The 57,671-nt window shown below is 45.6% G+C and carries 46 protein-coding genes and 1 other RNA gene (2 of these 47 cut by a window edge); 30 read left to right on the forward strand and 17 right to left on the reverse strand.

Going from position 1 to position 57,671, the window contains the following annotated elements; genetic code table 11:
• On the forward strand, window positions 1-693 hold the 3' end of the coding sequence (locus RIC07_RS24355) for a CHAT domain-containing protein (protein WP_446396759.1). Its footprint begins 2,040 nt before the window's first position; only the last 693 of its 2,733 coding nucleotides appear in the window; its start codon lies off the left edge, out of view; it ends in the stop codon at window positions 691-693.
• On the opposite strand, the gene RIC07_RS24360 is transcribed toward RIC07_RS24355, so the two are convergent.
• The 4 genes from RIC07_RS24360 to RIC07_RS24375 all read right to left on the reverse strand — a co-directional run bounded on the left by RIC07_RS24360 (window position 668) and on the right by RIC07_RS24375 (window position 10,569).
• Window positions 668-1,510 (reverse strand): DUF928 domain-containing protein, encoded by an 843-nt coding sequence (locus RIC07_RS24360; RefSeq protein ID WP_446396760.1) that lies wholly within the window; start codon window positions 1,508-1,510, stop codon window positions 668-670. The two genes, RIC07_RS24355 and RIC07_RS24360, sit on opposite strands and share 26 nt — an antisense overlap.
• Before the next feature lie 77 nt (window positions 1,511-1,587).
• A complete protein-coding gene (locus RIC07_RS24365) occupies window positions 1,588-2,727 on the reverse strand; it encodes an Rpn family recombination-promoting nuclease/putative transposase (protein WP_446396761.1) in 1,140 nt (379 codons plus the stop codon).
• A gap of 202 nt (window positions 2,728-2,929) precedes the next feature.
• On the reverse strand, window positions 2,930-6,748 hold the full coding sequence (locus RIC07_RS24370; RefSeq protein ID WP_446396762.1) for a two-partner secretion domain-containing protein: 3,819 nt from the start codon (window positions 6,746-6,748) through the stop codon (window positions 2,930-2,932).
• A 791-nt stretch (window positions 6,749-7,539) separates the two neighbouring features.
• Window positions 7,540-10,569 (reverse strand): S8 family serine peptidase, encoded by a 3,030-nt coding sequence (locus tag RIC07_RS24375; RefSeq protein ID WP_446396763.1) that lies wholly within the window; start codon window positions 10,567-10,569, stop codon window positions 7,540-7,542.
• Between the two features lie 718 nt (window positions 10,570-11,287).
• Here RIC07_RS24375 and RIC07_RS24380 point away from each other — a divergent pair.
• Both RIC07_RS24380 and RIC07_RS24385 read left to right on the forward strand, forming a co-directional pair.
• Window positions 11,288-12,652 carry an AAA-like domain-containing protein gene (locus RIC07_RS24380; protein ID WP_446396764.1) on the forward strand — a complete coding sequence of 455 codons (1,365 nt, stop codon included), beginning with the start codon at window positions 11,288-11,290 and terminating at the stop codon, window positions 12,650-12,652.
• Window positions 12,649-15,102 (forward strand): CHASE2 domain-containing protein, encoded by a 2,454-nt coding sequence (locus RIC07_RS24385; protein WP_446396765.1) that lies wholly within the window; start codon window positions 12,649-12,651, stop codon window positions 15,100-15,102. Before RIC07_RS24380 ends, RIC07_RS24385 begins: the two co-directional genes overlap by 4 nt.
• Window positions 15,103-15,203: 101 nt before the next feature.
• Here RIC07_RS24385 and RIC07_RS24390 read toward each other — a convergent pair whose 3' ends face one another.
• From RIC07_RS24390 to RIC07_RS24400, 3 genes are all read right to left on the reverse strand, one after another.
• Window positions 15,204-17,135, reverse strand: coding sequence for a protein kinase domain-containing protein (locus RIC07_RS24390; RefSeq protein WP_446396766.1), 1,932 nt, complete (start codon window positions 17,133-17,135; stop codon window positions 15,204-15,206).
• Window positions 17,136-17,641: 506 nt separating this feature from the next.
• Entirely contained in the window at window positions 17,642-18,451 is an 810-nt protein-coding gene (locus tag RIC07_RS24395) for an RDD family protein (protein WP_446396811.1), read from the reverse strand.
• Between the two features lie 43 nt (window positions 18,452-18,494).
• The gene (locus RIC07_RS24400) at window positions 18,495-19,433 is read right to left on the reverse strand and encodes a hypothetical protein (protein WP_446396767.1); all 939 of its coding nucleotides are present in this window, start codon (window positions 19,431-19,433) and stop codon (window positions 18,495-18,497) included.
• Window positions 19,434-19,554: 121 nt separating this feature from the next.
• Between RIC07_RS24400 and RIC07_RS24405 the strand changes: the two genes are divergently transcribed.
• Both RIC07_RS24405 and hemJ read left to right on the forward strand, forming a co-directional pair.
• Window positions 19,555-20,520 carry a stage II sporulation protein M gene (locus RIC07_RS24405; RefSeq protein WP_446396768.1) on the forward strand — a complete coding sequence of 322 codons (966 nt, stop codon included), beginning with the start codon at window positions 19,555-19,557 and terminating at the stop codon, window positions 20,518-20,520.
• 33 nt (window positions 20,521-20,553) lie between these two features.
• The gene (gene hemJ / locus RIC07_RS24410) at window positions 20,554-21,156 is read left to right on the forward strand and encodes a protoporphyrinogen oxidase HemJ (RefSeq protein ID WP_446347945.1); all 603 of its coding nucleotides are present in this window, start codon (window positions 20,554-20,556) and stop codon (window positions 21,154-21,156) included.
• A 215-nt stretch (window positions 21,157-21,371) separates the two neighbouring features.
• On the opposite strand, the gene RIC07_RS24415 is transcribed toward hemJ, so the two are convergent.
• Entirely contained in the window at window positions 21,372-22,280 is a 909-nt protein-coding gene (locus RIC07_RS24415) for a cation diffusion facilitator family transporter (protein WP_446396769.1), read from the reverse strand.
• A gap of 231 nt (window positions 22,281-22,511) precedes the next feature.
• Here RIC07_RS24415 and RIC07_RS24420 point away from each other — a divergent pair, with 231 nt between their 5' ends.
• Both RIC07_RS24420 and RIC07_RS24425 read left to right on the forward strand, forming a co-directional pair.
• On the forward strand, window positions 22,512-22,862 hold the full coding sequence (locus RIC07_RS24420) for a hypothetical protein (protein ID WP_446396770.1): 351 nt from the start codon (window positions 22,512-22,514) through the stop codon (window positions 22,860-22,862).
• A 111-nt stretch (window positions 22,863-22,973) separates the two neighbouring features.
• Window positions 22,974-23,366, forward strand: a complete 393-nt coding sequence (locus RIC07_RS24425) for a hypothetical protein (protein ID WP_446396771.1) — start codon at window positions 22,974-22,976, stop codon at window positions 23,364-23,366.
• Window positions 23,367-23,903: 537 nt separating this feature from the next.
• On the opposite strand, the gene RIC07_RS24430 is transcribed toward RIC07_RS24425, so the two are convergent.
• The 3 genes from RIC07_RS24430 to rbfA form a co-directional block, all read right to left on the reverse strand.
• A complete protein-coding gene (locus RIC07_RS24430) occupies window positions 23,904-24,155 on the reverse strand; it encodes a DUF4327 family protein (protein WP_446396772.1) in 252 nt (83 codons plus the stop codon).
• 269 nt (window positions 24,156-24,424) lie between these two features.
• Window positions 24,425-26,071: a glycoside hydrolase family 3 N-terminal domain-containing protein gene (locus RIC07_RS24435; RefSeq protein ID WP_446396773.1), complete on the reverse strand. Its 1,647-nt coding sequence runs from the start codon at window positions 26,069-26,071 to the stop codon at window positions 24,425-24,427.
• Complete coding sequence (gene rbfA / locus RIC07_RS24440; RefSeq protein WP_446396774.1) at window positions 26,068-26,466, reverse strand: 30S ribosome-binding factor RbfA; 399 nt, start codon at window positions 26,464-26,466, stop codon at window positions 26,068-26,070. Before rbfA ends, RIC07_RS24435 begins: the two co-directional genes overlap by 4 nt.
• 17 nt (window positions 26,467-26,483) lie before the next feature.
• Between rbfA and RIC07_RS24445 the strand changes: the two genes are divergently transcribed.
• On the forward strand, window positions 26,484-26,621 hold the full coding sequence (locus RIC07_RS24445; protein WP_446396775.1) for a hypothetical protein: 138 nt from the start codon (window positions 26,484-26,486) through the stop codon (window positions 26,619-26,621).
• 92 nt (window positions 26,622-26,713) lie between these two features.
• Here the strand turns inward: RIC07_RS24445 and RIC07_RS24450 are convergent, their stop codons facing one another.
• Together RIC07_RS24450 and RIC07_RS24455 are read right to left on the reverse strand one after the other, a co-directional pair.
• A complete protein-coding gene (locus RIC07_RS24450; protein WP_446351858.1) occupies window positions 26,714-26,917 on the reverse strand; it encodes a DUF751 domain-containing protein in 204 nt (67 codons plus the stop codon).
• 137 nt (window positions 26,918-27,054) lie between these two features.
• A complete protein-coding gene (locus RIC07_RS24455; RefSeq protein WP_446396776.1) occupies window positions 27,055-28,293 on the reverse strand; it encodes a family 10 glycosylhydrolase in 1,239 nt (412 codons plus the stop codon).
• Between the two features lie 288 nt (window positions 28,294-28,581).
• On the opposite strand from RIC07_RS24455, the gene RIC07_RS24460 reads away from it, so the two are divergent.
• From RIC07_RS24460 to RIC07_RS24490, 7 genes are all read left to right on the forward strand, one after another.
• The gene (locus RIC07_RS24460) at window positions 28,582-29,154 is read left to right on the forward strand and encodes a DUF924 family protein (RefSeq protein ID WP_446396777.1); all 573 of its coding nucleotides are present in this window, start codon (window positions 28,582-28,584) and stop codon (window positions 29,152-29,154) included.
• A gap of 875 nt (window positions 29,155-30,029) precedes the next feature.
• Complete coding sequence (locus RIC07_RS24465) at window positions 30,030-31,208, forward strand: hypothetical protein (protein ID WP_446396778.1); 1,179 nt, start codon at window positions 30,030-30,032, stop codon at window positions 31,206-31,208.
• A gap of 31 nt (window positions 31,209-31,239) precedes the next feature.
• The gene (gene corA / locus RIC07_RS24470; protein WP_446351138.1) at window positions 31,240-32,388 is read left to right on the forward strand and encodes a magnesium/cobalt transporter CorA; all 1,149 of its coding nucleotides are present in this window, start codon (window positions 31,240-31,242) and stop codon (window positions 32,386-32,388) included.
• Between the two features lie 74 nt (window positions 32,389-32,462).
• Complete coding sequence (locus tag RIC07_RS24475) at window positions 32,463-33,074, forward strand: hypothetical protein (RefSeq protein ID WP_446396779.1); 612 nt, start codon at window positions 32,463-32,465, stop codon at window positions 33,072-33,074.
• A 148-nt stretch (window positions 33,075-33,222) separates the two neighbouring features.
• Window positions 33,223-33,647: RNase P RNA component class A (gene rnpB, locus RIC07_RS24480), an RNA gene on the forward strand.
• 127 nt (window positions 33,648-33,774) lie between these two features.
• The gene (gene rnc / locus RIC07_RS24485; RefSeq protein ID WP_446396780.1) at window positions 33,775-34,482 is read left to right on the forward strand and encodes a ribonuclease III; all 708 of its coding nucleotides are present in this window, start codon (window positions 33,775-33,777) and stop codon (window positions 34,480-34,482) included.
• 126 nt (window positions 34,483-34,608) lie between these two features.
• The gene (locus RIC07_RS24490; protein WP_446396781.1) at window positions 34,609-35,790 is read left to right on the forward strand and encodes a Gfo/Idh/MocA family protein; all 1,182 of its coding nucleotides are present in this window, start codon (window positions 34,609-34,611) and stop codon (window positions 35,788-35,790) included.
• Window positions 35,791-35,844: 54 nt separating this feature from the next.
• Here RIC07_RS24490 and RIC07_RS24495 read toward each other — a convergent pair whose 3' ends face one another.
• Together RIC07_RS24495 and RIC07_RS24500 are read right to left on the reverse strand one after the other, a co-directional pair.
• The gene (locus RIC07_RS24495) at window positions 35,845-36,048 is read right to left on the reverse strand and encodes a hypothetical protein (RefSeq protein ID WP_446396782.1); all 204 of its coding nucleotides are present in this window, start codon (window positions 36,046-36,048) and stop codon (window positions 35,845-35,847) included.
• Between the two features lie 62 nt (window positions 36,049-36,110).
• Window positions 36,111-38,222 carry a sensor histidine kinase gene (locus tag RIC07_RS24500; RefSeq protein WP_446396783.1) on the reverse strand — a complete coding sequence of 704 codons (2,112 nt, stop codon included), beginning with the start codon at window positions 38,220-38,222 and terminating at the stop codon, window positions 36,111-36,113.
• Between the two features lie 216 nt (window positions 38,223-38,438).
• On the opposite strand from RIC07_RS24500, the gene RIC07_RS24505 reads away from it, so the two are divergent.
• The 3 genes from RIC07_RS24505 to RIC07_RS24515 all read left to right on the forward strand — a co-directional run bounded on the left by RIC07_RS24505 (window position 38,439) and on the right by RIC07_RS24515 (window position 41,112).
• Window positions 38,439-39,140: a RibD family protein gene (locus RIC07_RS24505; protein ID WP_446396784.1), complete on the forward strand. Its 702-nt coding sequence runs from the start codon at window positions 38,439-38,441 to the stop codon at window positions 39,138-39,140.
• 215 nt (window positions 39,141-39,355) lie between these two features.
• A complete protein-coding gene (locus RIC07_RS24510) occupies window positions 39,356-40,552 on the forward strand; it encodes a GNAT family N-acetyltransferase (RefSeq protein WP_446377705.1) in 1,197 nt (398 codons plus the stop codon).
• Window positions 40,553-40,728: 176 nt separating this feature from the next.
• Entirely contained in the window at window positions 40,729-41,112 is a 384-nt protein-coding gene (locus tag RIC07_RS24515) for a DUF4346 domain-containing protein (protein ID WP_446377703.1), read from the forward strand.
• Between the two features lie 247 nt (window positions 41,113-41,359).
• Here RIC07_RS24515 and psb32 read toward each other — a convergent pair whose 3' ends face one another.
• The gene (gene psb32, locus RIC07_RS24520) at window positions 41,360-42,076 is read right to left on the reverse strand and encodes a photosystem II repair protein Psb32 (protein ID WP_446396785.1); all 717 of its coding nucleotides are present in this window, start codon (window positions 42,074-42,076) and stop codon (window positions 41,360-41,362) included.
• Between the two features lie 328 nt (window positions 42,077-42,404).
• On the opposite strand from psb32, the gene RIC07_RS24525 reads away from it, so the two are divergent.
• The 9 genes from RIC07_RS24525 to RIC07_RS24565 all read left to right on the forward strand — a co-directional run bounded on the left by RIC07_RS24525 (window position 42,405) and on the right by RIC07_RS24565 (window position 49,115).
• The gene (locus tag RIC07_RS24525) at window positions 42,405-42,899 is read left to right on the forward strand and encodes a photosystem I reaction center protein subunit XI (RefSeq protein ID WP_446396786.1); all 495 of its coding nucleotides are present in this window, start codon (window positions 42,405-42,407) and stop codon (window positions 42,897-42,899) included.
• A 69-nt stretch (window positions 42,900-42,968) separates the two neighbouring features.
• Window positions 42,969-43,085: a photosystem I reaction center subunit VIII gene (locus RIC07_RS24530; protein ID WP_446372983.1), complete on the forward strand. Its 117-nt coding sequence runs from the start codon at window positions 42,969-42,971 to the stop codon at window positions 43,083-43,085.
• Between the two features lie 1,001 nt (window positions 43,086-44,086).
• Entirely contained in the window at window positions 44,087-44,812 is a 726-nt protein-coding gene (locus RIC07_RS24535) for a Bax inhibitor-1/YccA family protein (protein WP_446396787.1), read from the forward strand.
• Window positions 44,813-44,927: 115 nt separating this feature from the next.
• Window positions 44,928-46,035, forward strand: a protein-coding gene (prfB, locus tag RIC07_RS24540) for a peptide chain release factor 2 (RefSeq protein WP_446396788.1) whose coding sequence is annotated in 2 segments (ribosomal slippage) — window positions 44,928-44,999 and window positions 45,001-46,035 — 1,107 coding nt in all. Because the reading frame shifts where the segments join, the coding sequence is not laid out codon by codon here.
• Window positions 46,036-46,259: 224 nt separating this feature from the next.
• Window positions 46,260-46,475 (forward strand): DUF3285 domain-containing protein, encoded by a 216-nt coding sequence (locus RIC07_RS24545; protein ID WP_446369622.1) that lies wholly within the window; start codon window positions 46,260-46,262, stop codon window positions 46,473-46,475.
• A 38-nt stretch (window positions 46,476-46,513) separates the two neighbouring features.
• On the forward strand, window positions 46,514-47,041 hold the full coding sequence (ybeY, locus tag RIC07_RS24550; protein WP_446396789.1) for an rRNA maturation RNase YbeY: 528 nt from the start codon (window positions 46,514-46,516) through the stop codon (window positions 47,039-47,041).
• Between the two features lie 50 nt (window positions 47,042-47,091).
• Window positions 47,092-47,607, forward strand: a complete 516-nt coding sequence (locus tag RIC07_RS24555) for a diacylglycerol kinase family protein (RefSeq protein ID WP_446396790.1) — start codon at window positions 47,092-47,094, stop codon at window positions 47,605-47,607.
• Between the two features lie 72 nt (window positions 47,608-47,679).
• Complete coding sequence (locus tag RIC07_RS24560) at window positions 47,680-48,300, forward strand: anthranilate synthase component II (protein ID WP_446396791.1); 621 nt, start codon at window positions 47,680-47,682, stop codon at window positions 48,298-48,300.
• A gap of 26 nt (window positions 48,301-48,326) precedes the next feature.
• Entirely contained in the window at window positions 48,327-49,115 is a 789-nt protein-coding gene (locus RIC07_RS24565; RefSeq protein ID WP_446396792.1) for an MBL fold metallo-hydrolase, read from the forward strand.
• Here RIC07_RS24565 and RIC07_RS24570 read toward each other — a convergent pair.
• Window positions 49,112-50,032 (reverse strand): Fic family protein, encoded by a 921-nt coding sequence (locus RIC07_RS24570; RefSeq protein WP_446396793.1) that lies wholly within the window; start codon window positions 50,030-50,032, stop codon window positions 49,112-49,114. The two genes, RIC07_RS24565 and RIC07_RS24570, sit on opposite strands and share 4 nt — an antisense overlap.
• A gap of 165 nt (window positions 50,033-50,197) precedes the next feature.
• On the opposite strand from RIC07_RS24570, the gene RIC07_RS24575 reads away from it, so the two are divergent.
• The 3 genes from RIC07_RS24575 to RIC07_RS24585 all read left to right on the forward strand — a co-directional run.
• Window positions 50,198-51,277 carry an SGNH/GDSL hydrolase family protein gene (locus tag RIC07_RS24575; protein ID WP_446396794.1) on the forward strand — a complete coding sequence of 360 codons (1,080 nt, stop codon included), beginning with the start codon at window positions 50,198-50,200 and terminating at the stop codon, window positions 51,275-51,277.
• A 1,463-nt stretch (window positions 51,278-52,740) separates the two neighbouring features.
• Window positions 52,741-57,177 (forward strand): response regulator, encoded by a 4,437-nt coding sequence (locus RIC07_RS24580; protein ID WP_446396795.1) that lies wholly within the window; start codon window positions 52,741-52,743, stop codon window positions 57,175-57,177.
• Window positions 57,178-57,332: 155 nt separating this feature from the next.
• On the forward strand, window positions 57,333-57,671 hold the 5' portion of the coding sequence (locus tag RIC07_RS24585) for a Uma2 family endonuclease (RefSeq protein ID WP_446396796.1). The gene runs 258 nt beyond the window's last position; the window shows 339 of its 597 coding nt (coding positions 1-339); the start codon lies at window positions 57,333-57,335; the stop codon falls past the right edge of the window.

The following is a 57,671-nucleotide window of genomic DNA, read 5'->3' on the forward strand; positions in this document are numbered from 1 at the left end:
GCAGTGGCGTTAACACCCGGTTTACAACTCCTAGAACCCAAACCCCTGAAACGCGAGAATTTCCGGGGGCTGATTGCGGGAACACCCAATGCACCAAGCTTTGAAGCAGAAGGATTTTCTCCCCTAGATAATGTTGCTGATGAGTTAGCCGGAATCCAAGAACAAATCAACCTGAATCAACTTTTAGAAAATCAGGACTTTGAGCAAGAAAATATCCGCAATCAGATTAATCAGGAACCCTTTAATCTGGTACATATTGCCACCCACGGCAAGTTTAGTTCTAATCCCCAAAAAACCTTTATTTTAGACTGGAGTGGGCGAATTAATGTTCAGGATTTAGATGATTTATTACGCGCCAATGAAACCAATCGTACCACTGCGATTGAATTACTGGTTTTGAGTGCTTGCGAGACAGCTACTGGGGATAAGCGTGCGGCATTGGGATTAGCCGGAATTGCTGTGCGAGCGGGCGCCCGCAGTACAGTGGCGACATTATGGCAAGTAAACGACGCATCCACCGCCGAATTTATGCAACGGTTTTACGAACAGTTAAAAACACCTCAACGGAGTAAAGCTGAAGCGCTGCGGCAAACTCAAATTGCTTTCTTAACGGAGTACCCAGATGATCCAGATAAAGATTACCTACGCCCTTATCACTGGGCGCCTTTTATTCTGATTGGGAATTGGTTATAGCCTCATCCACTATAACACTGCCAATAATGGGTTCTTGCTTAATTTCTGTTAACCCAATTCGTTCATCCCCCAAAAGGTTTAGCCAGATACTTTCTAATGTGTCATCTTCAGGGTATTTCAAACGTAATTGAGCCAATTCTGTAAGCATATCGTACCACATATCGTGACGGGCATAAGCGGCAACTCGTTCTAGGGAATTTTTTGCCTGATTTAATTCCGCCTCAAGTTCAGGAGGTTGGGGAACTCGTCGCACAAATCCTGTTAGTGATGCTGGCGTCAGTCGAGTTGTTGATTCCTGAGATTGTCTTGAACGAGGACAACTGATTTCAAAATACCAGCGATAGGTTTTATCTCTTTCTAACGGCGTTTCTGTTTTGGGAATAGTGACACTAACAATTCCGGGTGTGGCTGGCAGTTTAAAGGTGGTGCGATAAATATCATTTTCCCCCTGTTGGATAGAAAATTCTCCAGAGGATACTTTGTCTGAACTGTAGGGAACATAAATCCAAAAGGTGGGATGTTCACTCACGGTTAATTGAAAGTTTTTGCCACCTGCCATGCGCGTCAGCAGTAGATCTCCTTCCTGGTATTCACAGTCACCACGAGTACCTGTTCCATTGTCGGTTTGAGGAGTACCGCCACCAGTATCATCAGGTAAATTCGGCAGGAGAGAAGGAATCGAGATTGGATCAAAGATAGTATTCGATGGTTGAACCTGTGCCGTCACTGGGGCAATAGTAGTCATTAAACTAACAATAATGCTAAGGGCTAGTACGGGTTGACTACGAGGGAGAAACATCACGTTTAAAATGTTCATATCTCACTTCATAAAAATACTATAGAATAAGTAGGTGGACACAATTAAAGTTAACGGTTGAGATTAGGGTAAGACTCTCATCGCTCAATCGCATTTTGCACCATGGCTTTGTTGACTGGTGCGGATAGAGTTTGAAGGGTGTCAGGGTTCGTCACAAGTTTCTCTACCGTCGCACTCAACAACCGGGAGCAAATTTGACGCCAAGCCTCAAGTTGTGCTGTATGTGCTTCCTGCTGGCACCAGTGTGCGATCGCAGATGACAAGTCTTCTAGTTGATCGGGTAAGGGTTGAATGAACTCAGCTAAGTCAGCTAAGTCTTGTGGGGAGAAAAGCTGGCGTTTCTCATTTAACAGTTCAACAAAAGCGATAACATTTTGCTGCTCAAATAACTTAACAGCCTGTTGGACAAATTCCAGGGGCAAATCTAAACCTTCAGCAATCATCTCCACACTCAAACCCAACTTGATCAGGCGTAGTATAGCGGTTAACTTGGCTTTAAGTTCGCCTCGTTGTTCACCTCGTTGTTCACCTCGCTGTTCACCTCGTTGTTCACCTTCAGAAAACCCTTCTTGCTTGGCTTCCTGATACACTTTGGTTTGTTTGAGTTCACTTAATCCTAACATGGCTTCTATCTCCTTGCGGCTTTTTTGCGGTAATTTATAAACGATGATTGTTTCGATTAAGTCAATTAAGTCTCTTTTTGTGCTTGGATCAGCGATCTGGACTTGGGCTTGGTTGATTAACTGCCTTGCCACTGTCGGTGCTGTCTGTTGATTCTCGATCACTAGCTTAACAATGTTTACCCCCACCGAACCCGATGCCTCTGTTTCTAACTCGTCCAAGTAAATCCGTTGCACTCGACTGAATAGTTCCCTAAATTGTAACGGTTGTTCTCGTTCAATTCGGCGACTGGGGTAAATCACTACAACCCGCCAGGGATGAGGGGGTTTGTATTGATTTAGAAAGATAAACAGTTCTGTAAATAAACGATAGTATAAATTCTCATCGGGTTGGAACTGAACTTCGACGACGTAGAAGGGTTGGTTTGAGGTTTGGTTCTTGGGTAAAAATAAACCATCGAGTCGAAATGAGAGTTGTTTGATTTCACGGGAGGTGAATTCATACGTCGCCGCTTGTGCTGTGGATTGGTTAATCAGTTCAAAGAAGATACTGGGAAACTCTTTAAACAGGCTATAGAAGATGGTGTCAGTTTTCACATTCTCCTGGGGTAAACGTCACCGAGTTGACAAGGGGTAGTATGGCAACCTCTGTGACTCAAAATTTCTATAGCGGCGGTATTGACAAAATAAATAAGATATGAATAGAGACAATGAGAGGGAGAGTAGGTCAGAGGTGTTCGTGTAGGGTGTGTTAGCGAAGCGTAACGCACCTTTCCCACCATACTACGTAAGTCCTGTCTTATTCAGAGCAGTTTGTTGAACTCAACCAAGTCCCGTGTGGCGTTACCCTTGTTGGTTCAGCGGTGAGAATTACAGTACCCTTGGCATCTCGATACCAACCTTGAGCCTCGATAATTCGCTTGGGTTGGTTGTCTGGGGTTTGTTGATGGACTTTCCCTTCCCCAGACGCGCCATGGCGCGTCTCTACATCCTGGGTAGGATTAGCAGTGGATTCACTCTCAGACTCAATCCGCCAATCTTCCCAAGTCGCCTCAGGGTTGAGGGGTTCATGGGGGGGTGTGGGTAAGCCGCCGCGCCCAGTGACAATAAAGCTGCTCCCTTGAGCCGCTTGACAAAGATTCTGTTCGACTAATCGGGTGACATCCACCAACTCCCCTGGTAATTCTACCAACCCTCTGGCGGGGTCAAGGGGTACATTGAGTTGTATTTCACCGGAAGCGCCAAACTGGGAACTGGCGTCAATGTCGTTGGTGCGATTTCCGGGAATGGCTCGACGTTCCTCAATGCCAAAGATACCTTCACCGTTGATAATAATCCGTCCCCCGTCGCCTCGTTCGGCATTGGCAATAATATCACTACCGTTGACACCTTCTGGAGGCAGGGCAACCAGAAAGATACTGTTAATATTAATATTACCGCCATTAGCATCCTCGAAAGCTGTGGCAGAAATCAGGCTTTCATCGGTTATCAGCAAGGTGTTGAGGTTTTGCAGACGGATATTGGCACCGCCTTCAATCCCACTGGTACCGGTTTCTGCGGTAACTTGACCTTGGTTTAACTCTAGGGAATTTGTCTGGATAGTCAGGTTTCCAGCTTGTCCAGAGGGACTACTAACGGTGATTTGCGCCCCATCTTCTACCGATAGTCTCTGGGTGATGATATCTAAGTTTCCCGCTGGACCCCCTGTGGTTGCACTGGCGCGGATGGCGCTATTCCCGCTCAGTTGGATAAAGTCTTTGGCGTCAATACTCACGTCTCCAGCCCTGGTAGTACTTTGGGTTTCGGCAGAAATTAGAGCGCCATTGGTTACGGTTAAAGAGTCACTCTCGATTTCTACTCCTCTAGAATTTCCATTAGCTCCCGATGCCACTTGACTACCAACACCACTGGGGAATCCTTGACTATCTTCCCCATCGAATAAGATGCTATCGGTTGACCGAATCATTATCTTACCCGCATCTCCTTCTCCCAAGGTAGCGGCAGAAATTAGAGCGCCATTGGTTGCAGTTAAAGAGGCACTCTCAATTTCCACTCCTCTAGAATTCCCCTTAGCTCCCGGTGCCACTTGACTACTAACACCACTTCTGAATCCTTGACTATCTTCCCCATCGAATAGGATGCTATCAGTTGCCCGAATGACTATCTTTCCGGCATCTCCTTCTCCCCAGGTAGGGGCAGAAATTTGAGCGCCATTGGTTACTGTTAAAGATCTACTATCAATGTTCACGCCCCCAGAATTTCCCTTAGCTTCCGATGCCACTGTACTAAAAACACCACTGGAAAATCCTTGACTATCTTCCCCATCCAATGAGATGCTATCAGTTGCCCGAATGACTATCTTCCCCGCATCTCCTTCTCCCAAGGTAGTGGCAGAAATTTGAGCGCCATTGGTTGCACTTAAAGAGCCACTGTCAATTTCCACGCCCCCAGAATTCCCCTTAGCTTCCGATTCCACTCTACTAAAAACACCACTGGGGAATCCTTGACTAGTTTCCCCATCCAATGAGATGCTATCAGTTGCCCGAATGACTATCTTCCCCGCATCTCCTTCTCCCAAGGTAGTGGCAGAAATTTGAGCGCCATTGGTTGCACTTAAAGAGCCACTGTCAATTTCCACGCCCCCAGAATTTCCCTGGGTTACCGGTCCCACTATACTAAAAACACCACTACTGAATCCTTGACTATCTTCCCCATCGAATAGGATGCTATCAGTTGCCCGAATGACTATCTTGCCTGCATTTCCTTCTCCAACATTAGAGGCATCAATTTGAGCGCCATTGGTTGCACGTAAAGAGCCAGTTTCAATTTCCACACCCCCAGAATTTCCCTTAGCCCCAAATTCCACTGTACTAAAAACACCACTGAGGAATCCTTGACTATCTTCCCCATCGAATAGGATGCTATCCGTTACCCGAAGGACTATCTTCCCCGCATCTCCTTCTCCCAAAGTACCTGCAGAAATTAAAGCACCATTGATTGCACTTAAAGAGCCACTGTCAATTTCCACGCCCCCAGAATTTCCCTTGGCTCCAAATTCCACTGTACTAAAAACACCACTGAGTAATCCTTGATTAGATTCCCCATCGAATAGGATGGTATCAGTTGCCCGAATGACTATCTTACCCGCATCTCCTTCTCCTAAAGTCGAAGCAATAATTTGAGCGCCATTGGTTGCAGTTAAAGAGGCAGTTTCAATTTCCACACCCCCAGAATTTCCCTTAGCTACGGGTCCCACTGCGCTAAAAACACCACTGTTGAGTAATCCTTGACTATTTTCCCCATCCAATAAGATGGTATCAGTTGCCCGAATGACTATCTTACCTGCATCTCCTTCTCCTAAAGTCGAAGCAATAATTTGAGCGCCATTGGTTACCATTAAAGAGCCAGTTTCAATTTCCACACCCCCAGAATTCCCCTTGGCTCCCGGTGCCACTGCGCTAAAAACACCACTGAGGAATCCTTGACTATTTTCCCCATCCAATGAGATGCTATCAGTTACCCGAATGACTATTTTACCCGCATCTCCTTCTCCTAAAGTCGAGGCAGAAATGAAAGCGCCATTCGTCACAGAAAGCGAGGAAGCTGTAATCCTGATATTTCCTCCTCTTCCTGTGGCTCCAAAGCTAACATTATTGCTAATCACCCCTTCTGTGACTGCCACGGTTCCAGTCGCATCAATAATAATATCTCCAGCTTGAGCATCGACTGAATCAAAACCTGAGAATATTCCCGCCAAGAGTTGACTATTGTCAATGGACAAATCTCTAGGATAAATAACAATATCACCTCTACCGGCTTCTGCCACATTAATAGTGCTATCAAAAATTGCGATATCGGTTCGCGCCAAATCCGCTGGAAAATCCAACCCTAAATTCCCATTCTCAACCACTAATTCCAACTCTCCCGGTGCGCCGACTCCCGCTAATTCCACTCTGCCACCGAGGGCTGCTAAAGTACCACCATCAATTAATAGTTCCCCCGTTGAAGTCGCATCTGGTGCTATATTTCCCCCCACGAGTAACAAACTTTCTCCCGAGGGGACAGATAGAGAACCTCTCACCTCAATCGAACTCACTCCTTGAGCTGCTAATTGATTAAAGAAAAGCGCATCTGGGTTAACTGTGAGTAAAGGCGGAGCCTCGGGTTCAGTTGCACTAAAAACGCCTTGATTGCCAAACCCAATGGCATTAGCTGTAGAGGCGACAAAGGAACCGCCAATATTTAACTGGGCATTCTCGCCAAAAATAATCCCATTGGGATTAATTAAAAACAGATTTACCGTGCCATTTGCCCGAATTAAGCCATCAATATTCGAGAGAGTCGAACCCGTTACCCGACCCAAAATATTCTCAATACTCGAAGCATTATCAAAGAATGCGACTCCTCCTGTCGGCACAGAAAACTCTTCAAAACTGTGGAACAGATTTCCTCCTCGCACCGTTCCCTCTTTTATCAGGCAACTTGGACACCCGGTTACCTGAGAATTGACTGGAAGTGTATTATCCGCCTCAATTTGGCTTTTAGCTGGACTGATTGCTGCCAGAACGCTAAGGGCGATACTGCTGACACGGCAAAGGTAACGGATGATTGGTTTCATTTTTCTCCTATCCTTTGAGTGGGAAGACTGGTTAATTACTATTTTACTATGATGAATGGCGTTTCTCGTATAACGAGGTAATTAGGTGTGGGCGCAGGTTCTTGCGCCCCGACATAAATTTTGTTACATCACGCGATTGTAAACGGCTATAGACTTCAACAAAATATACAGGCAATCAGATGATTTTAAACTATATTATGATGGCGTTTATCTGAGATATGACACGATTTATTTTTATGCAATTCATCCGCAAATAACTCAAGTTATTGGCTAAAAACGCAAGTCGTATAAAGACGACGAAAACGGGTGTATTAGGACTTCCGTAGCTACACCATATATAGGGCTAAATGTGCGTTACGCTTCGCTTTCCTCACGATGGCGGCGTGACACAGCTAAAATTGTGGAATAGACCTTACCATTGAACCGGGCGCAAAGCTTTGCGCCCCTACGGTTTCCGGGCGTAATTCTAATTCATCAAATAAGGTGTGCCACGCCACTACTGGACTGACACCGCTAAAATTGTGGGATAGATTTGACGTTTAAACCGGGCGCAAGCCTTGCGCCCCTACAATTCTAATCCACCAATTAAGATGTGCCACGCCACTACAAATATAGGCTTTGCGTAAGTTCTATATCTGTCAACTTTGCCTAAAACTCTGATTGAGTCAGCTTTAGCTGACTTGAGCGTTTAGCCTTGGGTTTAAACCCAAGGCTGGTTAATGGGACAGGTACAAGCTCTGAGTTTAACGTGAATTAATCGGCATTAGTCCTAGTTCAGAGACTTGACGAACTTAGACAGTGATAAAGTCAGCCGATGTCAATAAACCACTAGAATCAACATAAGCAATGATTTCAGATCCTAAACCAATTCGCGTTCCGTTATTCATGGAAATACCACTGACTGTACCCGTGTATGAACTCAAACTGTAACTTGACAGTGAGCCATGAATCTGGAGCTTGTCGAAATCAGTTTCACCGAAGTAACTATATCGGTCGAAATCGTCAATGACGGCGTAATCGAGTCCAGCACCGTTATAATAGATTGAGCTACTGGTGCCGAGAATAATCCGATCGCTAGCATCATAGTAACCTGGGTTGATGATATCGATTTCACCCGCACCGTCTAAGATACTGTTGGTTCCGCTCAACGTATCGGAACCGCTGCCCCCAACGAGGGTATCGTTACCCCCTGCACCGGTGAGCGTATCGTTTCCAGTACCACCAGAAAGATTATCATCACCAAAATTGCTAGAGGAATCATCACCGGTGAGCCGATCATTTCCGCTACCACCGAGTAAAGTATCATTACCGGCTTCTCCTTGGAGGGTATCATTACCTGAACCGCCATCCAAGCGATCGCCAATGGTATCAACGCCGCCCAGAGTATCAGAGTCAAGGTAATCATTGCCGCTACCGCCAATTAGAGTATCCGCACCCCCTTGACCCAATAATCGGTCATTACCTGTACTACCATCTAAGGAATCGCTCCCAGCACCGCCATCGAGGGTGTCATTCCCCGCATAGCCATAGAGCGTATCGTTTCCAGTACCCCCAGAAAGACTATCGTTGCCAAAATTGATTGAGGAATCATCTCCTGTCAGGCGATCATGTCCACTACCACCGAGTAGGGTATCGTTACCAGCTTCTCCTCGGAGGGTATCATTACCTGAACCGCCATCCAAGCGATCGCCAATCGTATCAACAGCACCCAAAGTATCGGAGTCAAGGTAATCATTGCCGCTACCGCCAATTAAGGTATCCGCACCCCCTTGACCATAAAGATAATTGTTAGAACTATTACCACTGATACTGTTGTTGAGGCTGTTGCCTCGTCCGGAAGAAGCCGTACCAGTCAGTGTCAGACTTTCCAGGTTATTTCCCAGGGTGTAACTGATCGAGGAATAGACGCGATCGCTGCCTTGGTTGGCGTATTCAACAACCACATCACCTGTTGAATCAACCACGAAGCGGTCATTACCCGTACCGCCATACATGCGATCGCTACCTGTGCCACCCGACAGGTAATCATTGCCAGCATAGCCATACAGGTAATCATTACCACGCATTCCCGAAAGACTATTATTAGAAGCGTTGCCAACCAACGAATCATTACCATCGCCAGTGAACACGTTCTCAATTCCGGAAATGGTGATGCCAACATCATCAATCGAGCCTGTCCCTGTAGTCAGGTTAACGGTACTGTTCGAGTCTACTGCAGCCGCATTAATTGTGTCTGTGCCGATTCCACCATTGATCGATGTCCTGTGTCCGAACAGTCCATCATAGTTGGAATATTCCTCAGTAAAGATAAAGGTATCATTATTCGAGGCTGCCTGACCGTAGAACGTGATATCAATGTCGTTGACTGTAATCGGTGATATCGTGTTACTGTATGTGTCAAAGAACTGAACCGTCCAAGTTCCCAGGGTGTCTTCGCCACGAAACTGGTTGGAGAAGAACTCCCAGCGCCCAGAACCGAATCCACCAGTAGAACTGCCGTTGTTCTCACCGCTATTGTCAATCAGAATGCTCGAGGTTCCATCCGGTGAAAGGAGTCGAAGTTCTAAGTCGCCGAGGTCATGCCATTGGGTGAAGTTGACGTCAACTTCGACATGCTCAATCTCAATATTGCTGCTGATGAATTGGCTGAACGAGGTTCCGCCAATGCCACTGCTAATCGTTGTCGAAGTGTTCAGGAAATCCCTGAATACAGTAGTATCATTGGCACTGGTCTGGGAGTTACTTCCCCAAGTCTCGGCTAAACGCACCGCTGCCTTGGCATCAACTAGACCAAAGCCATAATCGTTGGAGAAGTGCAAACCACCACCATTCCAGTTGTTAGCCCCGTTAAACGACCAGGCATATTCCTCAGAACCCCTGGTGTCAGAACCGACATTGGAACCAACATGGCGTGCAGAATAGGCAAGAATCTCCTGCACATCGCGCCAGCCAAGATTCGGATTAGCCTCCAGCATCAGCGCCACCACACCAGACACCATCGGTGCTGCTGCCGAGGTACCATTAAAAGTCGATGTGTAGTCGCCAGATTTGTAGCCTGCACTGCCCACGCGATCTGTTGTCACAACCTCACCCGCTTTCCCTCCTGGCGAACCAAAGGCTGAGACGAGAACAGACGCACCATGGGTACTGTAAGATGAGACAAATCCGTTCTGATTGACAGCAGCGACGGAAATCGTATGGGGGTTCGCATTCCAGGATGAGGCGTTGGTGTCTTGGTTGACGCTACGCGAGTTGCCTGCTGACTTAACTAAGATTGTACCGAGTCCGTCACGTCCGGAAATGACAGCATTGTCGATTGCGGTGTTCAACGCAGTGTAATTTAAGCCTATGTCGAAGAAAAATTTAGACTTAGTGCCAATGCTTATATTGACGACATCAGCCTCACGATTGCCTCCTGCTGTCTGTAGTAACCCAGAAGCATTGTTGATCGCGTCGGTCATATTCTGATTTGAAATACCTCGGAAGCCGAAAATGGTAGCGTCATGAGCTACACCAACGCCGCCGATGCCGTTGCCTTCATTTGCACCAATGATGCCAGCCACCGCAGTACCGTGGCGATCGCTACTAAGACCACTGGGATCAGTATCATTGTCCCGGAAATCCCAGTCTTTGGCGACTGAGTAGTTACCATCAAGATCAGGATGGGTGCGCTGAACCGCATCATCGATCACAGCGACTTGAACACCAGCGCCAGTATAGTCGTCCCAGACATCGACTACATTGAGATCGAGAAGACCAGGTGTTGTGTTTCGGAGGTGCCACTGGTTGGAAAACAGTGGATCTGAAGGTATAGTTGCCATTGTACTTTTCCTTTACGTAAATTACTTTGTGTGTCTGCCGTATCTCGGCGGACATTCTCTCCAAATCTGAATTAGAGGGGTGAAATAGAGATAAAATTCAAGTTTGTAGATTGTTGTGATGTGTGTTTTGGAAACATCTGAATATTTCCTAGCTATTGTGATGGAGGTTTCATGTTTAATTCCTCCTTGACTTCACTTACAATTGCCATTGTGCTGGTAAAATCAACGGAATAATTGAGGAAAAATAGGTAGTATGAAAATTAAGTGAATTCAGGATAATTCAGGATAATTCAGGATAATTCAGGTTTCAGTAATATAGATAGGGTTTACCGGTGTGGTGAGGTACAGGATCAGGGATGGGGGTGAGGGCGCAAGGATAGTGCCCATACAGGGTGTACCTCAAGCAATTGGGAACTGCTATAAACCTCCCACGGCTGGGTTGTGATAGCTTTTGATATCTTCTGATAGTAATAACCCGACTAAAGTTGATACCTAACGGGGGGTTCTGCACCAATAATTCCCTTTTTAATAGACATAGATGAGACACGAAAAGGTAGGGGCGCAAGGCTTGCGCCCCCACAAAAGAAACGCTATAACCCCAGGACTTACGCAGCCACACCATATATATTGGTTAAGGTGCGTTAGCGTAGCGTAACGCACCCTACATATAGAGCCTTTGCGTAAGTCCTAAACCCCTAACCGTTAAGGATGATCGACCATGAAATTTAACCGAGAACAGGCAGTACAAATAGCGAACCAAGCTGTATCTGATCAAACCCACCGCAACTTAACCGATGTTGAAGTAATCGTTCTCAAAGGATCTTGGGATAGACAAGAGTACGATCAAATTGCGGCACAAAATCAATATTCGACCAGTTATATCAGTCAAGATGTCGCCCCAAAACTGTGGAAAACCTTAACGGATGCCTTGGGTGAGAGAGTCAAAAAAAGTAACTTAAAACAAGTTTTAGAGGGATATTGGCAACAGAAAATGGCTAATCATAAATATCCTTCGCACCCAACCCCCCCAAAACCAGACAGTGCAGCTATAAACCAAACCACTCCCGAAGCACCAGAAACATTGACACCCGATCGCTATGTGGAGCGCTCTCCCCTAGAAACCATCTGCGCGAAAACCCTATCCCAACCGGGAGGGCTGGTACGGATTAAAGCACCTAGCCTCATGGGTAAAACCTTTCTCGTGACTCGCGTGTTGGCTCAACTCGCCACTCAAGGCTACCGCACCGCTAGTGTAAGCTTGAACCTAGCAGATAGCAGCAAACATTTCACCAATTTGGATAAATTCTTACGCTGGTTGTGTATTAATTTGACTCACGAACTCCATTTACCCAATCAGTTAGATGAGTATTGGGATGAAGACTATATGGGTTCAAAAGTAAGCTGCACCACCTACTTTGAAGACTATCTCCTAGCCAACGCCAATACCCCCTTAATTCTCTGTTTCGATGATGTGGATTTGCTCTTCCCCCATCCCGAAGTTTATGAAGACTTTTTTGGACTCCTGCGTTCCTGGTATGAAAAAGCCAGGAGTCGTCAGCGCTGGAAAAAATTACGATTAATTATTGTCCATTCAACGGATGTGTATATTCGCTTAAATATTAATCAATCTCCCTTTAATGTTGGCTTACCCATAGAACTATCAGATTTTACCCCAGAACAGGCACAAACCTTTGCCCAGTATCATGAATTAGAACCAGATATGAGTCTAATCCAACCCCTAATGCAGATGGTGGGGGGACATCCCTATCTCTTGGAGCAAGCCTTTACTCACCTAAAAAATCATCCAGAAATCACCCTAGAGCAGCTCCTAGCAGAAGCCCCCACAGAATCCGGCATCTACAAGAGCCATTTGCGGGAAAACTGGTTACATCTGCGATCGCATCCTGAACTCGCTACAGCATTTAAACAGGTGGTAACAGCAATCACCCCGATCCAACTGGAACCTATATCAGCCTATCAACTCCAAAGCCTGGGATTGATCAAACTATCAGGGAATCAAATAGAGCCGCATTGTAATTTATATCGTTTGTATTTCCGTCAGTATTTGGGAGACATTGAATGAATCCTGAACTCAACTCAACGTACAGGTATCAAATTGGTGGCAGTTTACCCCCAGATTCTTCAACCTACGTGGTGCGACAGGCAGATTCAGACTTATTTAACGCCTTATTAGCCGGGGAATATTGCTATGTTCTAAATTCCCGACAAATGGGTAAATCCTCGTTGCGAATCCGTACCATGGACAAACTACAAGCTCAAGGAATTATCTGTGCTGAGATTGAACTAACTGGAATTGGGAGCCAACAAATTACGGCACAACAATGGTATGGTGGAATTATTCAAGAACTGATCAGTGGTTTCGACTTGTCGATCAATCGACGCCATTGGTTACGCGATCGCGAGGATCTTTCCCCAGTACAACGGTTGGGTGAATTTATCGAAACTGTATTGCTCACCCAAATCCCCCAAAACATCGTCATTTTTATCGATGAAATTGATAGTATTCTCAGCTTAAACTTCCTCACCGATGAATTTTTTGCCCTAATCCGTAACTGCTATAATCAGCGAGCCTCTAAACCTGACTATAAACGCCTCACTTTTGCTCTATTAGGCGTCGCCACGCCATCGGATTTAATCCAAGATAAAAATGCTACTCCTTTTAACATTGGTCGCGCCATCGAACTCAGAGGCTTCCAATTCCATGAAAGTGGCGCTTTAGTCGCTGGATTGGTTTGTCGTTCTAATCATCCTCAAGCCCTGTTAAAAGAAATATTATATTGGACAGGAGGACAACCATTTCTAACCCAGAAACTCTGTTGGCTTATCGCTCAGTTTGGTTTTGTTCAAAGTCAGGAAGTTGACAGTATTCCCCCTGGTGAAGAATCCAACTGGTTAGAACAGTTTGTACAAAAGCAGATTGTCGAACATTGGGAAGCCCATGATGATCCAGAGCATCTAAAAACTATTCGCGATCGGATTTTGCGGAATGCCCGTGACAGTGAACGATTGCTATTACTATACCAGCAAATTATCCAACAGGGGAAAATTGCCGCCATAAATTCTGAGGAACAGATGGAATTACGGCTATCGGGAATAGTCACCAAACAAGAGAGTTATTTACGAATTTATAATCCCATCTACGAATCTGTCTTTAATTGCAATTGGGTGAGGACTAAGCTGATCGGGTTGAGAACATCGCCAATCCGGGTAGACAAGGCAACCGAAAAAAAGACAAAAATTCCCCAAGATATCAAGGAGATTCAACCGGAATCATGGAACAATCCTCCAGAAGCAATTCCAACGCGGAAAGAACCGTGGTGGTGGGTTGGGTTAAGGGTACTAATCGCCAGTGCGATCGCGACAAGTCTGGTTTTGGGAGTGCGATCGCGCGGTGGGTTGGAGTCTTGGGAACTTCAAGTCTTTGATCACCTGATGCGGTTACAACCCCAGGAAGAACCCGATGAACGACTTTTAATTGTGGAGATTACCGAAAAAGACGTTCAGGCTCAACCTGCTGAAGAACGAGTGGGTGCGTCTCTCTCAGATCGAGCCTTTGCTCAACTCCTTGCCAAATTAGAGTCGTATCAACCCCAAACCATTGGCTTAGACATTTATCGCGATCGCCCAGTAGAGGACAACTATCCAGAGTTAGCCCAAGCCATGGAAACGAGCGATCGCTTATTTACCATTTGCCATTACGGTAATCCTGGCGTTGTACCGCCACCGGAAGTGTCAGGAGAACGACAAGGGTTTAATAATGTTGTCCTCGATACCGATGATATTCTGCGTCGTCATCTTCTCGCGGTTTCTGACGCCTCACCCTGCCAAAATCAATATGCTTTTAGTATACAAGTTGCTAGTCATTACCTAGCCGCCCAAGGAATTGAACCACACCTGAATTCCGACGGGTATCTTCAGCTTGGCTCAACCGTATTTAAAACCTTAGATACAAACCCTGGCGGCTATTCGACGATCAATTCCAGTGGTCACCAAATCTTACTCAATTACCGCGCCACGAATCAGATTGCTGAGAAAATTACGCTCACAGACGTTCTCAATGGTCAACTTAATCCTGAACAGGTAAAAAATCGTATTGTTCTAATTGGTACCACGGCTCCCAGTTTTAACGATCATCGTTGGCTGACTCCCTACAGTAAAGGACAAGGAACCGTTCAAACCATGACGGGGATTGAAATTCAAGCGCAGATGGTCAGTCAAATTCTCAGTGCTGTTTTAGATCAGCGACCCCTGATCTGGTGGTGGTCAGAACCCATTGAGATCCTGTGGATTTGCGGCTGGTCTTTAATCGGCGGACTACTCGCCCAAACTTCTCGTTCACCACGAGGGTTTCTGATCCGAGGCGGAGTCGCGATCGCTATTTTATATGGAAGCGGCTGGGTGCTTTTCCTGCAAGGGGGTTGGATACCCCTAGTTCCCGCCGCTTTAGCCTTGGTTATGACTGGCGGTGTACTCATTGTTTTCTCTCGGTTCAAGATTAAACAGTTTAGGTAGGGCGGGCAAGCAGTTGACGGTAATGTCATTGGAGATCTCCCCCTGCTCCCCCTGCTCCCAGACGTAGCATGCTACGTCTCTACATTGCTCCCCCATCACCCCTACGACTGATTACTTGCTTCAGATGGTGGCGAAGAACCCGCCGGACATTGAATAGTATTCTCCACCACTTCCGGTTGACTGGGAGGCGTTTGTGACGGTTGATTCGTTTGGCAGATTTGATCACTCGTTGATTCTCCAGTGACAAACACTGCTCCGGTATAACTCCTTAAATCCGGTTTTTTGGCTTGCGCCGTAACCAGCGCCTGCTGTTGATTCGCGGAGACGATCTGATACTCGTAAGATTCAGGTTGTGATTGCAAGGGAATTGCCAACTCCTCGAAGCTAGAGGCAAATTGTCCATGTTGTAAATAGAAAATTTGTTGGCTTTTATTCACCGAATTAATAAACGATTTTGCCTCTAATTCTCCCGCTAAATCAATCGGCGGCAAGGGTGAGGGGGTCAGGACAGTGTGGGTGGGTAAGATTGGTTGAGGTTCATTGGGAGATAGAGTAGATTTTGCGGTGTTTTGATTCTCTGAGACAGTTGACTCGCTATCGTTGGCGGTGTCTGTGGATGGAGAAGAAACCTGATTAGAAAACGGACGCTGTTGCCAATACACATAGAAAGGAGTCACCGCTACTGCAACAATCAGCAAGCCGACGGCTGCTATCCATTTGGTTTTTTTCCCTTTCAGCAGATTAAGCCAATTCGACTGAATCGGTTTTTTGGCTGGAGAGAAGGATTTAGAGGGATTGGACTTGGACGCAACCGCTCTCTGGGGACTCGCCTCCGATTCATCCTTGATAATCTGCGTTGGTGCGTCCGGAGCATAATCCCATTGCGCCGTAGCATCTTGGTTATCAAGATTTGCCTCTGATGTGGGATTGTTGAGGGCTGAATTTCGAGGATGTTTGCGCGATGTCGCTGCCGAATTTTCTCCGGTTCCGGTCAATGATTGGGCAGAATTTCTCATGCCCGACTGACCCGTTGCTCCGCTAGTTTTCTTTAACATCCGAGTGGGCATATTGGTCAATTTTGACTCTGGGGTTTTTCCCCGTTGCCCAAGGTTCCCTTTCCCAGCAGGGAATGTAATGATACCCGAATTGTAATGACTTAAATTATTCAGATCAGCCAGAACTGCTGTGACGGAAGGGTAACGCTGACGGAAGTCATAGCGCACCATTTTATCAATGACATAACCAAGTCCTGGGCTAATATTGAGTTGATTGCGCCAGCTAAATTCACTGGTTTCGGGGTCTTGGGGCAAGTGTTTGGGATGTAATCCAGTCAATGCTTGGAGACCAATCATCCCCACCGCATAGATATCACTGCTAAAGCGAGGTTTTCCGGCTAATTGTTCATTGGGCATATACCCTGCTGAACCAATGGCAATCGTCAGCGCCGTTGGTTCATGAGTTTCCACGGGTTGAGTACTGATTTGTTTAACCGCACCAAAATCAATTAAAACAATTTTATTATCAGATTGGCGTTTGATGATATTGGCGGGTTTAAGATCCCGGTGAATCACTTGATGCTGGTGAACAAATTCCAGAATCCTTAAAATCTCTTGTAATAGCCGAATAACAAGTGCTTCTTTTAATGGCTTACCCTGGGGTAAAAGTTTAGATAGACTATCACCTTCGATAAATTCTTGGACTAAATAAAATTCTTGATTTTCTTCAAAGTGAGCAAACAGTCGTGGAATTTGCTCATGGTTTCCTAATTTGTACAGAACCTCGGCTTCGGTATTAAATAAACGTCTTGCTGTCTGCAACATCGCCGAATCAGTGGTTTTTGGCTTCAGTTGCTTGACAACACACCAAGGATGACCTGGTAATTGTTGATCTGCTGCGAGAAAGGTGGTTCCAAACCCACCCGCTCCAAGCTGACGAATAACGCGGTAGCGCCCACTAAGTATAATATCGGTCATGAGAGTTGTATCTAGGTTGTCAGCAAAAGCCATCTGATCAAACGAAACTGCAATTTGCACATTAGTCTAACTTCATTGTCGCTGCTAATCCGGCAAGGTAACAATCAATCGGTGTTGAATGCATCACGAATTCCCTCCATGTTTGCTGTTCGCGCCTTTATTCACTGTATGGCATCCTAGTGCAAGAAGACGGAAATAACTGTGAACAGCTACTATCTCTCCCAGCTCCCAGACGCGCCATGGCGCGTCTCTACATTGCTCCCTCAGCTTCATCGTATCTACGAAGCTGCTCAAGTATTTCCAAGGGCGCTGCACTAGCACCCAGCATCGGTCAAAGCGCTTCGTGAGCCAAGTGATCAGCGCTTCCTTTCTGAAATTGGATTCGATAGACTTTTGCACCCCTTATTTTTTAGGATAATCGCAATCGGGCGATCATTGAAAGGCTTACTCTATCACAAGGTCTATCACAAGTACCTAATCGAGTATTCCCAGTGTGACCGATCGCGGTAGCGATTGGTTTGAGTTCAGCCCTTTGCTGGCAATGATCTGGATCACCGATTTTCAGTTTATCCAGAGTAACGGCTAGAATCAGTTGAAGATTGCTGCTGATAGGCTAGATACACCGCCTCAAGAAAGACATTTGCCGTCACCTTTTGAGGCACATTTTCCAGATCAATGATGTCTTTCACCTGACTCGCCAGTTGTCGGCTTAACTGCGTGCGGGATTGTGTTGTCATCCCTCCACGCCGTTGTAAATACTCTCGAATGACGGCAAAATCATCGGGTAATAAGCGAGATAAATCAGCTTGAGTCTGGAGTTGATTTGCCAGAGTTGTGGCTGATTCCGATAGCGAAAAGTTGGCGGCGGTAAGGGGTTGTTCTTCCTGAATCACTAAGGTTCCAGCAACCCAATCTCCAATTCGCTTTTCGCGTTTTCCTAAGGCGATGAAAAATACTCCCAGAAAAAATAAATCATCAACGGGTCGTAGTAAAGCCCGTAACGTGGCTTGCTGAAGTCTCACGGGTCTGCCATCATCGCGAATGACGCGAATTTTCACATAGCGCTTTCCCGGCGTTTGCCCTTGCCATAAGGTTTCAAAGAAAACAAAGTAACCGACATAGATAAAAAAGTAAAGTAAAAGTTGGATGGAAATCAACCAAAGCTCTAACTGGGTTTCACTGCCGATTAAATCTTCAATAACACCAATAAATTGAAGGGATAAAAATGCCCAAGTAAGTAGGAAAATAATGAGAATTAAGCCCCAAACAATATAGTCAATTAACAGGGCATAGGCTCGATTGCCGATTCCGGCGAGCGTGAATTCTAGTTCAACACTTTCTGGAGTTTGCAGCGTGACTCGGTTAAAAAATCGCATGGCAGTCAAGTTATAGCCGTTAGCCGTTAATAGGTTAGCGCGATCACTCGTCTCGTAGCTGCATCCCCAACCCTTCCCGACGACTGCGGAGGTCATAGTAGATAACACCTTTAACTGATTGCCAGAGGGGTAGGACTACAATATTAGCTAGCAAAAATATGATTCCTGTGAACAAGAAGGTAACAGAGATTATTCCAAAAACTTCATCGGGAGAATTTTGGAATAAGGGACGAAAATAAATTATCGTAAACATCAAAGGTAATATAGCAATGATATAAATCGGTAATGTAATTAAAAATGCCAAAACAATTATTCCTTGGATTCGCCAAGCAAAGCCTTTAGTCAATTCCCAGCTACGACTAATCGCTTCAATACAATTGATATCATTTTCTATAGCCAGAGTTGCCTCAGGTATAAAAATTCGCGCCAAAAACCATAAGTAAGCAATTAGAGAAGCTATATTTCCAATAATTAACCATATCCCACTAATTAATGAATTATTTAATAAATTTTCTAACATAATTGCAGGTAAATTAAATAATAAAAATTGCAATATGGACAACCCTATATTGACTCCAACTAAAATAAAAAACAAAAGAATTTGCAAAAACAAAAATTGCCAAAATTTAGAATTCAATATTTTACGAATTTGTCGAATCAATTCAGGATTATAAATAATTTCGCCAAAGGCTAATCTTGGTATAATTGCTGAATTTACAAGAGATTTAGCGATGCAATAAATGGAAAGAGGAAAACCAATTATAAGAGTTAACAATAAAATCCACCCTAAAGCTGAGAAGTCAGCAGGGGAAGCCGATGTGGAATCAGGTTGAGCGATAAACACAGTTCCAACAACAATGATAATAAAGCCTAAAAAGGGAATCAGCGACCACAACGTTGCCCGGAAAGCGACACCTAAATAGACTTTCAGGTGATCGCGATACAGCCGCAAGCCAGCGCTAACTACATTACCTACACTCAAGGGTCCCATGGATTGGCGGGGGTCGGGATTCTGGGACATTGGCTAAACATCTCCTGATCGGTGAAAGGCTGAATTTAAAGCTATCTTAAGCTAAGTTAGGCAGAATCTTCAGTGAAATTTCATGAATATTCAACGTTGGATTGCGCGGCGGGAACCCAATTGGAAGCGGTTGGATACTCTGTTGCGGCAAGTGGAAAAAAAAGGGTTAAAGTCGTTACAGGCGGGGGAAATTCGGGAACTGGCGAGTTTATATCGTTCGGTATCGGCGGATTTAGCCCGGGCGAGAACCAACCAGGTGGGAACTCTCCTGGTGCAAGATTTACAACGGTTGACCTCTCGCGGCTATAACCAAATATATCAAGGATCTCGACGTCAGGAATGGCAAGCCGTGTGGCAGTTTTGTCGCTGGGGGTTTCCAGAGGTGGTGCAGCGCACTTGGGGTTACACTGCCATCGCCACAGCAATTTTTTTAGGGGCGGCGCTGGTGGCGTGGTGGTTGGCTTGGACTGATCCGGTGTTTATGTCGCTGGTGGTTCCGGATCATTTGATCGAGAAGGTGCGCGATCGCGGAGAATTATGGATGGGTTCGATTGTGGGCATTGAACCGTTAGCCTCTAGCAATATTATGATTAACAATATCCGTGTCTCCTTTGGTGCGGTTGCGGGTGGCATTACAGCAGGTGCCTATACGATCTTCCTGATGGCATTCAACGGCTTGCATATTGGTGCTGTCGCCACATTAGTCGGTCAAAATAATTTGGCGTATCCCTTCTGGGCGTTTGTATTCCCCCATGGTTCCCTGGAACTTCCCGCTATTTTCCTCGCTGGGGGTGCAGGTTTGTTAATTGGTCGCGGAATTCTGTTTCCTGGACACTATCGTCGGGTTGATGCGATTAAAGTGTATGGGTCTCAAGCCGCCCAGTTAGTCTTTGGCATTGTGCCAATGCTAATTATTGCTGGGATCATTGAAGGTTTTTTCTCACCGAGTCCTCTGGTTCCAGATTTGATTAAATATGTGGCTGGTGTGGGACTGTTTACCCTTTTAGTCCTTTACTGCACTCGTCCCTTAAGCCGTAATCCATCTTAAAATAAGGAATTGGCAATTGTAACGGGATAATTTATGGCTTACTTCTGGTATAAGGCATTTCACTTAATTGGCATTGTTGTCTGGTTTGCTGGGTTATTCTACCTCGTGCGTCTTTTTGTCTATCATGCAGAAGCCTCTCAGGAAGCAGAACCCGCGCAAACGATTCTGAAAAATCAATACCAAATCATGGAGAAGCGTCTCTACAACATCATTACCACACCGGGAATGGTGGTGACGGTTGCCATGGCAATTGGTCTACTCACGACTGAACCAGAGGTTTTAAAATCGGGTTGGATGCACGCGAAGCTGGGGTTCGTTGTGGTGTTGCTGGCTTATCATTTTTACTGTGGTCGGTTGATGCGACGGTTAGCCTCTGGAGACTGTCAATGGACGGGTCAACAGTTCCGCGCCCTCAATGAAGCCCCCACTGTCTTACTCGTGGCGATCGTTTTACTGGCTGTATTTAAGAATAGTTTACCCACGGATATTACTGCTTGGGGAATCTTTGCTCTGGTGATTGCGATGGCAGCATCGATTCAACTCTACGCGAAAAAACGGAAGCGGGATAAGGAAAAACGTCTGGCAGAAGCCTCCTCAGCAACCAGTGACGAGATGACTGAACAGGTATCGGCTTAACGGATCATTTCAGTAACACTCTTCTATAGCAGGATACATATCGCTAAGGACAAACCAACTGTGGTAGAGACGTTCTGCCGGAACGTCTCTTCTGGTTAAGAAGAGTAAACATTGGGATTAACAGTTCCTTATCTTTTGTGGAAAACTAACGGGTTTCTGTGGAAAAGTGGCATGATCTGTGGAAAAGTCAGGCTTTTTCCAGGGCTTCTGAGGGGTTAAAAGGTAATCCGATCCGACTCGTAAGCTGGAGGTTCGACATGAATCAACACGCGCACTGGATTAAAGCGTTCTTCTAATCGATCCTCCACCACTTCGGTAATTTGGTGGGCGGTTTCCACGTCTTTAGCATCAACAATCAGATGCATTTCAATGAAGACTTGACGCCCCAAGACGCCACGAGAGGCGATATCGTGGCAGTTGATGACTCCAGGAACTTGGATAACAATGGCTTGAATCGCTTCGGGTGCGATCGCGACTTGATCGACTAACCAGGGTAAGTTATCCGTTAACACTTCCCAGCCACTGCGAAAGACTAACAGGGCGACAGGAAAGGCGAGAATCACATCTAACCATTGGAGTTGGGGCAGATTCCATAGTCGTCCTTGCCAGATACCAATCAATCCCACCAAAACCGTAATCGTTACCCAGACATCACTCATCGTGTGTTGAGCATCCGCTATCAAAATCGCACTTCCCACCCGCTTCCCCACATTTCTTTCATAGAAGGTAACGAAAATATTCACGCCTAAGACAATCAGCAGTAACCATAACTCTGGCGCTGCGATCGTGATCGGCGTCAAACCGTTGACAATCCTCTCGATGGTGCCTTTGAGAATTTCAAAACAAGCAATGCCTAAAAATGCCGCAATCCCCAAAGCGCCTACGCCTTCAAACTTCTGATGACCATAGGGATGTTCGCGATCGGGATGAGGAGAGGAGAAGCGATTCGCCACTAAACCCAAAACATTATTGGCACTATCGGTGACACTGTGCAACGCATCAGCTTGTAAACTCAAAGACCCGGTTAAAATGCCGACAATGGCTTTCAATGCCATCACGAATACATTTAACAGCAGGGTAATCAGCAATACCTTGCGAACTTCAGCACGTTTGTCGGCTGGCATGATCGTTGCCCCTTGATCACAACTTTCCTCTACTCTTAGTTTAGTCGGATAAATGACTGAAACCCTTGCCATTTAATACTTTTAATTCTCCAAGCTTCCTAAATTTTTGCCGGCTTCTTGCAAGTTTTTCTAGGAATTGTGTGCCAAAACGCCTCATTCTTTGGTAGATTTTCGGAAGGACTCAATTACCATCTTCTATCAGTAAGCGCTCATTATTAAGATTTATTGCTCATGGTTCCAGCTCAACTTACCCTCAATCTGGCTCAAGGGTCTGTATCATTCAAATTTACGCCGGAAGCTGCCCAAAATTTACAAAAGGCACTCGCCCAACTTGTACAAACTTTAAAAGCTACGGCTCAAGCCCCAGGCAGTACCAGTAAGCCTAGTCCGCAAAAACCAATAGAGTACCAATATACTGGGGATGTTTTCTTGGAAATTTTCTGCAATCCCAATATTTACCCCAGTCCCTTTGCGGCTAAAGTTCTAATCACACTGCGGGATGAACGCATCCGTTTGAGTACGGAAGCTGAACTGACTCGGGTGATTGAGGATGTCAATCAGTATATCGAACAAGTTGGTTGATGAGTGACCAAAATCAAGAGGATGACCTAGATCTCAGGCTCCTCGTCCTTGCCTTTCGGCTGGATAGTGTAAAGTATTGTAAAATAAGCAACAGGTCAACTTTATTGACGCATGAATTCTAACAATATCCAAGACGCTTTACAAACTGGCTTTCGTGTATCGTTGGGGGCGACCACTTCCCTCATCGAAAGTCTCCAAGATGAGCAAAAGCGGGAAGAAAACCTGTCCCTGCTCAACTTAGACTTCAACCAACAGGTTACTGAGTTGTCGAAAAAAGGCGAAAAAACCGAGCAAGAGGCTCAACGCTTGATTGGACAGATGTTCAGCCAAATGAACCAACCGACAGACTCAGCTACACCATCAACACCTAGCGATAGCGGTTCAACACCACCAACGGGAACCACGTCTAGAAGTACCCAACAAGAACTTGAAGAACTGACGGTGCAAATTGCTCTGATCCGCACTGAGTTGGAGCAGATGCGTAATCCTGACTCGAATCAATAGTGAGTAGGGGCTGCTGAATCAGTCTTGTGGTTGGGATCGGGAATAGGGAATAGGCTTTCTTGCAATGGTTTCATATCATGTCCGGTCAAACCCCCTAATAGAAATTTCTCCGTGTCTGGAGCGTCTTCGCGTCTGTCCTAATTATGGGTAATCGTTAGGACATGATATTAACCCTCTGTCGAAGGAAAATTTGGTGCTTACGTCGCTGGGTACGCTTTCTGTTCTAAGCAGTTCTCAAACGTTGGTAAGGGCGCACGTCTGTGCGCCCCTACTATTTCCGGTTATCCAAATTTTAATAGGTAATTACATTGGTGCTTTGTTAAGCGGTTTCCTTTTCTAAGGGTTGTATCAGGTGCGATCGCTAGGACTCAAGCCTAATCATCAAAGGGTTTGCCAAACTCAATCCACACTTGCCTTGACTCGGCAATTCCTCAATCATATCGCCAATGACAACGCAACGATAGAACGTTTGCAGAGCCAATTTTGTCTAACTCCTTACATTAGCGCCGAGACAAACTCTCTCTCAACTGAGGCTATCTAATCATTTTCCCATTCTTCGGAACCAATTAAATCACCAATGCGGTCTCTCAGCAAGAAATCGCATAGCTCTAGTTCGCATTCCACACAAACCCATTCGCGAGCGGGAATGTATTGACAAAGAACGTAGATGGGTTGCTGACGGCTGACTACTCCTTTCTCCACGAGTTGACGTGCTTCTTCTTGAATCACATCAATGGAATATCGAATCGAGGGAGTAGAGGGAGTAGAGGGAACGGTTTGAAGGCTCATCGGACTCATAGATATCATCCTGACTAAAGATCAAGCTACGTTCTAACTATAAACGAATTTGGCTAGCCTGAAAAGGTATCTCGTTCCGTATAGGAAGTTACAAATTTATTCAATTTATGAATAAAAATTACCAAAGATAAAAATTATATCCCCGTCGGCTAGCTACCGATTACAGGCTGAAACCCTAGTCAGGCGGTTAATTTAGGGAATTGACACTCAGACCGTTTCTGAGAAAGGGATCGGGATCGCGGCAACCTAATTAATAAAACTTAAATAAATTCTGTTAACCCATAACCAGATTCAATCTGATCAAATAATACCTCAAGTGCGATCGCCTGCGCTTCTGGCATCTGTCCGTAGGAGTAGATGTAAGGCGTTTGGGCTCTGAGGTGGGGTCGGAACTGTTCTAGGATGTAGGGGCTACCGTAAATTACCAATGCCTCTAAGATTTGATTTTTTAATAACCCCTGTAGCCAATTCATCGCCACGGTGGTTAACCCAGCCGTATTCCGGAATGGATTACCGCGAATAAAAAGCTGTAGCAGCGTGGGCATCAGCCGATCATTCTCCTCCCTGGATATCCCTGGCGTATGGCGATCCACCCATTGCAGTTGGTAGCCAAACTGTTGGGGGATAGTAACGGCTGGAGCATTTCGCCCCAAAACATCACAGGTGAGAATATCATCCACAATGATTAGGTTACGTCCCTGAGAACTATTGGCAAGGGGTTTTGAGCGCAGGGGAAGGGAACCGCCAACCTGTTGAGAATCGCGGAGTATATGAGTAACTGTCTGAATCGCCGTCGGTTGAGCGAGATGATCTAGAAACGATAACCGTTGAGAGGGATCACTCTGGCTCACTGGTACTTCTGCACCCCTGCTCATCTTCGTCTTCGCCTGCCAAATCCGTTCCACAGATGCCAGAATGCGATCGCGTGAAATTCGTCCCGCCGTTACCGCCTCACAGATGGCTTGAATCGTGGTTTCTGGGTTAACGGGCATCAGTAAAATATCCGCCCCCGCTTCCACCGCTTTTACCGGGGCTTCCGTTGCGCCATAACGATTCGCGATCGCACCCATAATTAAAGCATCGGTGACAATCAACCCTTCAAACCCCAACTCTTGGCGCAGCACTTGGGTTAAAACTTTTTCGGATAACGTCGCCGGAAATTGCTCATCCAAGCTGGGGATCAGCAAATGAGCCGTCATCACCGCATCCACACCCGCCGCCATCGCCGCTTGAAACGGGGGAAACTCGATCTCGGCTAGTCGCGATCGCGAATGAGATAATATCGGTAAATTTAAATGAGAATCGATCGCCGTATCCCCATGACCCGGGAAATGTTTCGCCGTGGTTAACACCGGATAGTCTTGTGTCCCCCGGATAAACTGACAAGCCAATTGACTCACCGTTTCCGGCGTATCCGCAAACGCCCGCACATTAATCACTGGGTTTTGCGGGTTATTATTCACATCAACGACGGGTGCGAGAATCCAGTTAATCCCAATTGCTAAGGCTTCTTGAGCGGTAATCGCCCCCTTTTGTCGAGCATAGTATTGGGCTTTATCCAGATTCTCACAGGCAATCGCCCCCATTGCCATCGGTGGCGGAAACCAAGTCGCCCCCGCAAACCGTTGACCGACTCCTTCTTCAATATCAGCGGCAATCAATAAGGGGATTGGGGCATACTCTTGTAATTGTTGCGATCGCAGCGCCAATTCTCCAGCACTCGCACCCAATAAAATCACACCGCCCACGCCCCAATCCTGTATCCAGTGCTGCAATTTAGCGGCTGGAGGCTCCCAAGCCGGATACTGAATTTGATGGTCAAACAGGTAGCCAGACGCCCGCACCACAACCATCTGCGCCACCTGTTGCGCCAAGGAGAGAGACTGAATATCGGGTAAGGGATTCATTCTTCTGTCTCAGGAACCTGATCATCAAGTCCCTTACGGCGACGTTCTTGTGAGAGTTGATTCAATAGTGTCAACATACGAGCGCCACGTTCTAAGCCTCGGTCTTCAATAAAGACGACCTCTGGGGTACGACGCAAGCGCACCCGCCGACCTAATTCGCGGCGGACAAAACCCGTAGCTGATTGTAAACCTGCCATCGTTTCCGATTTTGCCTCTTCAGTGCCGTAGATTGACACATAAATTTTGGCATGTTGCAAGTCACCCGAAACATCGACATCGGTAACACTGACCATTCCAGCACCAACACGGTCATCTTTGATATCGTGCAATAACATTTGACTGACTTCCTGCTGAATCAGCGAGGAAACCCTAGACACACGGCGATTTGTAGCCATAACGCCCCCTTTACTAAGTGGTCATTCGTCATTCGTCATTCGTCATTGGTCATTGGTCATTTGTCATTGGTCATTGGTCATTTGTCATTTGTCATTGGTCATTTGTTAGGGAACAGGGAACAGGGAACAGGGAACAGGTAAGCGTTTTGAGTTAACTTCCCCATCTTCCCTATCTCCCTCATCTTCCCCATCTTCCCCAGCTCCCCCTGCTCCCCCTGCTCCCCCATCTCCCTCACTCCCTAATCTCCTAAACTGGATTCAGTCCTAGCATGGCACGCAGGGTGAAAACTAGGAACAGAAATGTCCCCACAACCAGACCCACGAGCGCGATCGCACTCACCGGATTACTCAGGACTGGCTTAAAGCGTTCAAATAAGGCAAAGAAGATGCCCAAGGATATACTAATCAGGTAACGAGGATATCGGCTAATGTTTTGCAAAAAGTCTTTCATTTTCCCTTTGTAACTGTATCTTGGAGTTCTCAGACATACCATGGCATGTCTGAAACATGGCTGCCGTTAGCACAGAGGCAGAAACATCTGCCATTATGCACTATATCTTATTTCGCTGAACCTCTAGCTTGAGGCGGTTATTGATTTATAGAAGTAAACTTTTTGATAGAAGCCGCCGCCTCTTCAGGTTTCCCCGATGAAGGGAACACTAAAATGCTCTTAATTTTGCTGTTATTCACCAGTTCTTTTAAACGATACAACTGCTGATCAGAAATAGCCACTCCTGCATAATTTTCAGCATAGTCTAGCTCTTGCTGAAAATTGTCGTCGTTATAGATTTGAATAAAAGCTCGATCGACATTCCAGTTTTTCCAATCTGCCGCAAAATAGCGTTTACTCCAATAAGGATTATGATGGCAAAGGTCAAAACTAACGGCTGGGTTAGCTTTCTTCATGTCAGCGATCATTTGCTGGACAAAATTCGTCAAATGGGTCGTGCGATCGACTTTTCCGGGTAAGTCAGCATGATATCCTAGGTAATCATCCCACTGCACGGCATCAATCGTCGGATACTTTTGCACAAACTCAACTAATATCTTTTTGAAAAAAGTCGCTACCTCTGGGAGTTCTACATCCAGTAAGTAGTGATCAATACCCGCATAAGTTTTATCTACCCCAGGCACAATCCATCGTTGAGCGATCGCCCTGTCAAATATCGGGCTATTTTTATCAATTTTAATTCCCTTCTCAAAATAGGCGTGAACTTCCATTCCCTGCTTGTGCGCTTCATCAATCAACCACTCTAACCATTGGTCTTGAAATTCGTTAGGACAACTGTTGTATCCGAAGGTTTGCTGCATCACCTCACTGGGATACATGGTGCAACCATTACCCCAAACTCCATGAATAATTGTATTGATTCCTTGAGCGCGATAATAACGGACTCGTTCACGAATCATTTTTTCAGTAGCATTATTCGTGGCTTGATACCGACTTAAATAAATTCCTCGGATTTCCTTTTTCTGCCAAGGTGTTTGAGGGGATGGGGATGGCTTGGGGGTGGTGGGTAATGGTGAAGCTTGTGGATTAGGTGTGGGTGTCTCAGTCGGAGTAACAGGTTCTACGGGAGAAGTAGCAACCGATGCGCTTGGACTAGGCGTAGGAGTTAAATCAGTTGGGGTTGGGGGTTGAGGATTCGATGGAGTCGGTTGTTGATGACTTTGTTGATTATTCGGCAAAAATTGGCGGATATTGAGATGAGCAAGTAGAGTGTCTCGCTGCATAAATCCCCAATAACCAACACCTAACAAAACAAGGATTAATGAAATGGGAATAGAAGCACATCCACATCCCTTCTTTTCTTTTTTCGCTGGCATGACAACAAAGCGTAATGGTTTAATGATGACACAGCTTGGAGAAAGAGATTCTGGTTGCAGTTGCTGTAGAGGGTGAGGAGCAACCTGGCTAGAAACCCAGATCCGCTTACTCCTAGCTTAACCCATTGCTTCATTTGCTCATTCTCGGTTGCGATCGCGTTCTTCACCCCATTGGGATCATGTCAGGGAACGTTGAGGAGAGGGCGATCCCACCCAATTGAGTACAAAGCAATTCTTAATTGATGCAAGGGGGTTGTCCCTACAGTAATGACAAAGGACAAAGGACGAATGACAAAGGACAAAATTTTAGCGTTTTGGTTTGGAGAGCCAGATACCCCAGGGTATGGGAAACCTCGTCAGGCTTGGTTTACCAAAAATTCAGCCTTTGACGAAGAAGTGCGATCGCGCTTTTTGGACGAGTATCAACAAGCGACGACGGGTCAACTCAACCACTGGCAGGAATCGCCTTATAGCTGTCTGGCACTGATTCTACTGTTAGATCAATTTCCCCGCAATATGTTTCGGGGTCAACCTCAAGCCTTTGCTACTGACTCTCAAGCTTTAGCCATCGCCCAACATGCGGTGTCACAGGGTTTTGACCAACAATTGCTCCCGGTACAGCGTTGGTTTATTTATATGCCCTATGAACATAGTGAGAACTTAGCCCACCAGCGTCGGTGTGTTGAGTTATTTTCCACACTGAAAAATGATCCAGACAGCGCCAGTACGATTGATTACGCCTATCGCCATCTCAAGGTAATTGAACGTTTTGGGCGATTTCCCCATCGTAACCCAATTCTGGGTCGAGAAAGTACACCGGAAGAAGTGGTATTTCTTAAACAACCAGGTTCCTCATTTTGATCTGCTTTTTGATTGCTGATTGGGGAAGAGGTGATTAGAAATCCAGGATTGGTTACGTTAATGTGTAGGGGCGGGTTTAGGGATTAACTTTGATAGTTCATACTAACTAGAATACAAAACCCGCCCTGCCTATAAATGTCATGAATAAGATTATATTGATTGACCAACGCACGGATTAGAGGACGGATTTAGTTTAATTGCTGATTGGGGAAGAGGTAATTAGAAATCCAGGATTGGTTACGTTAATGTGTAGGGGCGGGTTTAGGGATTAACTTTGATAGTTCAGACTAACTAGAATACAAAACCCGCCCTGCCTATAAACGTCATGAATAAGATTATATTGATTGACTAACGCACGGATTAGAGGACGGATTTAGTTTGATTACTGATTGGGGAAGAGGTAATTAGAAATCCAGGATTGGTTACGTTAATGTGTAGGGGCGTGTTTAGGAATTAACTTTGATAGTTTCAGACTAACTATAATACAAAACCCGCCCTGCCTATAAACGTCATGAATACGATTATATTGATTGACCAACGCACGGATTAGAGGACGGATTTAGTTTAATTGCTGATTGGGGAAGAGGTGATTAGAAATCCAGGATTGGTTACGTTAATGTGTAGGGGCGGGTTTAGGGATTAACTTTGATAGTTTCAGACTAACTAGAATACAAAACCCGCCCTGCCTATAAACGTCATGAATAAGATTATATTGATTGACCAATGAACGGATTAGAGGGCTGGTTTTGGCAAGTGAACGGCTAAACCCTCCCCTACAGCGGATTTGTAGGAGCAAACGTCCACAGTTTGAGATTTGCCGATCGCCTATTTTTTGGGTAACACTGGATGAGACAATGGCAGAGAAGGATTAAACTATGCTCGTATTTTTTATTCACGGTGTTGCCACGTCCAACGTCAGATATGCCGATCCACTACAACGTCTCATTCAGGAAGAGTTTGATCAACTAGGAGAATCTCGTCCCCATTTTTATTCTTGTTTTTGGGCAAATGTTCTAAACGATGTTGGCAAGATATGGAACTGTATTCATCAAGACTTACAGGAACTTAAGAGAGAATATCCCCAAACTAGCCCAGATGATATTTTCCGTTATCGAGAATTTCGCGAAGGATTCCTATCAGAGTTCGGTGGAGATTTTTTAAGTTACCTAAATCCTGAACGAGGTGCTGCTATCAGAAATCTGATTGCCCAACAGCTAGCCGATTTTCTGACCAAGAATCCTGAAGAAACAGAACTCCATATCATTACCCACTCGCTGGGAAGTGTTATCCTATGGGATATCTTATTTTCCGAGAGATTCAGCCCCGAAGATCCAGCTCATGATATTCGAGCCATGATTCATGGCTTAAACCAGTCTGAACCAATGAGAAAAGTACATCTCAAAAGCATCACAACAATGGGATCACCCATTTTGTTCCTGAATATGATGTTAGAGGTTAATCCCGACAAACTTAAACAATTTGCCAATCGTTATCAAAACCAGCCGCTAAGATGGCGCAATATCATTCATTCCTCAGATTTGATTGCTTATCCGCTGCGGTCAAGCTTAAATCTCCAACCCTCTGATAACCTTTATTTTCGAGATGAATATATCTCGACTGATGCCAATCTAGCCGAAAAAGCTGCCCGTGCTGTTGGTCAATTTGAAGCAGCACTTGCATTAGGTGTAGCTGATGCTCATGGTTCTTATTGGCATTGTTCCCAAACTGCTAATATAGTTACGTCTAATATTCTGGGGAGTCAAGGAATTATCCGAGATGTGATTAATCGTTTATATAAAGTTCGCGGCATGACCAAGAAAATGTTGGATTTTACCAAAGATAGTCCGATCGATAGAAGTTTACAGCCGCTCATTTTCACAGATAGTAGTGGAATCCTATACCTCGTTGTCAATCCTCTTCAAGTGCATCATGTTTATGTTTATGATAATAAAAATGACTGTAAATTTGCTGGATATGTTGGTTGGATGGATACTGGGGGATTAAAAGAAGAAGTTGAATGGATTAAAATGAATTTGTGCCAAGTCACGGAATAATCCTTATCCTAAGTATAAAAAGGAGCGCTAAATGACACAACGCCATTTTCCAGGGAGCAAGTTAGCCACAAGATCCAATGATGACGATGATGACGAAGATCTATTTGAGTATTTCTATGATGAGCCGGGGAGTTTACCGGGAACCTTAAGCATTGATGAAGATGCTTGTCCGTCATTTATCGTTTTGATTGACTACGATGAAAGTCACGCCAATCGTGTAACCAATTTAACCGCAGATGCTTGTACTCCTTACCTGACAAGTGAATCCGTATCTTGGCTGGATATTCAGGGGTTAGGTAGTGAAGATATTTTATTAGGCTTGGGGCGAATTGTGGGGTTACATCCCTTGTTATTGGAGGATGTGGTTAATGTTCCGCAGCGCCCTAAAGTGGAAGATTATACCGATCAGTTACTAATTATATCCCAGATGGTCATGCCTAAACCCACAGAAGATGGGTTTTGGATTGAGCAAGTGAGTTTTGTCTTAGGAAAATCCTATTTACTGACCTTTCAGGAGGAACCAGAACGGGATTGTTTTGAACCAGTACGCGCTCGAATTCGGGGACATAAAGGTAAAATACGGCAAGCGGGTGCGGATTATCTGGCGTATACGCTCTTGGATGCGATCATTGATGGGTTTTTTCCAGTGCTGGAAGACTATGGGGAACGCATCGAAGCGTTAGAGGATGAAGTGATTCTCAACCCTAATCACCAAACCCTGGAGAAAATTTACCAGGTTCGGCGGGAATTACTGGCATTACGCCGTTCAATTTGGCCCCAACGCAGTGCGATTAATGCATTAATTCGCGACGGTAGCCATTTGATTAGTTCAGATGTTCGTATTTATCTCCGGGACTGTTATGACCACACGATTCAGGTACTTGATATGGTAGAAACCTATCGGGAATTGGCGTCAGGTTTAATGGATGTTTACTTGTCCTCTGTCAGCAATAAAATGAATGAGGTAATGAAAGTCTTGACCGTAATGTCAACGGTTTTCATTCCCATCACCTTTATCGCTGGGGTTTATGGGATGAACTTCCAATATATACCAGAATTAACCTGGCGTTGGGGATACTTTGTCTGTTGGGGCGTGATGATCGCGATCGCGGCGTCTTTATGCTTCTTTTTCTGGCGTCGCGGCTGGTTCGAGGATTCTCGCTTTGCCAAACATGATTAAGGTTAAGTGCTGACCACTAATAACCGATCATGGGTTTGCTTGCTTTTGTGTATTAATTAGGAGTCTTGGGGTTTATGGATTTTGCGACAGAATTAGCCCGAAATATATTAGTTTTAACCGTTTATTTTATTGTTGTTGCCTTGGTTTTTAACCAAGCCTTTCAGTCCTTAGATAAGCTGGTGAAATTTGAAACCGATGCGGCTCATCTAAATCAAGAGTTGTCACAATATAAGCTACAGGACTTTCTAGTCGTAAAATTTTCCTTTGCCGATAAATACGAATTGGATGAACTGAAACGATTATCCATGAGTATTGAAAATAAATCCAAAGATGTTTTTGTAGAAATTGATTGGAAACAGTGTTTTATCAGTGATTTCGACAAGCGCATTCGGCGAGCTATCCGCGTGATTCCCGGCAAAAATGAGGCAGCCTCTCAATCGCCAAGTACAATTCTTCCTGGTCAAACCTTAAAAGAAGAGATTAGCGATGAAAAGATAGGTTCTCCTCTTGTTTCCCCTAAAAACCTACAAGCAGCGGCTGACAAAAACGACTATTTTTACTTGCGTTTATTCTTAAAGATATCGGAAGCAAATACAAAAGGACGTACCTGCAACCTACGCTGTCAGTTCATCGCCAAAAATCTGTCCTGGCAAAAAGCACTGGTTCTCGCCTTACAACCCAAATAATTAAGGGTTGCTGAATGAGTGTTGTGGTGAGGGGGAGCTGGGGGAGCTGGGGGAGATGAGGGAGATAGGGGAGATGGGGAAGAAGACTTCCCGATGGGAGTGATCGCACGCTTCTACCTTATCGGCGATTAAAATAGATCACTAAGGAGAGAGTCGGCGCAGGTGGTTGCGGATTCACCCAAGTGGTGAATCTGAGGAAAGTCCGGGCTCCCGAAAGACCAAACTTGCTGGGTAACGCCCAGTGCGGGCAACCGTGAGGATAGTGCCACAGAAACATACCGCCAATTCGTCATCAGTCACCAGTCTGATGTCTATAACCAAGGACATAAGACAAAGGACATAAGATGAATTGGTAAGGGTGCAAAGGTGCGGTAAGAGCGCACCAGCAGCATCGAGAGGTGCTGGCTCGGTAAACCCCGGTTGGGTGCAAGGTCGTTAGGAACTACGGTTGGTCTTTTACCAGTTCCTGCTTAAAGAGCCGCTAGAGGCGTCTGGTAACAGGCGTCCCAGATAGATAACTACCCTCCTAGTGATATAGGAGAACAGAACCCGGCTTACGTCCGACTCTCTCCCTTCTAAAATAGATGGGAACTACTAAGGTTAATGGTGAAGATCGTCATTTGTCATTTGTCATTTGTCATTTGTCATTTGTCATTCGTTTATGTAGGGGTTTGAATAAAAGTCCGACTACTTATGAATTATGACCATTGACCCCAGACGACAAAAACAACTGCAAAAATTAGTGCAAAAGCTCGGATTACTGGACAATACGCCGATTCAGTGGGATTTGCTTGACTTGGCGTTGACTCACCCCAGTATGTCCCGTGATGTGAACTATGATCAGTTGGAGTTTGTCGGGGATGCGGTGGTGCGAATGGCTGCCTCAGAGTTATTATTTGAAACCTATCCCAACGCTTCAGTCGGTGACTTTGCGGCAATTCGTTCCGTGTTGGTGAGCGATCGCATCTTGGCTCAATTGGCTCAAGAGTATGGACTGGAGCGATACTTGCTCCTGGCTCCCAGCGCGGCGGCTGATCCCAGGGGTGAGATGTCACGGCTGGCTGACGCCTTTGAAGCGATCGTTGGCGCACTCTATCTGAGTACCCACACCTTAGAATTAATTCGCCCTTGGCTTGATCCTCATTTTCAGCGATTGACGGAAGACATTCTTAAAGATCCCGCCCGCCAAAACTATAAAGATGCTCTGCAAGAATGGACTCAAGCTCACTATAAATCTTTACCCGAATATCGCCTTACCGAAACCAATCCCATTGAGGCAGACGAGAATCGCTTTACTGCCCAAGTTTGGTTTCAAGGTCAACAATTGGGTGAAGGGCAAGGGCGCTCTAAAAAAGCGGCAGAACAAGCCGCCGCTAAAGCAGCTTTGGCTAAAGTGATTGGTGATTAGTCCTTCGTCATTTGTCCTTCGTCATTAGTCCTACTCGCTCCCGAAAAGAAGCAAGCTACGTCATAGTGACATCAGGGTGACAAACAACGATAATAGTGAAACCCGCCCCTACAGATTCAAAATTTCATGAAGACTAAAATTGCCGTATTGGGAGCAGGACGCTGGGGTACGCATTTGGTGCGGAATTTCGCGTCACATCCCGATGCTCAACTGGTAGCGGTAGTTGATTCCTCTAGGGAACGCTTAACTCAGCTTAAAGAACGGTTGAACCTGAATGACAATGTGGTTCTAGCAGACAATTGGCAATCAATACAATCCCAGATAGAGTGCGATGCGGTTGTAATCGCGACTCCGGCGGTGACTCATTATTCCCTGATTCAAGACGCCCTACAGCAAGGGTTTCATGTGCTAGCAGAAAAGCCGTTGACCCTCGATGCGGCTGAATGCCAACAGTTGTCTGATTTAGCCCGTCAACAGCAGCGCCAGTTGATGGTAGATCACACCTATTTATTTCATCCGGCTGTTGAGCAGGGTAAAGCGGTGGTGCAATCTGGATGCTTAGGAGAATTGCGCTATGGCTACGCGGCTCGGACGAATCTAGGACCCGTGCGTCAGGATGTCGATGCACTGTGGGATTTAGCCATTCATGATATCGCGATCTTCAATACCTGGTTAGGTGAGCAACCTGTGCAAGTTCAAGCCACGGGACGGGTATGGTTACAACGGCAAGAGGGATCTGTAGGGGCGGGTTTGACCAATAACGTTTCACAAGAAACCGCTAATGTAACTAAACCCGCCCTAGATCAATCGGGGGATGTAGGGGCGGGTTTAACCGATAACGTTTCACAAGAAACCGCTAATGTAACTAAACCCGCCCTTCTTGAGGAACATGATTTAGCCGATTTTGTTTACGTTATTTTGACATACCCAACGGGTTTTCAGGCATATATTCACTTATGTTGGCTCAATCCAGATAAACAACGGCGTCTGGGGGTAGTGGGGAGTCAAGGAACGTTAATTTTTGATGAGATGCAAAATGATGCGCCCCTAACGCTTCAGCATGGGTATTTCGAGCAAAGTGGAGATGTGTTTACGCCTGCGGGTTTGCGGCGGGAAGTCATCGAAATCGAGCATCGCGAACCGTTGGCGCAAGTGTGCGATCGCTTTTTGCAGAGCATCCGCGATAATCAACCTGTATCAGTATCTTCGGGCTGGGTAGCGGCTCAACTGGTTAATATTCTCAGTTGTCTATCCCAGTCTCTCCAACAGGGAGGAACACCGATTAAGGTTCCTCAGTTAGCGGAATGACAGATAACTTAAAAAATTGGGTAGGATGTGGGGTGTCGGGAAAAACTTTCGACCTCAATTTTCTCTGTCAATAAGAGTGTCTTCTGGATTATCTTCAGGAAAGACAACATCTTCATACAGCAAAGAAATAGGGCATCGGAAATCAACGCTAGTTAAATACACCTCTAATTCTGTCCCGCTACTCGTTGTTTCTTCAACAGAATAAGCCGTCAATTCCCATTTTCCCATCTCATTGAGTCGGTAGCATTCCACGTTCATGTTGATTTTGGAGTTGAGCAATCATTGAAAATATTTCCTTTAAATATGACTATAGTAAACTATCAATCCGTTATTAATCTGCCGTTAATCTCGCCAATTGAATCCTGCTGTTTAGGCAAATCTGTTGATAGTTGTGAGGGTGGCTCACTGTCAAGTTGCTCATCCGTATCCTGTCCCTTTGTTTCGACAAGCGGTAAGCTAATATTTACCGTCGCTCCCTGACCTGAGCCAGCACTAAAGAGCGTAATTTTCCCTCCCATCAATTGGATCAAGTTGCGGGAAATCGCCAAACCGAGACCTGTACCACTGTACTTGCGTGTGGTTGATCCATCTACCATGACAAAGGGACGAAAGAGTTTAGCCTGTTGCGCGGGAGCGATGCCAATTCCCGTATCTCTAACTGTTACAACAACTTGTGCAGGAAACAACTCTCCAGTTTCGTGATTTTCAGTAACTTGTTTATTGCTAGGAATCGTGGAGACGCTAGCAACATATGTAGAATCATCAGCACTCACCAAGGGTTCTGTCTTATCGCTGGCTGGTTCAATCCGGGTACTAATTGTAATACTACCCGCATCGGTAAATTTTTCGGAATTGCCAATAACATTGATCAGGATTTGCTTCAGTTTAGCGGGATCGGCAAGAACGGGAAGTTTTTCATGCAAGTCTTTTGTATTGAATTCGAGTCCCTTCGATTGAATAGAGACTGCCTGTAAGTGAATCACTTCATCAATCAGTTGACGCAGATCGATCAGTTCAACTTCAACGGAAAGTTTCCCTGATTCAAGTTTTGCCAGGTCTAAAACATCATTAATAATGTTCAACAAATGAATAGCCGCTTCATCGGCTCGTTGTAAAAAGTCGAGTTCTTCCTCGCGGTCATCACAGAAACCATCTTTGACCAGTCGCAGGCAACCAATAATACCATTCAAAGGAGTTCTCAGTTCATGGGAGGTCGTGGCAAGAAACTCATTCTTAAGCTGGTTGGCGGCTTGGGCTTCTTTCCAGGCGGCTTCGAGTTCTTCTGCCCAATGTTTGAGGCGCTCAAACATACCATCAAGGGCTTCGGCTAATTGGTTAATTTCTCTAATTTTGAAGGTATGAGGAATGCGATAATTCGAGTGAAGCTGGGATTCATGCAGGGCGCAATCTCTGAGTTTTTCTAAGGGACGGGCGAGGTCACGGGCAATGTAAAGTGTGGCTAAAATACTGGCAGCAATTAAGCCACAGGTGAGGATAAACAGAACTTGGCGGATATCCTGAAGACCGATCAGCGCACTCTCTAAGGGGGTAACAGCGAGAATAATCCATTGCTGGTCAGATTGGTCGCTAATCGGACTTTCAATCGCTGTGTAGCCAGCAACATATTCCTGACCATCCAAGGCAAGATGGATAAAGGACTCACGACCTGCGATCGCGTCTTCGACCAGACTCTCAAGTCTTGAAGAATCCAGTTCTTGGTTGATATTGCGTCCCACTTGCTGGGCGATGGGATGCACCAGAATTTTACCCGCTTGGGTAATCACCACGGGTTCACCAGATAGGGAACCAGGCTTGATAGATTTGGATTGGAGTAAGGATGAGCATAAGCTCAAAGCATATTGGAGTTGACCCTCAGGGTTATAAACGGGCGCACTCAACAGAATCGGGAGTTGACTTTTGTCTGAGATGGCTTCAGCTTCGTTTGTAGCAGGGGTTGAGGGTGCTAGCTGAGGTAGCACTGTGACCTCAATTTGAGACGGATCGACAGAAACCTCACCTTGCTGGCTAGACCATTGCGATATCACTTGCTGGCTGACGAGTAAGGGTTGATTACAGGTACTGCTCACAATATCTTGAGTCTGGATATCACTCAACTGCACGCAATTGATCGGGGTTGGGAGTTGTTGAGCCAGTTGGTTGATAAATTGTTGATAGCCTGTCGATGACTGAGATTGAAGGACTATGGCTTGGCTAGCGGTCAGCAGGTTGGCTTGTAACGCTGAGATCGACTCTTGAATGCTTTCCCCTTTTCTCACAGCACTTTCGGTTAAATTTTGACGCGCTGTGTCTAAAAGCGTAGAGCGTGCTTTTCTGTAGGTCACATAAACTCCCAAGAGTAACACTGGCACGCTAAGTAACAACAGGCGTGACAGCAAAACACGACGAAAGGAGGATTGACCTGGCTTAGCCATAAGATACGCTGGTGTGATTACAGAAGAAAAGGTGGTAGAAAGAGTAATCGTTAATACAGTTTACGAGTCACCGAGTTTCCTTGAAAACCCCTTATCTCTATCCTAGAACGATTCAAAACCTCTTTCGATTGTTGTGATAGAGTGCCACACATGCAGATGATCCTTGGGTGAATTGCGCCAAAATAGTGATCATTCTTTTTCTTACCCCAGACAACTATGCCGGAAAAGTCTGCTATCAATCGACCCCATACCACGGTTGTTCTGGCAATGAGTGCCGATGGCAAGATTGCGGACGTGACGCGATCGCCTGCCCGATTCTCATCGTCTGCGGATCAAGCCCATCTGGAAAACCAGGTGGCATTGGCGGATGGGGTTTTGTTCGGTGCAGGAACTCTCCGGGCTTATGGTACCACTCGCCGTGTCTCAAATTCCCAGTTACAGCAGCAGCGTCAACAACGGGGCTTACCCATCCAACCGGTGCAGATTGTTTGCTCCCATCTAGCTCAATTCGATCCACAATTACGCTTTTTTCGCCAAAACGTACCCCGTTGGCTGTTGACAACAGAGGCGGGTGCTAAACCCTGGCGGGACAAGTCGGATTATTTTGAGCGGATTTTGGTGGTGAATGCCTCTAGCGATGGGATAAATTGGCATGACGCTTATCAACAGCTCAACCAATTGGGCATCCAACGGCTTGCTGTCTTAGGGGGGGGTAACTTAGTGGCATCTCTACTGGCGGCTGATTTAATCGATGAACTCTGGTTCACAGTTTGTCCCCTGATTTTAGGGGGTGCAGACGCCCCAACGCCTGTTGAGGGAACTGGCTTTTCTGAGCAATTGGCGAAACGTTTAGAACTTTTGGCGGTTGAGAGGATTGACCAAGAGTTATTTCTACACTATGGGCTGTCCAGGGAATGAGGAGATGGGGAAGTTGTAGAGACGTTGCATGCAACGTCTCTACAACTTAATTTTGACAATTCATCTCACATTAACGGTCAAAATAAACTCGGCTATGTTAACTTATGTAAATAACCCCTCAAGCCCTTACCAATGACAAAAGACTAATGGCAAATAACGATCCTCACCGTTCATTTTAATCCATGCCGATCTAGACCTAATTATAGATTTTCCCAATGGTTCACCAACCGCAGACTGACTATTCCGTTAACTGGGTTAACCGGATGGCTGATATTCCCCAAGCCGCTTGGGATGCCCTTGCCCAACCCCTGAAAACACCATTTCTGGAATGGGATTGGTTGAATAATTTAGAAACATCGGGAAGTGCGACGTCTAAAACCGGATGGTTGCCCCATCACCTAACTATATGGCGAAACCGAGAGCTTATTGCGGCTGCGCCCTTCTATATTAAAGGTCATAGCTATGGAGAATTTGTTTTTGACCACCAATGGGCAGATCTATCCCATCGTTTAGGCGTTCGCTACTATCCCAAACTGTTAGGGATGACGCCGTTTACCCCAGCAGGGGGTTACCGATTTTTAATCGCACCTGGAGAAGATGAAGATGAACTCACTGAGATTATGGTGAGTGCCATTGATCACTTTTGCGGGGATAACCGGATTAGTGGCTGTCATTTTCTCTTTGTTGACCCTGAATGGCGACAGGTGATGGAACGCCATGGTTTTACAAGCTGGTTGCATCACAGTTATATTTGGCAGGATAAAGGGTTTAGTAGCTTCGATGATTATCTGAGTATCTTTAACGCCAATCAGCGGCGTAATATTAAGCGCGAACGTAAAGCGGTGACTAAAGCCGGACTGCGTTTGGTTCCTTTAGTCGGGGATGATATTCCCAAATCCTTATTTCCCCTGATTTATAACTTCTATAGCAGCACCTGCGATAAGTTTTTTTGGGGCAGTAAGTATCTGACGCGCCAGTTTTTTGAACAGTTGTATCCCGACTATCGTCATCGTGTGGTATTGGTGGCGGCTTATCGAGACGATGATGACCGACATCCCGTGGGGATGTCGTTTTGTATTAATAAGGGTGATCAGTTGTATGGGCGCTATTGGGGCTGTTTTGAGGAATATGATTGCCTGCATTTCGATGCGTGCTATTACACCCCGATAGAATGGGCGATCGCGAATGGGGTTAAGATGTTTGATCCAGGTGCTGGGGGACGCCACAAGAGACGACGAGGATTTCCCGCGACACCGAATCACAGTCTGCACCGATTTTATAATCAACGCCTGATGCAAATTTTGCGCCATTATATAGGTGAAGTGAATGAAATGGAACAGGAAGAAATCGACGCGATCAATAATGATTTACCCTTTACAAAACGAGATATTCAATTTTTAGTTCAGGATTGATTGTCACGGGATGATGAATGATTAAAGTATCCCAGTTTTTAACCGAACCTCAGCACAATTGGCAGGGGTCTTAATTTTCCAATTGCCATAAGATGCTTCTGCGTCCTGCCCTCTGCCTGCTTTAAACGGTCTAAACACGATACTATTCAAGAAGGGACGCATTGAGCAAAGAAAAGATGAACCAAACAGTAGAAGACCTGCGTACAATTAATGACAAACTGTCTAAACGGGAAATTGAACTTGATCCCGGTGGATATTTTATTATTTACCTCGACCGGGATGCACGATTAATTTGTGCCAAACATTTCACCAATGTGATTGATGATCGCGGTTTAGCCGTTGACCCAGAAACGGGTAAACCGATTCCCGCACGAGGTAAGGTAGAACGCACGCATACTCAGGTGTTTACAGGTAGAACCGCCAAGGAAATTTGTGTGGTTATTTTTGAGCAAACCCAGCCCTGTCCAGTCACGATGTTGGATCATGCGGCTTATTTAGGACGGGAGTTTATGCGGGCTGAGTTTGCTTTAATTTCTGGACAGGAGTATGTTCAAGATTAAGTAGGTGGGGACAATTAAAGTTAACGGTGGGGATCGTCATTCGTCATTCGTCATTCGTCATTTGTAAGGGTTTGAGGCTTGTTAACATAACTTAACATGGTTGAGTTTATTTCCACCAACCTACTTAGTGCTTTACAGCAAAAGCTTCTGATCATCTCTTAGAGAACAGGGAACAGGGAACAGGGAACAGGGAACAGGGAACAGTAACAAATGACAAATGACAAATGACAAATGACAAATGACGAACTTAACCAGAGAAGCCCTGATAAAAGAAGTAGGTTGCCATCGGTACGACTGTCGCGACAACCAATAAGACAACAACCCAGATGGTTGAGTTTTTGGTGTCAGTTTCTTCTGCGCTGGTAAATGTACCTTCAACCTGAACCGTTTCTTCGACAACTGGAGGACCGGGATCAGGTTGACCCGATAGCACAGCCACTAAGCGATCGCTAGCCTCTAAAAAAGACTTATTGTACTTGTTACCTTCCCGCAAGGGGACTGTCATTGTTTCCGAGGCGACACTCTCGGCAATTTCGTCGGGCATAATTGACTTGACGTCTTGCCCAGTGACAATGGCAGTATTATTGGTCAGGGTATCGATAAGCACCAGGGTTTGATTCGCTTGGGCTTCCGGTGTCGGATACCATTTTTTGAATAGGGCTTTAGCAAAGCTGTCTACGGTTTCACCGTAGTCTAAACGGCGAACCGTCACAAATCTGACTTCCTTGTCGGTTTTCTGGGCTAAGTCTTCCAAGCTCTTGCTCAACTTGCCTTCACTCAGGCGGCTGAGTACGTCGGCTTGATCAATCACCCATGTTGGTTCACCCGCGTTGACATTGGGCATTTGGTAGACGTTTATAGCGTTGGCAGGTGTAGCCACCAATCCGCTAACTAAAACGCCCAGTAATAGCGGTAGTATTAGACGTTTCAGGTTTTTGTATAGTTGATTGAAGATTTGTCTCATTTACTGACTCTTGAGATGACTGTTTTTTTCAAAATACTACACTCTAGAGAACGAACGACATCTAGCTCATGTCTTGACATATAACCATAGTTATGCAACCTAGATTCCTGATTTCTCCAAGAAGTCAGGGGTTTTGGTCGCTGGATGTAGACGATGATTCGCGCCGATTACCCCCTAGAGACACGGCGGTGTTATATCCTTAAGCTATAACTAATTTGATGAAGTTTTTTAAAGGTCTTCCCATATTGTGTCATGGGATTACCCCTCCCTGCTTACAATGTTAAGTCAGGTATTTTTGTAAACATTCAGAGTGAGAGGCAACATCTATATGGCAGATGCAAGAGATATGGAAATGGTAAAACCTTACGGGGGAGACCCTTTTGTGGGTCATTTATCGACTCCAATCAGCGATTCGGCGTTTACTAAAGCATTCATTGGCAACCTGCCAGCTTACCGCAAAGGGCTATCCCCATTCCTGCGAGGTTTGGAAGTTGGTATGGCTCATGGTTACTTCTTAGTTGGTCCTGAAGTTGTGTTTGGCGCACTGCGGGATTACCCAGAAGCCCGTTATCTAGGCGGCTTAGTCACTGCTTTGGTAATCGTGCTACTGGGAACCGCCGGAATGGCAGCTTGGGGATTAGTCTCGCTCAAAAGCGCTGCTGAAAGCGCTCCGGCTACAGAACGACTCAAAACGTCTGAAGGCTGGAGCGAATTTGCAGGTGGATTCTTTGTTGGAGGTATGGGAGGCGCTTTCGTGGCTTACTTCCTCCTGGAGAATTTTGAGACTGTGGATGCCATTTTCCGGGGTTTTGTGAATAACTAACTCCATTGGGTTCACAAATTGAGTAATATTTGTCTTGAACTCTTGTAAATTTAGATAGGACAATTTGACATGACTGGTTCTTATGCAGCTTCGTTCTTGCCTTGGATTCTGATTCCCGTCGTTTGTTGGCTCATGCCGGCTGTGCTGATGGGACTTCTGTTTATCTACATCGAAAGTGACGCATAACAACTCCACACACCGACTCTCACGAGTACAGTGTGGGCTTCTAGAGGAGCCTTTGCGATTAAGTTAAGTGTGAGGCTTCTCGCCGAATAAGCTAAAAACCTAGATTAATGGGGAGAGCTGGAATTCCTACGCCTGAGTTCACAACTGGGTTGGGAATATACAGCCTCCCCCTTGTTGTTGAGAAATCTTGGGTAGGCACGAAGGGGGAGCTGGGGAAGCTGCTTACTTTTTACGGTAAGTAGTCAGCTTTCATTAAAGTTAACGGTTGAGATTAGGCAACAGTAAGGGTTTGAGGCTTGTTAACATTTCTTAGTACAGGGTACAGAATTTATGTCTAGTGCAAGAAGGCAGAAATAACTGAACAGCTAATATCTCCCCCAGCTTCCCCAGCTCCCTCAGCTCCCCCTGCTTCATCGTATCTACGAAGCTGCTCAAGTATTTTTGCAGAGCTGCACTAGGTACTTATGTGACGCCACGATTTAACCTTTAACTTCTCCTTAAACACTTCGTTCAAGGACATGGTTCGAGAGCGTGGCGCATAAGTGTGTAGGGGCGGGTTTCACTACTATCTTTTCGTTTGTACCCAGATGTAACTAAACCCGCCCAGACTTGCCCTAAAAATCTTTATTTTTCAAGGTTTATAATATTTTTGAAAAGCTGATATAGCGGAGATTTTAATGGCTAGGGTGATAATTGTTGCCTGATTACATAAAAAATGTATTATTAGCCATTCAATGCCTGAAATAAATATTGCCAAAAAACACAAAATAGAATTTTATTAAAATTGAAGTATTAATCGTTTTTATTGGCATATTTACCGCAACAAACGCTATTATCTCCTTGATCAATAGTTGTAGCGTTATTCTAGAATAGAGTATAATACTAATGGAAGTAAACCTGCTTTCATTTGGGATTCATCTCACCGTCATAATCTTTGATTTGACGGGAGCATTCTTACCGGATCTCGTTAAATCATGACGTAAGTTACACAAGGAGTTTTCATGAGTAACACAAGTAACTTTCGCCAAGCCATGCGTAATGCACAGGGTCAAGCCCTAGTAGGACCCAATGTTATAGCCAATGCTCTGCCCTACGTCGGCGGTGGATTGGTTTTAACGGCTGTCGGGACTTATGGTGGTTTGAATGTCCTTACCACCAACCCAGGGTTATTCATGCCTACCTTCTGGGTTGCCCTGATTGCTGAATTAGTCCTATTCTTCGTCGCCCGTGGTGTGGCGGAGAAAGGCAATAACAGTGCAGCATTGCCTCTGTTGGCGACCTATAGCCTGCTCTCAGGCTACACCCTCAGTGGTATCGTATTTGTTGCCATTGGCACTTCAGGCGTAGGAATTCCAGGGATTGGAATCGCCGCCCTCGGTTGTGGTGTCACGTTTGTCGCTGCCCGTCAAATTGGCTCGAATCTTTCGGACGAAGATGGGATGGCGTTAACCCAAACCGTGCAACTGGGTATTATTGCCTTGTTGGTGGTGTTGGTGGGTCAGCTCGCCTTGAGCTTTTTTGGCGTCTATACCCCTAGCTGGCTAGAAATTGGCATCTCTGGGATTGGTGTTTTACTATTTGTTGGTGCGGCGGTGGTGGATTTCTATATCTTGCCCCGCACCTATCGCAATGATCAGTATCTGCCAGCCGCATTGTCGATGTACTTGACCTACATCAACCTGTTTATCTTTATTTTGCGGTTGCTGATTGCCTTTAATCGCGACTAATTGACTCACCTTATCCCACGCTTTAAAATGCGTGGGATATTTGTCATTGGTCTGATGTAATTAAATTTTCTGATTACAATTGATAAAGGGTAGTAAAGTACCAAAATCAAGAAATATGGAAGTTTTAGAGATTAAACGCGAAGTCGAAACCTTGTCCGATCGCCTGGGAAAAACCCAGGACTATCTTTGACGTACCTGCACTGACTGCTAAAATTAAAGACCTAGAGCAACAAGCGGCTCAACCGGATTTTTGGGATGACCAAACCTTCGCTCAGCGAACCCTGCAAAAGCTGAATGACCTGAAATTGAATCTCCAGCAGTACCAGCAGTGGAAAAGCAATCTAGAGGATGCGAAAGCCGTTCTGGAATTGCTGGAATTGGAAACCGATGAAGGATTGCTGCAAGAAGCCCAAACTAATGTAGTCAAGCTGAATCGTGAACTTGACCGTTGGGAATTAGAACAGCTACTATCGGGTCCTTATGACGCCAATGGTGCTGTACTGGCGATTAATGCTGGGGCGGGCGGAACGGATGCCCAAGATTGGGCAGAAATGCTGTTGCGGATGTATACCCGTTGGGCAGAAAGTCAAGGGTATAAAGTGCAGTTGGCAGAACTCTCAGAAGGGGATGAAGCGGGAATTAAGTCAGCCACCCTAGAAATTCAGGGACTCCGCGCCTATGGCTATTTAAAAGCCGAAAAGGGAACTCACCGACTGGTGCGAATTTCTCCCTATAACGCCAACGGGAAACGGCAAACCAGTTTTGCTGGGGTTGAGGTTATGCCCATCCTGAACGAGGATGTAGACCTAGATATACCTGAAACGGATTTAGAGATTACCACCTCTCGTTCTGGGGGTAAGGGCGGTCAAAATGTCAACAAAGTGGAAACTGCCGTTCGGGTGAAGCATATTCCCACAGACATTGCCGTGCGGTGTACCCAAGAGCGATCGCAGCTCCAAAATAAGGAAAAAGCCCTCGCCCTGCTGAAAGCCAAGCTATTGGTGATTGCCCAAGAACAACGCGCTCAGGAAATTGCCGAAATCCGAGGCGATATGGTTGAAGCGGCTTGGGGGAATCAAATTCGCAATTATGTCTTCCACCCCTACCAGTTGGTGAAAGACTTGCGGACGAATGTGGAAACCACAGGCGTTGATGATGTCCTGAATGGGACTCTCGATCCCTTTATCGAAGCCTACCTGCGTCAGGAGAATCAATTGACCTGATCGGTGGAGAGAGGGGAGCAGGGGGAGCAGGGGGAGCAGGGGGAGCAGGGGGAGCAGGGGGAGCAGGGGGAGCAGGGGGAGCAGGGGGAGCAGGGGACGAAGGACAAATGACAAATGACAAATGACAAATGACAAATGACAAATGACGAAGGACAAATGACAATTTGTTACATTATGTAAACAAAAACGATATAATAGCTTTCAACAGCAAATTACCATTACAGATGAGTCAATCCTCAACCCCCCCGGATACAGCGAAGCCGCCGTTTGCTGAACAGCCAACACCAGCCAACGCCGCTTTGAATGAACCGAAACCCAGTTACGTGAAATTAGCTATGCGTAACATGGTCCGTAAAGGAGGCAAGTCCTTACAACACTTTTTTCTAACCACCGTGGGTCTATTAGCTGTGCTGATTGGTTTAGCTTACCTGACTCGTTAACGTTCTCATAGCTCATCTACACACCAGAGGCGGCACAAGTGAATATCGAACTAATAGTGCAGGATTGTTTCTTTGAAGCCTCCCAGTCAGCGACTCCGGAAGCGAATTCCCTGACGAACCCAATTTCCACCTCCACTTGGGAACATTGGTTCAGCCAATGGCTAGAAACACTGCACCCCGATAGTCCGCCAGCGCCGACGTATGAATTGACACTACGCCTGACTGATGACGCAGAAATTCAGGCACTTAATTCTCAGTTCCGCCACAAAAATCAACCCACTGATGTACTCTCCTTCGCCACATTAGAGGTAGACTCGCCTCAGATACCTCCAGATATGCAAGCGGCTGAATCCGTATACCTGGGAGATATCGTCATTTCAGTGGAAACCGCTTATCGCCAAGCTCAACACCAGGGTCATCCCTTAACAATAGAACTGGCTTGGTTAGCAACCCACGGGTTGCTACATCTTTTAGGGTGGGATCATCCGGATGAGGAAAGCCTACAGCGAATGCTAAACCAGCAGCAGGCTTTACTTGAGATTGTCAACTTGACGTTACCCGTATAATGACACTGGATTCGGTGTCAGTTCATTACTAGCAATGGAATTCAATCCCCATGGTTTATAACAATACTCACTCTCCCAATTCTCAATACTTAGTTCCAGGTTCCCGGTCGATAGTGCATGACTTGTCACTGCCAAATCCGCCAGAGTCTGACCCGAATCAGAGATTCAAACGCGACTTGGCTTGGTGTATTGCCCCAACCCTAATGGTTAGTTTTAAATATGCTTGGGCGGGAGTTCGCTATGCCTTTGTCACCCAACGGAACTTCCGCATTCATACCCTGATTGGCACAGTGGCAATCACTTTGGCGATTTTGTTAGAATTGCCGCCTGTAGAAATTGCGGTAATTGGCTTGACCAGTGGGCTAGTGATGACCCTGGAATTGCTGAATACAGCAGTTGAGGCGGTGGTTGACTTAACGGTTAAACAGTCCTATCATAAGCTGGCAAAAGTTGCAAAAGACTGTGCGGCGGGTGCTGTTCTCATCTCCGCGATCGCAGCCCTACTCGTTGCTGGTTCTCTACTTTTACCACCCTTGGTGACTCGTATCCTGTTACTGATGCGCTAAGCTATTTTTTTAACCTAAATTAAAGTGTAATGGTTTGTCGTGGTTAGGGTAAGCTACCCAGGAGTGTAAATTTTGATTGTTGTCATTGATAACTACGACAGTTTTACCTATAATCTGGTGCAGTATATAGGGGAACTTGGGCTCACATTGCCTGTTGCTGCTGATATTCAGGTATACCGCAATGACCAAATTGACCTAGATCAACTGCGCCAATTAAATCCTGATGGGATAGTGATTTCCCCAGGACCCGGACGCCCGGATGATGCCGGGATCTCTTGTGAGTTAATTCACCAACTTGGTGCAACTGTACCCATCTTAGGCGTTTGTCTGGGTCATCAAAGTATTGGTCAAGTCTTTGGCGGCAAAATTATCTCAGCCCCCCTGTTGATGCATGGCAAAACCTCGGAAATTTACCACACAGGCGTTGGTGTTTTCCAGAATTTGCCCAATCCTTTTATCGCCACTCGATATCACAGTCTGGTAATTGAACGAGACACCTGTCCAGACGCGCTGGAAATTACCGCTTGGGTAGAGGATGGCACAATTATGGGGGTGAGACACCGGAACTATCCCCACCTTCAAGGCGTCCAATTTCATCCAGAGAGTGTTTTGACCGATTGCGGTAAACAGTTATTGCAAAATTTCCTAGTTTCTCTTCCAGCATCGGTTCAAAACCCAATGGCTTTAGCTTAAGTTTTAGGAGTATTAATTAATCAGCGATGAAACGGCGACAGTTGATGCGCTACGTGGGTGCAGGGGTGCTTGGCACTTTGGGAACGACATTGGCTTCACAATTTCAGTCGGCTGAGGCGCAGTCGGCGAGTGGAACACTGACAGTTAAGTGGTTAGGACATACCTGCTTTTTGTTTACAGGTGGAGGGATGCGGATTCTGGTGAATCCGTTTCGGACAGTCGGGTGTACCGCAGGCTATCGTCCACCAAAAGTCGAGTCTGATTTGGTTTTAATTAGCTCTCAGTTATTGGATGAAGGGGCGGCTGAGGGATTGCCAGGAAATCCGCGTATCCTCTTTCAACCTGGAGTTTATCAGATTGGGGGGATTCGATTCCAAGGGATTAGCATTCCTCATGATCGCCACGGGGGACGCCGATTGGGGAATAATGTGGCATGGCAATGGGAGCAAAGTGGGATTAAACTTCTCCATTTAGGTGGCGCAGCTGCACCGATTGAAATTGAGCAGAAAATCCTCATGGGGCGTCCAGATGTGGCATTTGTGCCTGTGGGCGGCAGTATTAAAGCCTATAATCCAAGGGAGGCGAAAGACGCGATCGCAGTGTTGAATCCGAAGTTGGTAGTCCCAACTCATTTCCGCACTCAAGCCGCTGATGAAACCTGTCAGGGGGACTATGGGATTGAACCCGTGGATGAGTTTTTAACGGTGATGGAGGAAATGCCTGTCAGTCGGGTGAACAGTGATACGTTGATGTTGAAACCTTCAGATTTGCCCCAGGATGGTGCGATGATTAAACTGTTGAGTTATCGATTTTAGAGTTTGTAGTAAGCGCTTAAGCGCTTCTGGCACGCTTCGTGCCTACTACGAACTGTTCCCCTCGCAGAAGTAACGACTCCCACCCTTGTTTCAAACTCCCGATACGCTGACAGCACCATGACTCCCAAAAAATATTCCCACCAAGGTAATAGGTTATGCTGTCCTTCATGCCAATCTTGGGAAGACTGGTAAAGCGTATCATAGTAACTTTCCTTCGTTCTCTCGACAATCCGTTCTAAGCTAATAAATCGCCCCACCTCATAACCCGCTTTATAAAGCAGCAATAGGGTAATCAACCTTGCCATTCGCCCATTCCCATCTAAAAATGGGTGAATGCACAAAAAATCTAGGATATAGGTAGGAATGAGTAATAACGGTTCGATCGCACCCGAGTGCCAACAGCGATTAAACTGCTCATGCAAACGTTCCATGGCTTCAGGTGTGGCATAAGCTGGAATGGGTCGAAACCGCACCACTTTAGTTCCATCTGGATAGGTAGCACTAATTTCGTTATCTACCGTTTTCCAGCGCCCACCTGTATTGACCGCAAACTGGTAAAGGTCACGATGAAGTTGTAAAACAATATTAGGCGTAAAAGGGATATGGGCATAGCTCGTGTGAATGGTCGTTAGGACATCCCGATACCCCGCAATTTCCTGTTCCGAGCGATCGCGTGGCGTTGTTTTTTCCGTCACCAGTTTCTTAATCCGCTCCAACGGTACCGTAATCCCTTCAATCCGGTTAGAAGACTCCGTACTCTGAATAACCGCCGCTTGACGCAGGGTTTCCAAAACTTGGGGCGCTTGTTCTTTGAATAACTCTTGCTTTCCCTTATACTCTCCAATCAAGCGAATTGTTTGCAGCAGTCCTTGGTTAATGGGTTGCTGCTCAATCAACCCCTGTTCAAATGATTTCATTGCCAGTCTTTATTGCCTGTTTCATTAGAACACAATTAATGAGTATTTACACCAATAAATATTTACAAAAAACAATAAAATAAAGATTCAATACAACTTATTCTTTAGATGCTCATTTTCTGTGAATTCGGTGTATAAGAGTTGTGACAGGAGTGTGAAATTAAAATGATGAAAATTACCGCAATAGCCACAGGATTTTCCCTTTTATCTTTATTGTACCCGCTAAGTGCTGAGGCAATCCAATTCAATCAGATTTATGTGTTTAGCGATAGCTCCGCTGATTCAGGCAATGTCTTCAATGTGACGTCAGCCGCAAACTCCTTAGGTTTCCCCGTACCGATTATCCCCAGTTCACCTTACTTTGAAGGACGCTTTTCTAATGGCTACAACTGGATAGACCTTCTTACATCGGAATTGGGAGTTAATTTGAGTCTCTCGACTGAATTAACAGTGGGAGAACCAATCATTCCATCAACCCCACCAGGGGTAAGTTTTAATTTCGGTGGTGCTACCGCAACGAATAGTGTTAACTTTGCCTTTGGTGGCGCTCAGACAGGATTGGGTAATGTCTTTCCTGAGTTAGGCGTAGGAGTTCTCACCGAGATTAACGGTTTTATTAATGACCTAGATCTCGCTCAAACATCGGCTAATCCTGACGCACTTTATATTGTATGGGCAGGTAATAATGATTATAGTAAGGGTGGGCTTCGCGATAGTACTGAACCCATCAACAATTTATTTACTGGGGTGACGGCTTTAGCGGAAGCTGGCGCTCGTAATTTCTTTATTCCTAACTTGCCCGATTTGGGCAAAACGCCCCGAGCGATTATACAGGGAGAAGCAGCGGAACTTACCCAAGTGAGTGCGGAACATAACGCGGGTTTAACGGCAATGTTCGATGATTTGCGTCTCACCTATGATGATATAAACATCATACCGTTTGATCTGGCGTCTCTGTTTCAAGAGGTTATCACCGAGCCTGATGAATTTGGTTTTACCAATGTGACTGAGCCTTGCTTCACTGAATTGGGTGTATGTTCTAACCCCGATGAGTACTTATTCTGGGATGATATCCATCCAACGGCTCAAGGTCATGCTTTATGGGGAGACTATGCATACGCTGCGCTCCAGGATGCTGGTGTAGAAACTAAATCCGTTCCAGAACCCGCGTTTTCTATCCCACTACTATTAATGGGGATAGGTTTTTTGCTGCAATCAACTGTTCGTTATCGCAATTCTCTATGAAGGAGAGCGCTGACTTAAGCCTAGAACTAAAGTTCTGGCTCAAAGCTTAAACCCGTTAAAACGGGTTCAAAGAGTTACCCAGTAAGTTCCATTCTTACTTGAACCTAAAGATAAGATATTTATTTACTGGTCTGCAAATTGGCAATATTTCGCTTAAGTCAGCGCTATTCCAGTTAGGATAATTAGCTTAACTACTGATGAGATCAGAATCGTAAATTAGACCCTATAGGTCGGCACATTTTCCCATTATGAAATAAGTCTAAGGGAAAACCACCGCCTCTGTCAATCCCTCCAATAGGATTATTTTCCTCCAACCCGCTTTTGAGACAATATATATAGTTTGCTGTCGCCTCAATTCTACGTTCCCCGAATCGGTTCAATAAAGGTGCGATCGCGTCCGTCTCTTGAGTTGGTTGAGGCTTATTTTCACCAATACAATACTTTCGCTCAAAGTTCGGTCAATTAGCCTAATTCCTGATGAGATCAGAATCGTAAATTAGACCCTACAGGTCGGCACATTTTCCCATTATGAAATAAGCCTAAGGGAAAACCACCGCATCTGTCAATCCCTCTAATAGAATTATTTTCCCCAACCCGCTTTTGAGACAATATATATAGTGCGCTGTCGCCTCAATTCTACGTTCCCCGAATCGGCTCATAAAAAGCGCGATCGCGTCCGTCTCTTTGGTGGTTTGAGGCTTATTTTCACCAATACAATACTTTCGCTCAAAGTTCGGTCAATTAGCCTGATTCCTGATCAGATCAGAATCGGGAATTAGACCCTACAGGTCGGCACATTTTCCCATTATGAAGTAAGCCTAAGGGAAAACCACCGCCTCTGTCAATCCCTCCAATAGGATTCTTTTCCCAAACCCGCTTTTGAGACAATATGTATAGTTTGCTGTCGCCTCAATTCTACGTTCCCCGAATCGGCTTATAAAAAGCGCGATCGCGTCCGTCTCTTGAGTTGGTTGAGGCTTATTTTCACCAATACAATACTTTCGCTCAAAAAAGTTCAGACAATTAACCTGATTCCTGATGAGATCAGAATCGGAAATTAGACCCTACAGGTCGGCACATTTTCCCATTATGAAGTAAGTATACAAGACAACTACGGTATTTGTCAATCCCTCAAATCTTTACTTTTTTCTGTTCCCTGTTGCCTCATCTCAACCGTTAACTTTAATGAAAGTCCGACTACTTACCCTAATCTTGTCGCTAAACCCGCCTCGACCCAAAGACAATAATTTTAATCGGCACAAATAAAAATTCACCAATCCTTTACTTAATTTTTATTCAAAACTTTTCCTCTTTTCGTCTGCATCTGTGTCGGCTACAGTATAAGAGAACGTCCCATTCAGGTGACATTAATCTTCTGCCAAAATTTTGTCAGACTGTGCCACCTGATGATCCGGAATGTTCTGATAAATATCCGAAGGATAAAATAGTGACAGGAGACGGCTATGAAACTGAAGACCAAATTTATCTCAGGCTTTCTAGGGGTGGCATCGCTGGTCGCTGTTTTGGGAATTATTACAATTCAAACGAAGAAAAACGTTGATGATAATTTTAATCGAATTACCGAGGGTACTACCCGTCAACTGGTGGCATTAAATCAGATTAAGGCAGCCTCCTTACGGTTAACCAATAAAGCCTATAGTTATGCTGTGATCGAAGGAAAATCGACCACCACCTCGCCAACATCTCAAGACGAGGAACCGGAAAAACAAGCCAAAGTTGACTTCCAACAATCGGTTACAGCTCTGGATCAGTATTTAGCCGAATTTCAGTCCTTTGCCAATAACCCTCAAGCTCAAAGCTTTTATCGGGAATTGAAAGTTAGTAAGCTGCTATTGGCAGAAATCAGCCAGGAAATTTTAGCCTTAGATGACACCAATTTCCGACGCACTGATATCTTGGCAAAACGGCAAGCATTAGAGAATGCGGAAGACCAATTTTTAGCCGTTGTTGATCAAGCCATTACCTTTCATACAAATACTCTAGAAGAAGAAAATCAAACCGCAAATCGCAGTTCAACCTACTCACTGATTATTAACCTCACAGCAATTACTGGAGTTGTCGCCGTATCAATTATTTTCGGTATCGTTTTAGCCGATCGCGTCACCAAGCCGATTGTTAAACTCAAAGAAGCTGCCGCAAAAATTGGTGAAGGGGACTTCGATACCTATGTTGAGGTGCAAACCAAGGACGAGCTAAGTGTCTTAGCCGATACCTTTAACCAGATGAGTAAACAGCTCCAAGAAACGACGGTATCTAAATCCTATCTCGATAATATTATCAGTTCGTTGAGTGATGGACTCATTGTCCTGAATAAAAATATTAGAGTTGAAAGCTTTAATGAAGCCACATTATTTTTATCCGGCTATTCTCCCAAAGAACTGCGCGACCAACCCTTAGAGCGTTTCTTTAAAGAAGATAACTTTTTAGCTCATTTACAGGCAAATGATTCGCAACAAAGTGGATTCCTAGGTCGATACGAAACCACCTTCTTTACGAAAACAGGTACTTCTGTTCCCGTATCTGTTACCGCCTCAGTGATGAAGAATTCTGCCGACAGGATTCAGGGAATTGTTTGCTTAGTCCAAGACATTTCGGCTCGCAAGCGGGCAGATGAGGCATTGCGCCGTCAAGCATTAATGTTTGAAACCATTTATGATGGTGTTATTGTCACCGATTTAAAGGGTCATATCCTGGACTGGAATCCAGCAGCAGAACGAATTTTTGGCTATGAAAAAACCGAAGTCTTAGGTCAAACCTGTGGCATGGTTTATCAACCCGATGAAGCCACCGCCCTAACGCAACAAATGCTGGATAGTTTACTCCATGAAGGACGCTGGACGCGGGAGATTGAATTTATCCGAAAAGATGGCAATAAAGGGGTTTGCGAAACCGTGGTTGTGCCGTTGCGGGATGACTTAGGTAGACCCATCGCCGCGATTGGGGTGAATCGGGATGTGACTGAACGAAAAGAGTATGAAAATAAATTAGTAGAAGCGCGGGAAGCCGCCGTCGAAGCCGCCCGGGCAAAAGCTCAATTCTTAGCAAATATGAGCCATGAAATCCGCACGCCGATGAATGGCGTGTTGGGAATGAGTGAATTGCTGTTAACCACAGATCTTAATCCCCGTCAACTGGATTTTGTCAAAACCTTGCAAGTCAGTGGTGAACATTTACTCGGTGTAATTAATGATATTCTCGACTTCTCCAAACTCGAAGCCGGAGAAATGCGCCTCGATGTTGATGAGTTGAACATTAATCGGTCGTTGGAAGATGTCTTAGATTTGTGTTCTCCCCAAGCCGAAGCCAAGGATTTAGAATTAGCCTTGTTAGTGGATACCGATGTACCGCGACGACTCATTGGAGATGTGGGTCGTTTGCGCCAAATTTGTGCAAATTTGGTAAGTAATTCGATTAAGTTTACCGAATCTGGCGAAGTGGTAATTCGGGTGTCGGTGCATCAGGAATTGCCAGATCAGGACAAGATTCAACTGCGATTTGCGGTGCGGGATACAGGGATTGGAATTAACCCAGAGGATCAACGAAAACTCTTCCAAGCCTTCTCCCAAGTCGATTCTTCCACCACCCGCAAATATGGGGGAACAGGTTTAGGATTAGCCATCTGTAAGCAACTGGTGGAAATGATGGGGGGTGAGATTGGCGTCGAGAGTCAACTGGGTGTGGGTTCGACGTTCTGGTTTACAATTACCTTTGGGAAAGTAGCGGTGGGTACTGAGGAGAATGAGAGCGATCGCATCTTTAGTAATTTACCCATCTCCCCGGAATCCCTGCAAGGAAAACGGGTATTAATCGTCGATGACCGCCCAATTAATCGCCAAATTGTCAAGTATCAGTTAGAAGCCAGGGGCATGGAAGTCGATGAAGCCGATAATGGTATTATTGCCCTCAATGCCATGCAAGCCTCTGCCGAAGCGGGTAAACCCTATGATGTGGCGCTACTGGATATGAAAATGCCCAAAATCGATGGGTCAACCCTAGGGCGATTGATTCTCGCCGAACCGGATTGGGCAAAAACCAAGTTAGTCCTAATGACCTCGATGCACGCCGGGGATTCCGCCCAACCCTTGCTGAAAAGCGGGTTTGCCGATTATTTAGTTAAACCCGTCAAAGAATCTCAATTGCTGGAATCGTTACAGAAAATTCTGGCGGCTGAGATTCCCGCCACCCTGTTCAGTACCCAATCGGCTATTCCTGACCCCTCTCAACCCGCACCCCAAACCACTTGCCTAAAAATTCTTTTGGTGGAAGATACACCAATTAACCTGAAACTGGTACGCCATCAGGTGCAACTATTGGGTCATGAGTCGGAGTCAGCGGAAAATGGTCAAGAAGCCCTTGACAAAATCGCCAAAAATGACTATGACATCGTGTTAATGGATTGTCAGATGCCCGTCATGGATGGCTACCAGGCAGTCCGAACCTTACGCCAGCGAGAAGGAACAGACCGCCATACCATTGTAATTGGCATGACCGCCTACGCCATGCAAGGCGATCGCGAAAAATGTCTAGCGGCAGGAATGGATGACTATCTGAGTAAGCCAGTCATGGTGAAAAACTTAGCACCCGTATTAGAACGATGGTCATCCGTGGTCAAAGGCGTCTCCCCCAAACCCGAACGTCCCTCTCCGGCTCAATCCACGAGTAGTCTACTCTCTAATGTTGTGGACTGGAAGCGTCTCAAGGAAATCTCCGAAGGTGATCCAGGATTTCAACTAGAGTTAGTCCAAGGCTTTATCAAAGAGGGTGCAAGTTTTATTAACCAAGCAAAACAGGCATTAGCGAATAAAGACTGGGTTATGGTTACCAATAAAGCCCACCAACTCAAAGGTGCCAGTTCCTCAGTCGCCGTGCAAACCATGCCCGATGTGGCGGAACAACTGCGACATGAGGCGAGAACAAAAAATGCCGAGAGTAGCGCTAAACTAATTGGAGAGTTAGAGAAACTCCTTGAGCAACTAAAAGGACATATCGACCTAAATACCACCTCGCTGAAAGAGGAACTCCCCAACAAAGGATGGGATTTTCAACAAGAGGTTGCTGAGTTAGCAGCAAAGACATCGAAATTGAAAGCGGAAACAGAACCACAGCAGTCGCTAACTCTTTTGTTAGTGGAAGATACGCCAATTAACCTGAAATTAGTCCAGCATCAAGTCCGCCTCCTGGGTCATCAGTGGGATTCTGCGGAAAATGGTGAAAAAGCCCTGGAAAAATTGGCAGAGAATGACTATGACATTGTGTTAATGGATTGTCAAATGCCGGTGATGGATGGCTATCAAGCCACGCAAACTTTACGGCAACGAGAAGGTAAAGACCACCATACGATTGTAATTGGTATGACCGCTTATGCGATGCCAGGCGATCGCGATAAATGTATCGCGGCGGGAATGGATGACTATCTCAGTAAACCAGTAATGGTGAAAGAACTGAAAGTCATGTTACAGCGATGGTCGTTGGTGGTCAAGGAAAATAAGGCAAAATCCAGCAAACAGATGGACAGCCACGATAGGGTGGAAGCGACTACAGATCCCGTGGATTGGAGTGCCTTGTCAGAGATTTCTGGCGGTGATCCAGAGTTTCAGTTGGAATTAGTCAAAGGATTTATTAATGATGGGTCAACGTTTCTCACCCAAGTCCAGCAAGCCTTGGCGGATAAAGACTGGGTAATTTTGGCAAACAAAGCGCATCAACTCAAGGGTTCTAGTGCGTCTGTGGCGGTGGAATCGATGTCAGATTTAGCATGTCAACTCAATGATCGCGCCCACCAGGAAAACCTAGAAGAGGCGAATAAATTAGTGAGTCAGATGGAGGCAATTATGGCGCAGGTTAAGGTATCGGTGGCGAAGAAAGCAGCGGCGGTTTGATATCTTCCCTTGGAGAGGAAAAGTTTTACATTGCTGTGAATGGGTAAGGCGATCGCACTTCTAATCTGGATGCATCCCAATTTAGCATCTGGCGATGTTGGGCGCACGTCATTGAATTGTTTTAGATTAGAGGTAATGATTCAAGAGGTCTAATTGTGGTCTTTGCTCAAACCAGTTCCCCTGTAGGAATAACTCGCCTCACGTTAGACGAGTATCGGGCGATGGAAGAAACCCACCCAGAACGCCATGAATACCGCAACGGAGAGATTATTACAATGTCGGGAGGTTCTGAAGCCCATAGTGCGATTGCTAGCAATTTATTAATTTACTTGGGGTTTTTGCTGAGAGACACGGATTTTCGTTTGTATAACAGCGATTTGCGTGTTTGGATTCCTGAATATCAGTGTGGGACTTATACGGATTTGATGGTGGTTAATGGTTTCCCAGAGTTCAATGGTGAGCGCAATGATGAAATTCTCAATCCTTTACTGATT

Origin of the sequence: Coleofasciculus sp. E1-EBD-02 (assembly GCF_040218245.1) — a bacterium.
In the GTDB taxonomy this organism is placed as follows: Bacteria; Cyanobacteriota; Cyanobacteriia; order Cyanobacteriales; family Coleofasciculaceae; genus Coleofasciculus.

What these genes read in the sequence shown, in the direction of transcription:
- RIC07_RS24545 (WP_446369622.1), top strand. Translation starts at nt 46,260, where the DNA reads ATGAGTCAATCCTCAACCCCCCCGGATACAGCGAAGCCGCCGTTTGCT.
- psb32 (WP_446396785.1), bottom strand. Translation starts at nt 42,076, where the DNA reads ATGAGACAAATCTTCAATCAACTATACAAAAACCTGAAACGTCTAATA.
- RIC07_RS24425 (WP_446396771.1), top strand. Translation starts at nt 22,974, where the DNA reads ATGAATTCTAACAATATCCAAGACGCTTTACAAACTGGCTTTCGTGTA.
- hemJ (WP_446347945.1), top strand. Translation starts at nt 20,554, where the DNA reads ATGGCTTACTTCTGGTATAAGGCATTTCACTTAATTGGCATTGTTGTC.
- RIC07_RS24500 (WP_446396783.1), bottom strand. Translation starts at nt 38,222, where the DNA reads ATGGCTAAGCCAGGTCAATCCTCCTTTCGTCGTGTTTTGCTGTCACGC.
- RIC07_RS24490 (WP_446396781.1), top strand. Translation starts at nt 34,609, where the DNA reads ATGAAGACTAAAATTGCCGTATTGGGAGCAGGACGCTGGGGTACGCAT.
- rbfA (WP_446396774.1), bottom strand. Translation starts at nt 26,466, where the DNA reads ATGGCTACAAATCGCCGTGTGTCTAGGGTTTCCTCGCTGATTCAGCAG.
- RIC07_RS24380 (WP_446396764.1), top strand. Translation starts at nt 11,288, where the DNA reads ATGAAATTTAACCGAGAACAGGCAGTACAAATAGCGAACCAAGCTGTA.
- RIC07_RS24415 (WP_446396769.1), bottom strand. Translation starts at nt 22,280, where the DNA reads ATGCCAGCCGACAAACGTGCTGAAGTTCGCAAGGTATTGCTGATTACC.
- RIC07_RS24580 (WP_446396795.1), top strand. Translation starts at nt 52,741, where the DNA reads ATGAAACTGAAGACCAAATTTATCTCAGGCTTTCTAGGGGTGGCATCG.
- RIC07_RS24535 (WP_446396787.1), top strand. Translation starts at nt 44,087, where the DNA reads ATGAGTAACACAAGTAACTTTCGCCAAGCCATGCGTAATGCACAGGGT.
- RIC07_RS24430 (WP_446396772.1), bottom strand. Translation starts at nt 24,155, where the DNA reads ATGAGCCTTCAAACCGTTCCCTCTACTCCCTCTACTCCCTCGATTCGA.
- RIC07_RS24455 (WP_446396776.1), bottom strand. Translation starts at nt 28,293, where the DNA reads ATGCCAGCGAAAAAAGAAAAGAAGGGATGTGGATGTGCTTCTATTCCC.
- RIC07_RS24565 (WP_446396792.1), top strand. Translation starts at nt 48,327, where the DNA reads ATGAAACGGCGACAGTTGATGCGCTACGTGGGTGCAGGGGTGCTTGGC.
- RIC07_RS24375 (WP_446396763.1), bottom strand. Translation starts at nt 10,569, where the DNA reads ATGGCAACTATACCTTCAGATCCACTGTTTTCCAACCAGTGGCACCTC.
- RIC07_RS24575 (WP_446396794.1), top strand. Translation starts at nt 50,198, where the DNA reads ATGATGAAAATTACCGCAATAGCCACAGGATTTTCCCTTTTATCTTTA.
- RIC07_RS24475 (WP_446396779.1), top strand. Translation starts at nt 32,463, where the DNA reads ATGGATTTTGCGACAGAATTAGCCCGAAATATATTAGTTTTAACCGTT.
- RIC07_RS24450 (WP_446351858.1), bottom strand. Translation starts at nt 26,917, where the DNA reads ATGAAAGACTTTTTGCAAAACATTAGCCGATATCCTCGTTACCTGATT.
- corA (WP_446351138.1), top strand. Translation starts at nt 31,240, where the DNA reads ATGACACAACGCCATTTTCCAGGGAGCAAGTTAGCCACAAGATCCAAT.
- RIC07_RS24395 (WP_446396811.1), bottom strand. Translation starts at nt 18,451, where the DNA reads ATGCGATTTTTTAACCGAGTCACGCTGCAAACTCCAGAAAGTGTTGAA.
- RIC07_RS24435 (WP_446396773.1), bottom strand. Translation starts at nt 26,071, where the DNA reads ATGAATCCCTTACCCGATATTCAGTCTCTCTCCTTGGCGCAACAGGTG.
- rnc (WP_446396780.1), top strand. Translation starts at nt 33,775, where the DNA reads ATGACCATTGACCCCAGACGACAAAAACAACTGCAAAAATTAGTGCAA.
- RIC07_RS24420 (WP_446396770.1), top strand. Translation starts at nt 22,512, where the DNA reads ATGGTTCCAGCTCAACTTACCCTCAATCTGGCTCAAGGGTCTGTATCA.
- RIC07_RS24505 (WP_446396784.1), top strand. Translation starts at nt 38,439, where the DNA reads ATGCCGGAAAAGTCTGCTATCAATCGACCCCATACCACGGTTGTTCTG.
- RIC07_RS24495 (WP_446396782.1), bottom strand. Translation starts at nt 36,048, where the DNA reads ATGAACGTGGAATGCTACCGACTCAATGAGATGGGAAAATGGGAATTG.
- RIC07_RS24525 (WP_446396786.1), top strand. Translation starts at nt 42,405, where the DNA reads ATGGCAGATGCAAGAGATATGGAAATGGTAAAACCTTACGGGGGAGAC.
- RIC07_RS24460 (WP_446396777.1), top strand. Translation starts at nt 28,582, where the DNA reads ATGACAAAGGACAAAATTTTAGCGTTTTGGTTTGGAGAGCCAGATACC.
- RIC07_RS24530 (WP_446372983.1), top strand. Translation starts at nt 42,969, where the DNA reads ATGACTGGTTCTTATGCAGCTTCGTTCTTGCCTTGGATTCTGATTCCC.
- RIC07_RS24515 (WP_446377703.1), top strand. Translation starts at nt 40,729, where the DNA reads ATGAACCAAACAGTAGAAGACCTGCGTACAATTAATGACAAACTGTCT.
- RIC07_RS24465 (WP_446396778.1), top strand. Translation starts at nt 30,030, where the DNA reads ATGCTCGTATTTTTTATTCACGGTGTTGCCACGTCCAACGTCAGATAT.
- RIC07_RS24360 (WP_446396760.1), bottom strand. Translation starts at nt 1,510, where the DNA reads ATGAACATTTTAAACGTGATGTTTCTCCCTCGTAGTCAACCCGTACTA.
- RIC07_RS24405 (WP_446396768.1), top strand. Translation starts at nt 19,555, where the DNA reads ATGAATATTCAACGTTGGATTGCGCGGCGGGAACCCAATTGGAAGCGG.
- RIC07_RS24570 (WP_446396793.1), bottom strand. Translation starts at nt 50,032, where the DNA reads ATGAAATCATTTGAACAGGGGTTGATTGAGCAGCAACCCATTAACCAA.
- RIC07_RS24370 (WP_446396762.1), bottom strand. Translation starts at nt 6,748, where the DNA reads ATGAAACCAATCATCCGTTACCTTTGCCGTGTCAGCAGTATCGCCCTT.
- RIC07_RS24385 (WP_446396765.1), top strand. Translation starts at nt 12,649, where the DNA reads ATGAATCCTGAACTCAACTCAACGTACAGGTATCAAATTGGTGGCAGT.
- RIC07_RS24555 (WP_446396790.1), top strand. Translation starts at nt 47,092, where the DNA reads ATGGTTTATAACAATACTCACTCTCCCAATTCTCAATACTTAGTTCCA.
- RIC07_RS24510 (WP_446377705.1), top strand. Translation starts at nt 39,356, where the DNA reads ATGGTTCACCAACCGCAGACTGACTATTCCGTTAACTGGGTTAACCGG.